The organism is Microcoleus sp. Pol10D4 (assembly GCF_036701555.1).
Lineage (GTDB): Bacteria > Cyanobacteriota > Cyanobacteriia > Cyanobacteriales > Microcoleaceae > Microcoleus.
Genome location: NZ_JAUBRA010000060.1, coordinates 1 through 43,073 on the forward strand (window position 1 = coordinate 1; position 43,073 = coordinate 43,073).

Annotated in this window: 30 protein-coding genes, 1 tRNA gene and 1 pseudogene; 16 read left to right on the forward strand and 16 right to left on the reverse strand. The window is 44.9% G+C overall.

Annotated features, from left to right (window positions below; genetic code table 11):
• Positions 1 to 174: 174 nt before the first annotated feature.
• Both QUA36_RS24010 and QUA36_RS24015 read right to left on the reverse strand, forming a co-directional pair.
• Positions 175 to 699, reverse strand: coding sequence for a GrpB family protein (locus QUA36_RS24010; RefSeq protein WP_333457845.1), 525 nt, complete (start codon positions 697 to 699; stop codon positions 175 to 177).
• 83 nt (positions 700 to 782) lie between these two features.
• Entirely contained in the window at positions 783 to 1,253 is a 471-nt protein-coding gene (locus QUA36_RS24015) for a GNAT family N-acetyltransferase (protein WP_333457847.1), read from the reverse strand.
• 258 nt (positions 1,254 to 1,511) lie between these two features.
• Between QUA36_RS24015 and cax the strand changes: the two genes are divergently transcribed.
• Entirely contained in the window at positions 1,512 to 2,633 is a 1,122-nt protein-coding gene (cax, locus tag QUA36_RS24020) for a calcium/proton exchanger (protein WP_333459332.1), read from the forward strand.
• Positions 2,634 to 3,749: 1,116 nt separating this feature from the next.
• On the forward strand, positions 3,750 to 5,819 hold the full coding sequence (locus tag QUA36_RS24025) for a serine/threonine-protein kinase (RefSeq protein ID WP_333459333.1): 2,070 nt from the start codon (positions 3,750 to 3,752) through the stop codon (positions 5,817 to 5,819).
• A 112-nt stretch (positions 5,820 to 5,931) separates the two neighbouring features.
• On the opposite strand, the pseudogene QUA36_RS24030 reads toward QUA36_RS24025, so the two are convergent.
• The 3 genes and pseudogenes from QUA36_RS24030 to QUA36_RS24040 all read right to left on the reverse strand — a co-directional run.
• Positions 5,932 to 6,333: pseudogene (locus tag QUA36_RS24030) on the reverse strand (GUN4 domain-containing protein); the annotation flags it as partial.
• A gap of 198 nt (positions 6,334 to 6,531) precedes the next feature.
• A complete protein-coding gene (locus QUA36_RS24035) occupies positions 6,532 to 8,244 on the reverse strand; it encodes a calcium-binding protein (RefSeq protein ID WP_333159939.1) in 1,713 nt (570 codons plus the stop codon).
• Positions 8,245 to 8,559: 315 nt separating this feature from the next.
• Positions 8,560 to 9,198, reverse strand: coding sequence for a transaldolase family protein (locus tag QUA36_RS24040; RefSeq protein WP_333159937.1), 639 nt, complete (start codon positions 9,196 to 9,198; stop codon positions 8,560 to 8,562).
• 437 nt (positions 9,199 to 9,635) lie between these two features.
• Between QUA36_RS24040 and QUA36_RS24045 the strand changes: the two genes are divergently transcribed.
• Positions 9,636 to 9,863, forward strand: a complete 228-nt coding sequence (locus QUA36_RS24045; RefSeq protein WP_333159935.1) for a hypothetical protein — start codon at positions 9,636 to 9,638, stop codon at positions 9,861 to 9,863.
• A gap of 179 nt (positions 9,864 to 10,042) precedes the next feature.
• On the opposite strand, the gene QUA36_RS24050 is transcribed toward QUA36_RS24045, so the two are convergent.
• Complete coding sequence (locus QUA36_RS24050; protein WP_333459334.1) at positions 10,043 to 10,708, reverse strand: ElyC/SanA/YdcF family protein; 666 nt, start codon at positions 10,706 to 10,708, stop codon at positions 10,043 to 10,045.
• 96 nt (positions 10,709 to 10,804) lie between these two features.
• Here QUA36_RS24050 and QUA36_RS24055 point away from each other — a divergent pair, with 96 nt between their 5' ends.
• Positions 10,805 to 11,476 (forward strand): aminotransferase class IV, encoded by a 672-nt coding sequence (locus tag QUA36_RS24055; RefSeq protein ID WP_333452973.1) that lies wholly within the window; start codon positions 10,805 to 10,807, stop codon positions 11,474 to 11,476.
• Between the two features lie 117 nt (positions 11,477 to 11,593).
• Positions 11,594 to 13,060 carry an anthranilate synthase component I gene (locus QUA36_RS24060; protein ID WP_333459335.1) on the forward strand — a complete coding sequence of 489 codons (1,467 nt, stop codon included), beginning with the start codon at positions 11,594 to 11,596 and terminating at the stop codon, positions 13,058 to 13,060.
• Positions 13,061 to 13,344: 284 nt separating this feature from the next.
• Here the strand turns inward: QUA36_RS24060 and QUA36_RS24065 are convergent, their stop codons facing one another.
• Positions 13,345 to 14,505, reverse strand: a complete 1,161-nt coding sequence (locus tag QUA36_RS24065; RefSeq protein ID WP_333459346.1) for a quinone-dependent dihydroorotate dehydrogenase — start codon at positions 14,503 to 14,505, stop codon at positions 13,345 to 13,347.
• Between the two features lie 230 nt (positions 14,506 to 14,735).
• On the opposite strand from QUA36_RS24065, the gene QUA36_RS24070 reads away from it, so the two are divergent.
• On the forward strand, positions 14,736 to 17,657 hold the full coding sequence (locus QUA36_RS24070; RefSeq protein ID WP_333459336.1) for a GAF domain-containing protein: 2,922 nt from the start codon (positions 14,736 to 14,738) through the stop codon (positions 17,655 to 17,657).
• Positions 17,658 to 17,839: 182 nt separating this feature from the next.
• Here QUA36_RS24070 and QUA36_RS24075 read toward each other — a convergent pair whose 3' ends face one another.
• The gene (locus tag QUA36_RS24075) at positions 17,840 to 18,298 is read right to left on the reverse strand and encodes an ABA4-like family protein (protein ID WP_333272134.1); all 459 of its coding nucleotides are present in this window, start codon (positions 18,296 to 18,298) and stop codon (positions 17,840 to 17,842) included.
• Positions 18,299 to 18,476: 178 nt separating this feature from the next.
• On the opposite strand from QUA36_RS24075, the gene QUA36_RS24080 reads away from it, so the two are divergent.
• Positions 18,477 to 19,487, forward strand: a complete 1,011-nt coding sequence (locus QUA36_RS24080) for a leucine-rich repeat domain-containing protein (protein ID WP_333459337.1) — start codon at positions 18,477 to 18,479, stop codon at positions 19,485 to 19,487.
• Positions 19,488 to 19,908: 421 nt separating this feature from the next.
• On the opposite strand, the gene QUA36_RS24085 is transcribed toward QUA36_RS24080, so the two are convergent.
• Entirely contained in the window at positions 19,909 to 21,408 is a 1,500-nt protein-coding gene (locus tag QUA36_RS24085) for an NAD(P)/FAD-dependent oxidoreductase (protein WP_333459338.1), read from the reverse strand.
• 70 nt (positions 21,409 to 21,478) lie between these two features.
• Between QUA36_RS24085 and QUA36_RS24090 the strand changes: the two genes are divergently transcribed.
• The 3 genes from QUA36_RS24090 to QUA36_RS24100 all read left to right on the forward strand — a co-directional run bounded on the left by QUA36_RS24090 (position 21,479) and on the right by QUA36_RS24100 (position 25,772).
• Positions 21,479 to 23,170, forward strand: a complete 1,692-nt coding sequence (locus QUA36_RS24090) for a hypothetical protein (RefSeq protein ID WP_333451781.1) — start codon at positions 21,479 to 21,481, stop codon at positions 23,168 to 23,170.
• A 184-nt stretch (positions 23,171 to 23,354) separates the two neighbouring features.
• Positions 23,355 to 24,350, forward strand: a complete 996-nt coding sequence (locus QUA36_RS24095; protein ID WP_333368975.1) for a pentapeptide repeat-containing protein — start codon at positions 23,355 to 23,357, stop codon at positions 24,348 to 24,350.
• 87 nt (positions 24,351 to 24,437) lie between these two features.
• Complete coding sequence (locus QUA36_RS24100; protein WP_333459339.1) at positions 24,438 to 25,772, forward strand: serine/threonine-protein kinase; 1,335 nt, start codon at positions 24,438 to 24,440, stop codon at positions 25,770 to 25,772.
• Between the two features lie 201 nt (positions 25,773 to 25,973).
• On the opposite strand, the gene QUA36_RS24105 is transcribed toward QUA36_RS24100, so the two are convergent.
• The 5 genes from QUA36_RS24105 to ndhL form a co-directional block, all read right to left on the reverse strand.
• On the reverse strand, positions 25,974 to 28,394 hold the full coding sequence (locus QUA36_RS24105; RefSeq protein ID WP_333459347.1) for an ATP-binding protein: 2,421 nt from the start codon (positions 28,392 to 28,394) through the stop codon (positions 25,974 to 25,976).
• Positions 28,395 to 29,705: 1,311 nt separating this feature from the next.
• Complete coding sequence (locus QUA36_RS24110) at positions 29,706 to 30,341, reverse strand: DUF6658 family protein (protein WP_333158454.1); 636 nt, start codon at positions 30,339 to 30,341, stop codon at positions 29,706 to 29,708.
• Between the two features lie 540 nt (positions 30,342 to 30,881).
• The gene (gene trpA / locus QUA36_RS24115; protein ID WP_333459340.1) at positions 30,882 to 31,679 is read right to left on the reverse strand and encodes a tryptophan synthase subunit alpha; all 798 of its coding nucleotides are present in this window, start codon (positions 31,677 to 31,679) and stop codon (positions 30,882 to 30,884) included.
• A gap of 205 nt (positions 31,680 to 31,884) precedes the next feature.
• Positions 31,885 to 32,190, reverse strand: coding sequence for a DUF3007 family protein (locus QUA36_RS24120; RefSeq protein ID WP_333158450.1), 306 nt, complete (start codon positions 32,188 to 32,190; stop codon positions 31,885 to 31,887).
• Positions 32,191 to 32,406 (reverse strand): NAD(P)H-quinone oxidoreductase subunit L, encoded by a 216-nt coding sequence (ndhL, locus tag QUA36_RS24125; RefSeq protein WP_193972727.1) that lies wholly within the window; start codon positions 32,404 to 32,406, stop codon positions 32,191 to 32,193.
• Positions 32,407 to 32,604: 198 nt separating this feature from the next.
• Here ndhL and QUA36_RS24130 point away from each other — a divergent pair.
• Positions 32,605 to 32,689: transfer RNA gene (locus QUA36_RS24130), tRNA-Leu, on the forward strand.
• 240 nt (positions 32,690 to 32,929) lie between these two features.
• On the opposite strand, the gene QUA36_RS24135 is transcribed toward QUA36_RS24130, so the two are convergent.
• Both QUA36_RS24135 and QUA36_RS24140 read right to left on the reverse strand, forming a co-directional pair.
• Positions 32,930 to 34,705 (reverse strand): ATP-binding protein, encoded by a 1,776-nt coding sequence (locus tag QUA36_RS24135; protein WP_333459341.1) that lies wholly within the window; start codon positions 34,703 to 34,705, stop codon positions 32,930 to 32,932.
• A 236-nt stretch (positions 34,706 to 34,941) separates the two neighbouring features.
• Positions 34,942 to 37,656, reverse strand: a complete 2,715-nt coding sequence (locus tag QUA36_RS24140) for a DNA methyltransferase (protein ID WP_333459342.1) — start codon at positions 37,654 to 37,656, stop codon at positions 34,942 to 34,944.
• A gap of 164 nt (positions 37,657 to 37,820) precedes the next feature.
• On the opposite strand from QUA36_RS24140, the gene QUA36_RS24145 reads away from it, so the two are divergent.
• The 5 genes from QUA36_RS24145 (at position 37,821) to ureC (ending at position 42,894) form a co-directional block, all read left to right on the forward strand.
• Positions 37,821 to 38,696: an urease accessory protein UreD gene (locus QUA36_RS24145; protein WP_333459343.1), complete on the forward strand. Its 876-nt coding sequence runs from the start codon at positions 37,821 to 37,823 to the stop codon at positions 38,694 to 38,696.
• A 162-nt stretch (positions 38,697 to 38,858) separates the two neighbouring features.
• Positions 38,859 to 39,161 carry an urease subunit gamma gene (ureA, locus tag QUA36_RS24150; RefSeq protein ID WP_006635319.1) on the forward strand — a complete coding sequence of 101 codons (303 nt, stop codon included), beginning with the start codon at positions 38,859 to 38,861 and terminating at the stop codon, positions 39,159 to 39,161.
• Positions 39,162 to 39,195: 34 nt separating this feature from the next.
• Positions 39,196 to 39,513 (forward strand): urease subunit beta, encoded by a 318-nt coding sequence (locus QUA36_RS24155; RefSeq protein ID WP_333158442.1) that lies wholly within the window; start codon positions 39,196 to 39,198, stop codon positions 39,511 to 39,513.
• Between the two features lie 337 nt (positions 39,514 to 39,850).
• Positions 39,851 to 40,978, forward strand: coding sequence for a glycosyltransferase family 61 protein (locus tag QUA36_RS24160; protein ID WP_333459344.1), 1,128 nt, complete (start codon positions 39,851 to 39,853; stop codon positions 40,976 to 40,978).
• A gap of 179 nt (positions 40,979 to 41,157) precedes the next feature.
• Positions 41,158 to 42,894, forward strand: a complete 1,737-nt coding sequence (ureC, locus tag QUA36_RS24165) for an urease subunit alpha (RefSeq protein WP_333459345.1) — start codon at positions 41,158 to 41,160, stop codon at positions 42,892 to 42,894.
• Positions 42,895 to 43,073 lie beyond the last annotated feature (179 nt).

Sequence of the window (43,073 nt, forward strand, 5' to 3'; positions counted from 1 at the left end):
TTAAGACTCAGATGTGCATATTTAAATAATGAGATTAAAATGGGTAGGTATGCTTAGTTAAAAAGCGGGATGCTCCCCAGTGCGATGTGTGTGAGACCGATATCACTCATATGTTATGTTGCTCCAGTCATATTAGGCTTAACATCAAGAATTGCCACTTCCAATATCATAATTTTAATGAGATGCTCGCCACTTTGCCGCTTTCAGATCGATTGTTTTAATGAACCCATCTTTTCCGTCCATGTACGCCTGAATATTATCAGGGTATTTTTTGGCAAGTTTTCTCTTTAGTTCGCTGTATTCCTGCGCGGCTTCCGAATGGGTAATCATATAATCTCGAAACGCTAAGTGGCGCTCTATCTGCGGTGAACCAACTTCAAAACTGTGAATGTGGTGGGTTCTATCCTTGCGAAAATAACGACGACCGGATATCCCAAACTCACCCATTGCTTGATAACCTAATGCCTCCATTTCTGAACTCTGTGTATCGATTTTAAGAATATCTTTAACCTCAACTAGCATATCGATAATCGGCTTTGCATGAATTTGTGGAATGGCTGTGCTACCAATGTGATGTATAGCAACCACATTTTCCCTAAGTGCAAGTGCAATCAGTTTCGACTCAGTTTCAAAGGCGCTTCGCCAATTTGGATCGTGGGGGACGACTTCTACTTTGAAAAAATCTACTTTTATTGACATGGCTGATAATTATTTGCTTTTTTTGTCATCTCATTGATTTACGATCGCATTTAAGCGAAACTGATTTTATTATCCCTCATATTTTACGGGCTGCGCCCAAAGCTCTTAAACATACGGACAGCGGGGAGAAACTGACTGTTTGGGAGAGAAATTTCAAAGCGCTCAATCACCTGATAGTCAAATTTTGTGTAAAATGGCTCTCCCGCTAGCGTCGCAATCATCTCAACTTCCTTAAATCCAGCACGCTCAGCAGCCAGTTCACATACTCGCATAATCTGACTTCCAATTCCTCGACGTGCCCATGCTGGATGAACAAAGAATGCACGAATCTTTGCCGAGTCGCTGTCTGGGTTGAGGAGGCTGTCTTCTAGATTATTTTTGCCTGAATCACCTCCATAAAGCGTTTTACGCTTACTCCAACCACCGCAACCAACAATTTGGTGATTGTTCTGAGCAACAAAGTATGTTTGGTCTAGAATCAGTTGACTGTCAACCCCAAAAACTATCCCCAGTGCGCCTTCAATCTGCTCTGAAGTGTAGTAGCCTGCAGGCACAAGCTCTAGCAGAATCAGGAATTAAAGTTGTCAGCTTAGGAATGTCTTCTAAGGAAGCTAATCGAATACAAAAATCCATTGAACCGATCGGCTAAACAAATCGCTTTCTTAGTTTGTCACATCTGTGAAAGCGGCAATGCAGCGATCGCCCGCTCGCCCACCCTCAGCTTTAAGCGAACACCCAAATCCCAAGCCCTCACCCTTTTTTTCATTTGGTCACAGGCTATGATTGACGGTTGGCAGCTTTTGAGAATCTAAATGCTAAACACAAATACAATAATTTCCAGCCTGCTGTTATTTATCCCGGTTTCCATCGCCGGACACTTTCTCGGCTGGGAACCCTCCACAATCTTCGTCACCTCGGCTTTAGCCATCATCCCCCTAGCCGCGTGGATGGGGACGGCCACCGAAGAAATCGCCGTCGTCCTAGGTGCCAATTTGGGGGGTTTGCTGAACGCTACCTTTGGAAATGCCACGGAACTGATTATCGGCATCGTCGCCCTCAACGCCGGACTAATAGATGTTGTTAAGGCCAGCATTACCGGTTCAATTATGAGCAACCTGCTGCTGGTGATGGGATTGGCGATGCTGCTGGGCGGCTTGCGCTACAAAGAACAAGATTTTCAGCCGACAGTCGCCCGGTTAAATGCTTCAGCGATGAACTTAGCCGTGATTGCCATTTTGGTGCCAACTGCAGTTAATGCCACCTCTATTGGCATCCCCGCAGAAACTATGCAGAACCTCTCTAGCGCTGTCGCTGTAGTGCTGATTGTCGTCTACGTGCTGACGCTGCTGTTTTCGATGAAAACCCACAGTTATCTGTACGATGCAGGGGTGGCAGAAATAGAAATGCTTGAAGATTTAGCCGAAAATAACTTAGCACCAGACAGTCCTGACCACAAAGTCAATCTGCCGCTGTGGATTGGGGTGCTATTGGCCTGTACCCTGATGGTAGCTGTCGAGTCAGAACTGTTGGTGGGTACTCTCGAAGAAGCGACAGCGCGTTTGGGACTGACATCACTGTTTACCGGGGTGATTTTAGTGCCGATTATTGGCAATGCTGCCGAACATACGACGGCGGTGACGGTGGCGATGAAAAATAAAATGGATTTGTCGGTTTCTGTGGCCGTGGGTTCGAGTTTGCAAATTGCTTTGTTTGTGGCCCCGGTGTTGGTTTTGGCAGGTTTTGTCTTGGGCAAACCGATGGACTTGAATTTTAACCCGTTTGAACTTGTAGCGGTTGCGGTGTCGGTGCTGATCGCCAATTCTATCAGTTCTGACGGCAATTCTAACTGGCTCGAAGGTACTTTGCTGTTGGCAGCTTATACGGTTTTGGCGCTGGCTTTCTACTTCCATCCGGTAATTGAGGGACTTGTGTAAAAGGCTTTCTTATCGGGAAGGAAGAAGGAAGAGGGAAGAGGGAAGAAGGCAGATTTTTTCACTCCCTCACTCGCCCACTATCCCACTCTCACTTCTTTCTTCGAGAGTGGTGGTTGCGATCGTACAATTGAAATGTGGCTGCTCTCTCGTTATTAGTTCTGGTGTGTTTATACATTATGTGCTGTCATCAGGGATTTGTGACCTCGATCGGCTGTGACAAACAATAAAACCTTTGCCCTCAAGCCGATCGTTAGATCCCACGGCCACCGGTTATACAAAAACACGGGAGGCTGAAGTCTAGCGAGGCTTTAGTCTCGCTAGACTTCAGAGACGTTGGAAGATTTCAATCAAGGGTGCTGATGAGTCTTTTACTAGGTGTGCTACGATCGTCATAAGTTGAAAATTGAGTCTAACTAGACAAAGTAAAACCTCGTACTCTTATTGTTGAGTACGTTGTCCCACAAACACGGTGTTGCCGTCTAGGAAAACTCGTATTTGAACAAAAACCGAACTAGATTTAAAGAGGACTAATCAAATACGGTATGCCATACCAGAATTAACGATTTTAGAAAAGACACCTCTAATGCGGCTTGAGTAATCTTGTCAAGGCAAGTAACGCAAGCTGAATCAAAAATCTCACTCACCAAGAGTGCACAGAGGTTAATCTAATCGCTTAATACTTGATTAAACTTCCTCCGAGCTACTTATGACAAGCATATTGACAGAGGCGCAGTTTTGTGCAACATTCTCAGAATAATGCCCAAAATCTGCAGGAAAAATTTTCTGGAAGAGTAAACGACGGTCGATTTAAAACTGGCCAGCCTATAAAAAGGTCGAACGGGATACCACGATTCGTTAAATTGGTTGAAAATAATGGTTAAACAATGGCTAAAAGCTTCCACAATAATAAATAGTTGTAGAGACTTCAAAAATAGGGTGCTGCTCCACCCGAATTTACGCCTGTGGACAAGTAAGAGCCGACTCTCTTGGCAGAAGCAGGAATCAGACCCTCTAGAAAATACTTCTAGTTGAATGGTGAAGCTTAGATAAGTTTAGCCAAGTTTTGTAGAGCAGTGTCAAAGTAAAACTTGATAGAGCAACCTCAATCAGGGTTATGTGGCTTCTGTGAGTTATTGCCTCAATCCCAAATGCCCGAATCCCTCCGATCCAGCCAACTCTGGTAAATCCGTGTGTATCCACTGCGGGTCAGAACTTTTGTTGCAAGGTCGATATCGGCTAGTCGCGCCTCTCGGAGGCGGCGGCTTTGGCAGAACATTTGAAGTGGACGACAACGGCGCCCGAAGAGTGCTCAAAGTCCTGCTGAAAGAACATCCCAAAGCTGTAGAACTGTTTAAGCAAGAAGCCGACGTGTTGGTCAGGCTCAGACATCCAGGTATTCCAAAAGTCGATCGCGACGGTTATTTTATATTTACGCCCGCTCACAGCACAGAGTCTTTTCACTGCCTCGTGATGGAGAAAATTGCTGGGGCCAATTTGCAAGACTGGCTGAAACATCGGGGCCGCCCCATCAGTCAAGAACAAGCTGTGAACTGGCTCAAACAACTGTCGGAAATTTTAGACCAAGTTCACCGCCTCAACTATTTCCATCGGGATATCAAGCCGCACAATATTATGTGCAAGCCAAACGGGCAGTTAGTGCTGATTGACTTCGGGACTGCTCGGGAAGTGTCGGCGACTTATTTCGCTAAGGTGGGCCAGGGGCAAAATGTGACTGGTATTGTTTCCCCCGGCTACACGCCGCCCGAACAAACAAATGGTAAGGCTGTTCCCCAGTCAGATTTTTTTGCTCTGGGGCGCACTTTTGTTTATTTGCTGACTGGAAAGCCACCGACTGCGTTTCCAGAGAACCCGCGCACGGGCAGATTAATGTGGCGCAAAGGAGCTCCTCAGGTTTCCGACGCCGTGGCTAATGTAATCGATTATCTGATGGCGCCTTTTCCGGGCAATCGACCTCAAAGCCCGCAGATGGTTTTGCAGTGCTTGGAGGAAATTAATCTCGACGGCGCTGAAAGTCAGTTGCCCACTCAGTTGCCGACGACGGGGCAAACTAAAATTCGCGGAACTGCCGGGCCGTCTGGGGCGAAGAAGCAGAGTTCCATGAACCGCCTCAGACCTCTGAATTCGGGATTGAACAAGACCGATAAAGATGTTTTTGATTGGAAAAAGAAGTTGCTGGCGGGCACGGCTGTTTTGATGGTGAGTGTTGGCGCGTCTCAAATTTACGGTTCGCTGCGTTACGGGGTGTTTCCGGCAAACCCGGTGTGGCTGCTTTCTACTTTACCTACCACTCATTTTTTGCAAAAAAGTTTGGATAATGTTGGGAGTGTAAATGCGATCGCCCTGTCGCCTGACGGTAAAACTTTGGTGAGCGCAAGCTTTGGGACGATTAGAATTTGGAATGTGAGGACGGGACGCCTAGTGCGGACTCTCAATTCGGTGCATTCTAAAAAATCGGTCAAGACGGTGGCGGTGAGCCCGGACAGCTCGATTTTGGCCAGTGGGGGCGACGACAATAATGTGATTCTCTGGGATTTGAAGACGGGGCGACGGATGCGGACGATTGCCGCTCACAAAGCCACCGTCAACGAGATCGCTTTTAGCAGGGACGGTCAAACTCTGGCTAGCGGCAGCGATGACAAAACTGTTCGCTTGTGGAATGTCAGAACCGGCAGCAGGTTGCGGACTTTGAGCGGCCACGCCGGAGGAGTAAACGCGATCGCTTTGAGCGGGGATGGTAAAACTCTCGCTAGCGGCAGTGAGGACAAGACTGTGCGTTTGTGGAATCTCGCCACCGGTGAAGTCAGAAGAATTATCACAGGTAACCGGGGCCCCGTTACTGCTGTGGCTTTTAGCCCGAACGGGAAAATAGTGGCTAGTGCTAGCACCGACAATACGATCCGTTTGTCGAACGTCCAAGACGGGAAGCGCACCCGCACTTTTAAAGGGCATTCGAGCTCGGTGAGGACGATCGCCTTTAGCCCGGACAGCCGGACTTTGATCAGCGGGGGCGAAGATATTATAGTTTGGGATTTGAAGACGGGAAAAGAAAGAAGCACTCTTTCTGGTCACACTCAGTTTGTGAGTTCTGTTGCTATTTCCAGAGATAGCAAGACTTTTGTGACCGGCAGTCCCGATCGCACTATTAAAATTTGGCGAATGCCATAGTCCTACTATTTTAGATTTGAGATTTGAGATTTTAGGTTGAAAAGCCGAGGCGATCGAGAAATCGCATCCCGACTCCGACGTGGAAGTCTGGGCATTGCCCGCCCTACAACTGTTACTTGCCGCAATTGGCAAAAGCAGAAAACAGGTTAAATTCTGTAACCCTCCACGCTTGCCATGTCTGCGCGCCCGCAAAAAGACTGTACCTTGTTATGCTTTTATCGCTGTCAACATAACTTTGCCAACTTAATGAAGCAACAGTTGGATACTGGGCTGGAAACTCCCCTGGTATAGGACTTACTTGCGAGCTCATGTTCCATCCTACTTGCTTGCTAAAATCTTGAATTTGACCTTCGCAAGTTCGACAGTTAGAACCGCCCACTTTCTGCCAAATCTCTAACTGTGGAGTCAATCCATACTTGCCATTGCTCGATCGCATCCACATTTGATCGATCGCCCGGAGGTTCGGACAAGACAGATTAGCGGAGTTGTTGCGGATCAGAGAGACTGTTTCTTGATCTGCTTCGTACCATTTTTCGGCTTCTAATAAGGATTAAAGTTTGCTAAATTCGCTGTTACTTTCTTGTGAATTAGCGGGAAATGCTGGTTGCAAAACTGCCATAAATGTGCCTATTAATGCGAGTGATTGTTTGCTAAGTTTAAACATGATATTTTTCTGAGTAAAAGTGATTTAACAAATGACTGTTTACCATCTCTAAACAGAGACGAAATCTTCAGAGCCGATGAGGTTTGGAGCAACGCCTGTCAAAGAAGCTAAAACTTCACCGCTGCTGGCTACTCTAATTAATGTGGCGTTAGTTCCAGGGGAAATTGATAGCTGTCCGAAGGTCAAGCCATTGATTAATTGAATGGTATCTTGAGATTTGGTGAAATCAGAGATTGTATCAACTCCCAATCCCGCACCTAAAACAAATACATCGTTGCCCGCGCCGCCGACTAGATTATCGTTGCCCAAACCGCCGTTGAGGGTATCAAAACCTTTGCCGCCAAATAGGATATCGCTGCCGCCTCCCCCGATAAGAATATCGTTGCCTTGTCTGCCGGCGATCGTGTCATCGCCGTCTAAACCGCTGATATTATCGCTGCTGGGAGTGCCTGTGAGGTTGTCGTTGCCGTTTGTGCCGTTGATGTTGTTACTAGAAGTATTGATAACGCCTGGAATGTTGGTTAAGTCAACAATAAAGAGGTCTGGGCCATTGTTGGTATCTCCCGGCACGAGGTTGGAGGCCTTAGATGAAAACGCCACTTTCTGCCCGTTGGCGGAGATGGAGGGGCTGTAGGATTCGCCGTTCCCCTGATTGCCCGCCCCTGAAACAGAGACGCGAGTGGTGGTATTGGTTGACAAGTCGCGCACGAAGATGTCAGTGCTATTGTTAGTGTCCCCCCGCACGAGGTTGGAGGCATCAGATTCAAACACCACAAACCGTCCGTCGGCGGAGATCGAGCTATAGTCGGCGGAGATCGAGCTATAGAGGGAGGAGTCGTTCCCCGGATTGCCTGCTGAGTCAACTGAGACGCAGGTAGTGGTATTGGTTAACAAGTCGCGCACGAAGATGTCGCCGCGATTGTTAATGTCCCCCGGCACGAGGTTGGTGGCATCCGATGCAAACGTCACAAACCGCCCGTCGGCGGAGATGGAGGGAATGCCGGAGGAGTCGTTTCCCTGAATGCCTGCTGAATCTACAGAGACGCGGGTAGTGGTATTCGTTAACAAGTCGCGGACGAAGGTATCGCGACTATTGTTAGTGTCTCCCGGCACGAGGTTGGAGGCATTAGATGCAAACCCCACAAACCGCCCGTCGGCGGAGATGGAGGGGAACTCGGAAATGCCGTTCCCCTGATTGCCTGCTGAATCTACAGAGACGCGGGTGGTAGTGTTTGTTAACAAGTCACGCACGAAGATATCACGGGTATCGTTAGTGTCTCCCGCCACAAGGTTGGTGGAATCCGATGCAAACGTCACAAACCGCCCGTCGGCGGAGATGGAGGTCAACAAGGAATAGGAAATGCCGTTCCCCTGATTGCCTGCTGAGTCTACAGAGACGCGGGTAGTGATATTCGTTAACAAGTCGCGGACGAAGATGTCGGCTCTACCGTTAGTGTCCCCCGGCACGAGGTTGGAGGCATTAGATGCAAACGCCACAAAGCGCCCGTTACCGGAGATGGAGGGGAGTACGGACAAGGCGTTCCCCTGATTGCCTGCTGAGTCTACAGAGACGCGGGTGATAATATTCGTTAACAAGTCGCGCACGAAGATGTCATCGGTATTGTTAGTGTCCCCTGGCACGAGGTTGGTGGCATTAGATAAAAACGCCACAAACCTCCCGTCGGCAGAGATGGAGGGGATCTCGGAGTCGCCGATCGCCTGATTGCCTGCTGAGTCAACTGAGACGCGAGTAATCGTCATAAGCCCTGACATTTAAGAGTACAAGTTTGGAACTTCGTGCGGTTGATTGACATCATTCAATAACCAGCTCTCAAAGTCAATTCATAAAATTCATAACATTGAGTTCATAAAAGTCATATTTATCAACAACTGTTGCCGACAGTAGACAAAATAGCCAAACTCATATGCAGTCAGCGAGCGAATGATACTTACTCCAGAATTAAAGAAGTTTTCTGTAAGCTGTTCAGCATTTAAATTTTTTGCCTGAAAGCCAGGGTGCAAAGAGTCTAGGGTTCAAAAATCCCAATTTAAATGCGTATCAGCTTATTGCAAAATCTAATAACTAATTCCCCGCCCGTTTTTGGCAAATTCATCAACAGTTTGCTGCGAAAGTTCGTGAACTGCGATCGCCTGCAACAGGTCAAAAGGCAATGTCAAATGATGTGCTCCAGCTAATAAAGTCTTTACCGCTTCTTCCGGCGATTTAATGCTAGCTGCCAAAATCTCAGTATTAGTTCTCTGCAACACATTGGCCATATCCCGCACTAACGCAAAACCGTCTCCCAACAATCTGGTGGCGCGATTCACATAGGCGATCGCATATTTGGCCCCCGCTTCTGCTGAGACAACTGCTTGTGATGCGCTGTATATCGCCGTCACCGCGCAAGGAATGGACGGTGACAAATGTGCTACTGCTTGGAAACCAGCCGCCGTTGCTGGAACTTTCAACACTGTTTGCTGTCCAATTAATTCAAAAGCCGCTTTTCCTTCTGCTACCATGCCATCAACATCAGATGCCCTTAGCTGATAATACACTTCCCCAGGAATCAGTTGTGCCAGTTGTTTAAGGGTTTGCTCAGGAGATAACTCACTTTTTGTCAAAAGTGTCGGATTAGTAGTAATTCCCGCTACCCATCCGAACTTGCTCGCCCGTGCGGCTTCCGCTACAATTGCAGTATCAACATAAATTGCCATCGGCTCTACACCTTCAGTTTGTTAAAAATTTCCAGACGGTTGCTTGCAGATTGATATAAATCCGAGCAAAATTAATTGTTAAGCTTTAACAATATCAGAATCTCGGAAATATTACTGTTAAGTAAATATAACAATTCAGTGATGTGCATCATCGGTAGTAGTGTGTGAGTTTTGAATTTAACAGGACTTAGGCTCAGAAATCCCGTTTCTTACAAAAAATTGGTGGAGGACGACCTATCTGTGAATAAACCTCGTTTTTGAGGAAAATTGGGTAAGTGCGATTTAAGATAGCTAACAACTAACATCAAAACTTTTAAGTCAGTTGGTAACTGCGATTGTCGGGTAAGGAAAACTTGACTCGCCAAATCCCGGATACAAATAAGTTACATTTGTATTAAGGGTTATGTATGCAATAACTCCAGGAGGTGACTCAGAAAATGACCGAAGAAAAAAATCAGCAGCCACAAGTCAGCCTTGAGACATCTTCTGAACAACCTCAGTTGGAAAAGTCAGCAGAAACTGCTGAAGAATTGTCGAAAAATCTTAAGTCTGAAACTCTGTCTCAAACGGTTGAAAATAACGCCGAAGAACGTTTGAAGGCTCTAGGCCGCTTAATGATGGTGAGCCTAACTTGGTCGCTGGCTGGTCTTTCCAAACGCGAGTAAGTTATGGAACACTACCGCAACGGGCCAGCTATGATTTGTGAGTTTTGTTGTAAGTTTTGTTTAACTCAAAACTTACAACTCCCGGACTTACCTGATGTCCGGTTAGTTGTAATAAAACCCGTTTTTAGTGAAGACTTTAGTCCTTAAAGCAAGGACTAAAGTTTTCAACAGACCACTCATCACTTTTCTTTAATTCCTTCAAACGGCCCCAAAAAAGTCGGTTCGGGACGGGTAACACGCACTTCCCAAAGCGCTTTAATTACTGCCAAAAATTCGCGAAAACTGTAGTGAATCATGCCCTTATGGCTAAATTTTCCCCAATCCGGCGTTCCTAAGCCGATCGCCTGTATGCCCAACCGGCGACAGGTATAAACAGCGCGGGCTAAGTGAAAGTTTTGGGTAACTAAAACAGCCTGCGTTATGCCAAAAATTTCTTTCGCCCGGTAGCAACTTTCATAGGTACTAAATCCGGCATAATCGAGAACGATATTATTAATCGGTACGCCTTGGGCTTCGGCGTAGTCCTGCATTGCTTGGACTTCGTTGTAATCGACGCTGCTATTGTCTCCTGTCATCAAAAGTTTGTCCACTCGCCCCGCTTTGTACAAATCGACGGCTGCTTGCACTCGATCGGCTAACATGGGGCTTGGAGTGCCGTCTTCCCAAACTCCGGCACCAAAAACTATAGCGATGGGTTCTGCAGGCACGTTAGCTATATCTCTGTAGCGGTAGTTGCTGGTAACAAGTCTGACGTAGTAGTTGAGGGCTAGAGGTGTGAGTAATGAGGTTAATATTAACAGCCCGATGGCAAGACGCCATTGAAATATAAAGGGTTTAGGCAACATAAATTCAAGTTATCTTCCTATATAATTACACAAACAGGAACGGTCGGGGGTCTAAAAATTGTCTAGTTACCGAATTTACATTATATTAAAAAAAACATGATTCAACAACAGCCAAATTTTGAATTGCTAGAATCATTTTTATGGGAGCCAAAAAACGGTTATTTTTTGCTAGACAGACATCTTCAAAGATTAGAACGATCGGCTGATTATTTTAATTTTCCCCTATTGCTAACAGAAACAAGCAAAGCTTTACAAGCATTAAGTATTACTTGCAGGTCAGTCAAACAAAAAATACGGTTAACAATATCTTGTGATGGAAACATAACATTACAAGCTCAGGCACTAGATAGCGGTATCTTAAAAATCGGTGCATCTGTGGGAATTGCCCGCCAACCGATCGATTCTCAAAACCCATTTCTTTACCACAAGACAACTTACCGATTGCCTTATACAATGGCTTTGGAGTCGCAGCCCGAATATCAGGATGTCTTTCTGTGGAATCAAGATGGAATGATCACCGAATCCACGATCGCCAATATCGTGCTCGATACACCCGCAGGCCTAATCACACCTCCCGTCAAGTGCGGTTTATTACCGGGGACGTTTCGTTCTCAACTTTTAGAGGAAGGAAAAATCAGAGAAGAATTAATTACCTTAGATGATTTGCACAGTACCCAAACTCTATTTCTCATTAACTCCGTTAGGGGTTGGATACGCCTCAAAAAAGAGGAAAACCGAGATATTTGGAAAGTTGTAATTAATGGCTGAGATAACGCTTTCACTCGATTTTAGGAGGGTGCACAATATGCACTTTACTACTACAGATAGTGTCAAAATTGACTCGTTGCGTAAGTCCTGAAAGTGTTAACCATAGTGCAATCTATTATGAAACAAATACAACCTTGGCATTGGCGAAAGCTTCCCCTAAATCAGCGCAGCGGATCGGAGATTTTTCAAACTTTATTTCTAGGTCAAACCGCCGACAGTGCAAGCTCAATATCGGATTTCCCCCCCCGCGATATGGCTGTTCTGCTAGAAAGTCCAGTTACATCTTCTACTAACTTGGCACGATATTCTATTTGTGCAGGTTCTCCCCGGATAATTGATAGTCAACCTCAGCTATGGACACCGCCAGTCGGTGAAATTTTACCTTTTTTACGCGCTCTTTTGGAATCTCAAAAGCAAAATTTAGCAGTCAATGTACCGCCGGAAATTCCTTTTACTGGGGGTTGGTTGGGATGGCTAGGTTATGATTTAGCATGGGAAATCGAACACCTGCCCCAACTCAATACTGATCCGCTTCCTTTCCCGGTTAGCTGTTGGTACGAACCAGAATCTTTTGCGGTTTTAGACCATCAAACGCAAATTCTCTGGTTGGCTGCGAGTCAACCTTCTCACCTCGATGTTATGCAGCATCAATTAGAGCAAACCGAGGGAGAAATAATCCAGAATAATTTACCGGAAAATTCTCAACAAAATTCGGCTACTCCTATTTTTCAACTATCTCAGAGTCAGTATAAAGAAATAGTGCGAAGAGCTCAGAAATATATTCATGCGGGCGATATTTTTCAGGCTAATTTATCTTTGCGGTTTGAAGCCCGTACAGATTGCAGCAGTTGGTCAATTTACCGCGCTTTGCAACGGATCAATCCTTCGCCTTTTGCAAGTTATTGGCAAACTCCGTGGGGGACAATAGTTAGTTGTTCGCCGGAAAGACTGGTTCAATTATTAGGGAAAAAAGTGGATACTAGACCGATCGCGGGAACGAGACGGCGAGGTTTAACCTCCATTCAAGATGATCACTTAGCACAGGAATTAATAGAAAATATCAAAGAAAGAGCCGAACATATTATGTTAGTTGATTTAGAGCGCAATGATATCGGGAGGGTGTGTGAATGGGGGTCGGTAAAAGTTAACGAATTTCTGACTATTGAACGCTACAGTCACGTGATGCACCTCGTCAGTAATGTTATCGGTACATTAAGACAAGATTGCGACGCGATCGACTTAATTCGAGGGGTATTTCCGGGCGGTACGATTACAGGTTGTCCGAAAGTGCGCTGTCTAGAAATTATCGAAGAATTGGAACCTGTGAAGCGCAATTTATTTTACGGTTCCTGCGGTTATTTGGACTGGCGCGGCAACCTGGATTTAAATATTTTGATTCGCACCCTTTTATATGCACCAAAAAGTGACGGTACAACCGGGGGAGTTGTTTGGGGACAAGTGGGTGCGGGGATTGTTGCTGATAGCGATCCAGAAAGGGAATGGCAGGAGTCGCTGCATAAAGCTCAAGCTCAAGTTAATGCTTTGAAATTAGCGGAAATATTTGATTATAGGCTTTCTCAGTAACATGAGGTGTTGTTGGGCATTGGGCATTGGGCATTGGGCATTGGGCATTGGGCATTGGGCATTGGGCATTGGGCATTGGAAGAGTACCTTACTTTCCTGAGAACCGCTATAGTTTTTTTAGCGATCGCACTGTGAGTCATATCAATTCCGGCAGTAAGGCCGGAATGATATCAAATCCGAGCTTCTAAGTCGGGCGTAAAGTCGAATCAAGCTGTCAACAAATAATTCGCGTAATTTTCATTTTTTTACTCACAGTCAACAGTCAACAGTCAACAGTCAACAGTCTATTGATTGTCCGAACCTACTGCCTCAGAAATCGAACTAAATCCGCGTTCTTCTAACTTTTGCAACAAACCTTGGAGAATCCGACGCACCATCCAAGGCCCTTCGTAAACCCAACCAGTGTAGACTTGAATTAAACTCGCACCGGCGGCTATTTTTTCCCAAGCATCTTCGGCGGTGAAAATGCCGCCAACTCCAATTATGGGCAATTCGCCTTTTGTATATTGCCAGATAAATCGGATTACTTCTGTCGATCGCTCTCGCACTGGAAGCCCGCTAATTCCCCCGGCTTCTTCGGCGATTGGTTGGTTTGTTTCTCGCAATATTTGTGTTTTCAATCCGTCGCGGCGGATGGTGGTATTTGTGGCGATAATTCCTGCTAGTTGGTAGGTTTTTGCTAAGTCGAGGATTGATACGATCGCCTCCGACTCCAAATCCGGCGCAATCTTGACTAAAATTGGCTTGGTTCCCTGATTTTCTTGTTGCAAAATTTCCAAAATTGTGCTAAGCCCAGCAGCATCTTGGAGCGATCGCAACCCAGGCGTATTCGGAGAAGAAACGTTCACTACAAAATAGTCGCCCCAATCTTTCAGCAGCTTAAAACTCTCCAAATAGTCGGCTGCTGCCTGCTCTAACGGTGTTACCTTAGATTTACCGAGATTGATGCCCAAGGGGAACGGAGACTGAGGCATGGGGCGCGAGGCATCGAATTTTGACTGTTTCTGTGCTGCCTCAAACCGGGCTGCCATTGCCGCGGCTCCTTGATTGTTAAATCCCATGCGGTTGAGGGCTGCACTGTCCTCCGTCAAGCGAAACAAGCGAGGTTGAGGGTTTCCCGGCTGCGGTTGACAAGTGACAGTGCCAAGTTCGGCAAAGCCAAAGCCAAAATTTGCCCAAATGTCAGCAGCTACGCCGTTTTTATCAAATCCGGCGGCCAAGCCGACAGGATTGTTAAAGCTCAGTCCCCACAAAGATTGTTCGAGGCGAGAATCTTGGACTCCCAAAGATTTCTGCAATCGAGAGAGCATTTGGCTGGTTGCGGGGTTTGACTGGGTTCTGGCTGCGAGTTCGAGAACTTGGAGAGTGCGGTTGTGCAGCCACTCGGCATCGGTTTTCAATACGGAAAACAACAGCGGGCGTACACTTGATTGATAAATATCCAATGATTTGTACTGGGGCAATTTACAAATTAGAAATGAGAAGGGAAATAAAAATATTCACGAGCCGACAGCGAAGGCGAAGTTTTTACTTCAACTTCGATCGACTTTATCCAATGTTTGAGATTGAAGGATAAGTGAGACGATTATATTATAAGTTGATTCTTTGGCATTTTATTTTTTTGAATATTTAAGTTAGTAATTTTAAATTAGACAAGGTGCGGGGAAGCTTGGAAATGGGGCAGCAGCAAAGACCGAAGGATTTAGACGAACAAATCGCGACCCTAGAGCGCGTTCTCCAGACTCTCCGAGAAGAGGAGAATGTTGATGTGCTACTTTCGACCACACTCGGTTACTTGCAAGCGGAATTTGACTGGCGGTTGATTTGGATCGGGTTGTACGATCGACAGGCGCACAGATTGTTCGGGAAAGGCGGCATGACTCCTAACGGCGACCAGTCTTTTCTCAAACAGCGGTTTGCCCTCAGCCCAGGAGATTTGCTCGAACAAGTGGTGATTCAGCTCCGCCCGGTGGGAGTCCCGGATTTGCGATCGGAAAGTAGAGCCGGAGAATGGCGCAAAGCAGCTCAAACTTTCAATATTCAAGGCACGACTCTGTTTCCCCTGCGCTACAAAGACCGCTGCTACGGCGTGATTTTGCTCGGCACTGAGGTATGGGGAGCGTCGCCAAAGTCCGGGGAAAAAACGCAGTTGGCGATCGTATTTGGAGCGCTGGCAACTGCTCTTTACCAAATAGAAAAAGACTGGCAGCGACAACAAGTTAAACACCCAGATGAGTCTCTTTTAGCGCTGATTTCGCAGTTGGGGGAATTGCGATCGCTCGACCAATACTTGCAAGCTGTTGTCGAACAAACTCATGAATTTATCGAGCCGACACGCACCAATGTTTATTGGTTCGAGCGAGAGCGACGCTATTTTTGGCGCCGAGTCAGCAACCGCGAAGTTACTCCGGGTTTAGGCGGGCCGGCCCGACCGGCTTCGGGCATCACCGTCCAAGACTTGGGCGAATTTTATCAGGCTTTGGGCAGGGAAGAAATGGTTTGGATCGGTGAATCTCAAAGTTCTCTGAAAACTGAGCTAACGGGGCGGTTGATGCAGCAAATCCGCGCTCGCTCTCTGTTGGCTGCGCCGATTGTTTCGGAAGGGGAATTGTTGGGATTTTTGGCAGTCGAAGCCGGCGAGCCCCGGATTTGGCAAGACAATGAAAAGCATTATCTGCGGGGAGTGGCGCAGTTAGTGGCTCTGACGGCTCCTGTGTCGGAGATGGAGGAGAAAATTCAGCAAATTGAGATTGATCGAGATTTAACTGCCGGAATAGCTCACGCCATCTACAGCGATGCTGACTGGGAGACGACTTTGAAAAATACCGCCGAACAGTTGTGCGATCGGCTCAAATGCGAATACTTTTTGCTCCTGCTGTACGGCGAAGAACAAAATCGCTTTGAAATTGTCTGCCAAAATCTGCCCCGCAACCGCAGGTCAGTGCCGTCGCCACTCAACGCCCTCGATATGGCTGACGTGGGGCTGTTGGAAGAAAGTGCACCTCTAGCTATTGAAAATTGGGAGGAAGACGAGCGGTTGGGCGCTTGGCGGGATGTGTTGGGGGAAGCGGGGGTGCGATCGCTTTTGGCATCGAGCACGAGGGGGAAAAAGAAAGACGGAGAAAACCCCAATCTAAAATCGAAAATCGCCAATGGCAAATCGATCGAGGGTTTGCTGGTTGTCGGACACAATGCAACTCGCACTTGGAGGCGATCTGAGCAAGAATTAGTTCGGCTAGTGGGCGAACAACTCGGATTGATCCTGCACTCGTGGCAGCAGAGTTCGGCAATCGACAAATATCAGCAATTTGAGCGATCTCTCAAATCGGGTTTGGCGGTTTTGCACCATTATCCTGATGAGCAATCTGAGCAAGAGATAGCTGCTGCTTCACCGACGATGTTCCCAGAGTTGCCGCTACAAAAGCTCGATCGTAACTTTGCTCAACACGTTTCCCAGACAATTTCCTGTCCTTTAGTAGCCGTAATTACTTGGAATCCCGGTGAGGAGGAAGGTTCCATCGTAGCGACGGTAGCTGCCAATCCCGTATTTGCCCTCAATCCCGAGGCGGTGATTCCTGTCAAAACAGATGCTTTGATCCAACAAACCCTGGCTGCTAGCGGGGTGGTGCAACAGAGCACGAGCCAACTGCAACTGGCGACGAAGCGGTGGCTCCGCAGTCCGGGAATTGGCGAGATTCTGACGGTGGCGCTGCGGACGGCCCCAGAACACGCTCCGGCGGGCATTGTGGTGGCTGCGGACGCTCCGGGCCGCCAGTGGTCGGAGTTGTCGGTGAGTTTACTCAGCTCGATGGCGTCTCAGTTGGCTTGGTGGCGCAGGTATTTGGCGGTGCAATCGATCCAGGAGTCGCAGCGATTGGATCTGGAGTTGCTCAACTGGTACAAACAGCGCCGTTTTGAGGAGTTTTACCGCACGGTGGGAGCGGGGGTGAAGGAGTTGGGGGAGTTGAGTCAGTCGATTTTGCAGTCGGCGAAGGAGCAAAAGGATGCTCTGAAAATTTTGCGCTACCAACAGGTTTTGCGGCAAATGGGCAATGCTTTGGGGTCAACTCATTTGCTGCTGAAACAGGAACATTGGCGGCTGCAATTCGGACAAGATGCGGTGCCTGTGAGCGCTTGGCTGAGGCGATCGCTCGATCGAACGGCCTCCCTGGTCAAACAGTCGAAAGTCTTGCTGGATGTGCACAGAGAAACTGCTGTGTCGATGCCTGCGGGTCAGACTTTGAGCGTTCGTGGGGACAGTATCAAGCTGGATTTGATCCTGTGCGAATTGCTGGCGACGGCTTGCAGGCGCTCTGCTGTTGGCGCCAAGATTGAGATTCGCTCTCAGTTGTTGGGGGAAGATTTGTTAGAATTGTCTGTGATCGATAGCGGCGCGTGCGATCGACAGTTAATTGCTGCCTTCAACGGCGGTTCCGAACCCGATATATTAGCGGTTTCTAGTTCCCATAGGTCGATCGTGCAAAATCTTTTAATTTGTCAGCGAGCAGTACGCTTAATGGGGGGAAACTTTTCTCTAGAAATGTTAGAAAACAATTTAATTGTGGCTCGTTTAGTGCTGCCCCTAGCCAATTCTTAAAATTCTGTACGGGCGAGTTCGCCCGTACTTATAGTTATTGTAGGGTGCGTCAGGGGAAAATTTTTTAGTCTTTAGTGGTCACATTCAGCCCTGACGCACCCTACTAACTAAAGGGACTGTGTTTCCCACTTACCGAATTTTTTTATGAATGATTAACATCCAAGGTATTAAAAACCCTCTGCCTAAACCGATGAAGTAACAGTTTCCGCCGCCTCAGAACTGGGGAAAAACCTTTGAGTAATCCAAGCAGTTACAATATGAGAAAGCAATCCCATCGGCCCAGCAAAAAAACACAAAGCCAAAGAGTGAACAGTCCAAACTCCTGTCCGCTGTCCTTCCCAATAAATCCAGCGCCCGACAAACAAGTCCATCACTAAAAAATGTATCCATCCCGTAGCCGCCGCCGTTTCTTCCCCCAGAAACTTAGCAATATCTGCTAACTTAGGATTGGACAAAGCAGCCGCATTTTCCGCAGTTAGACTGCTACCAAACAAATATATGTACAAAACGGCGAGCACTGCAAACGGAATAAAGGAATTCATCACTTTTCGGGTAATTCCCCAGTTGGGTAATAAAATCATAATTGCCCAGAAAGGCACAACGAACAGATTACCGACATTAAAAATTAGTTCTGGTGTCATAGTTGGCTCTTGGCTCCTGCGAAGGCAATGCAATTAAGGATGTTAAGATTACTTTACACAATTTTTGCGGAAATTTCTCAAAATCCGAAAAAAATCTCATTCACAAATGAAATAGAATTGCTATACTTATCTAAAATTTCAAATCTCGCATCTAAAATCGATTAAGGCAGCACAGCCCATGACAAATTATAATAACTTTGCCGACTGGTGCAAGCACAAAGAAAATATCTCTCCCGGCGTCAAAGATACGGTAGAAATACTGTTGCAAATATCAGATACTTCAGATTGCGATCGAGCTAACGAACTGCTTTCTAATACAACCGAACTTAACCTCAAAAATCTTCAAATTACCGATATCAGCCCCCTCTCATCTTTCACTCAACTTACTAATCTCATCCTCGGCAGTAATCAAATATCTGACATCGCTCCCCTGCAATCTTTAACTAACCTGAAAATTCTGGTTATAGATGTCAATCAAATATCAGATATTAGTCCGCTTTCATCTCTAACAAATCTGAGTATACTTGTTCTCGATACCAACCAAATCTCAGACATCATTCCCCTAACTGGTCTAACTAATCTTACCGCACTTGTCCTGTTTGACAACAAAATTTTCGACATCACTCCGGTGAAAAATTTAACTAACTTAAATGCGCTGATTCTCTACAAAAATCAAATTTCCGATCTCGCTCCTCTGGCAAATTTAACTGAGCTCCAGATACTCTACCTTTACAATAATAAAATATCGGATATCACCCCGCTGGCTTCCTTGAAAAATCTCAAGACGCTGTTTCTCTTCGGAAATGAAATATCTGACCTTACTCCGCTGGAATCTCTAACAAACTTAAATAAATTGGTTCTATTCCAAAATCAAATATCCGATATTAGTCCTTTGAAATCGCTCACTAATTTAATTGAACTAAACCTGGGTAACAATCAAATATCAGACATCAGTCCGTTGAAATCGTTAACTAACTTGACTGAACTTTATTTGTTCAACAATCCGATTTCGGATAGCAGCGCGCTACAAGGTTTAAATAATTTATTTTTACTAGACTTGTATAACAATCAAATCTCTGATATCAGTTCCCTGCAATCTTTGCAAAAGTTGACTACACTGGACTTGCGCGGGAATCCCATTGTTAATAAAATTTGTCCTGTCAATCCTGAATCTATATGTAGGTTTTAATTAATTATTAAGGTCGAGGCAAGATTGCGGTTTATAGAGTATAATGTCAAAGGTCAATATCAGGAGAAAGTAATGAGCGGACATGATGCTTTAATGTTAGGATTGCTGCTGTTGCCAGGTTTGGCTTTGTCGATCGCAATTATGGGCGCTTTTGCCGCTGGTGGATAATCAGTTTCGGGAACAGGCAGATTTTGTAAAAAGTAGTTTTTCCCTCGTTTTCCTCCTTCCCTGGCTCTGGCTGGGAACGCATTTCACTATTGCTCTGCCTCCTGTTTTTTTGCAAGCGAGGCAGAGCCTCTGGATCTCGGTTTCCAGCCAGAGGCTGGGAACCAGTTAATTTCCCTTCTTCCTTCTTCCTGACATCCGTTACATCCGTTACATCCCGTACATTGCTCGTTGCCGAACTTCCTTCTTCCTTCGCTTACAAAAATTGTGCTGTAACATCCGAATTTACTAAAGTATTCGCGCACAAAATACCCGATGCTGCGACAGCGGGCACGCCAATTCCGGGCATGGTGCTGTCTCCCACCCGATACAAGCCTTTGACTGGTGTTTGCGGGCCGGGAAATGTGCCTTTTCCGGCGGCAATTGCAGGCCCGTAAGTTCCTTGATATCGGCGTAAAAATCGGGCGTGGGTTAGCGGTGTGCCGATCGACTCTAAGACTATCCGCGATCGCAAATCCGGTATAATTTTTTCTAAAGCTTGAAACAGAGATTGCGATCGCTCTTGCTTTTTCGGCTGATACAATTCGCCATATTCCCAACCTTCGTAAGGTTCCAATGTATAAGCGTGAACGGTGTGATGTCCGGGCGGCGCGAGAGTTGCATCCCACACTGTAGGAATCGAAATCATGCAAGTATTTCCGGGTACTGTAATGTCAATCTTGCTGTCGTGAACGACGACGTGGTGGCCGGTCAAACCTTCGAGTCCTTCGGCTTTAATTCCTAAATGTAGGTGCATGAAACTGTCTACGGCGGGCATCGACAAAGCGTTTTTTCGGTAGCTTTCCGGCAAATCTTCAGGGCGCAGTAATTTTGTATAAGTATCCCAGATTGTGGCATTTGAAATGACAATTGGGGCGCGGATAATTTCGCCATTTTTCAAGCGAACGCCGGTGGTTTTGCCGGATTCAACTAATATTTGCTCGACGGGAGATCCCAGGCGCAACTTTCCTCCCCAGCGCTGCAAACCTCTGACTAAAGCATCGACGATCGCACCGCTGCCACCTACAGGATATTCGATCGCACAGCGCGATCGTTCGCCAATCATAAAAGCTATTTCCGGCGCGACAGTTCCGTGCGCTTTCAAACCCGACAGCAAAAAGCACTCCAAATCTATCAAACGTCGCACCCAAGGGTCACGCACATCGCGATCCATCAAGGAACCTGCTGAACCCGCGATCGCACCTACTAGCGGCAACAGCTTCAGCAAAGCAGGCGAGTACCGAGACAGCAAAACAGGTATTAACTGCCAGTCGGATCTCAGCGCTAAAGCCGGAATTCCACGCAAAGCTTCATACAAAACTAATAAATTTTGTTGAAATTGCTGTAATTCTACAGCACCTTGCGGTGCGAACTTAGCTACAGCATCTAAGTAACTTCTGGCATCAGCATAAATCGGCAAACTTCCCTCTGGAAAATGGTAATGCCCTAGCGGATCGTAGGAAATTGCTGCGATCGATTCCTCCAAAACATCAAAAACTTGCCGCAGAGGATTGAACGACCGGGGGTCAGTCAAACCGCAATAAAAAGAAGGCCCCGAATCAAAGTGAAATCCTCGGCGCGAAAAGCTGTGAGCTGCCCCGCCCGCTATAATGTGGCTCTCGCAGACGAGAACCCGCTTGCCGTAACGAGCTAGCATCGAGCCGGCGACTAAGCCGCCAATACCGCTGCCAATTACGATCGCATCAAAGTCTTGCATTTATCAAATGTGGTATAATTGTATTATTTCTTGCTGAGTGTTGACAGGGTATTTTTATGGGAGGAAAACTATGAAAGCTTTATCTATTTTAGATGAAGTTGTTCGCGAATTAGAACAAGACGTGAATCTCTCGCGCATTAAAAAAATAATATTTTTTGCTTGTAAAGAGTTCTGGGAAAACGACCCCGCCCAACTCGCCAGCGCAGATGTAAGAATTTTAATTGAAGAACTGTGCGCCAAATACAGCAGGTTAGAAGACATTGAAGCTGTTTTAAATAGTATAGTCTCTAAGGTCAATAAAAAAACCGAGTATGCTTTAGTAACAGATCTCATAGTATGTCAACTTAGCAGGCTGTATGAATTTGAAGATTTCACCAAATTAGAAGTAAACATATCTAGTTTTGGCGGTCAGGAAGCTCCCGCATTTGAAGAACACTTTAGTTCGGAAATACCCAGCAGCGAAGAAAGGGCAAGAAACCCAGGAAAATTATTTGATGTCAGACAAAAAATTTTGCAGCAAACAAATCCGCTGAGGGCAAAAATCCTAATTTTTTCTACTCTTTATCACGAGTTTACTTTTAGCGATCGCGACTGGCTACTGCTGAAAACTCAAGAACTTGACAATCTACTGCGACAACTGTTTAATGTCTGTGGTAGCCTAGCCGAACTGGAATCTCATTTGTACAGAACTGCTAGCAATCTTGACAACAGAGATGAAAACGACCAAGCTGCGAGCGTAATCATCAAAGCGATGAATCCTTGTTACGCAAAAATGCAACAGGAAGAATCCCATGAAGCCGAATCTTCTGCTAGCGAAGATTACGATCAGACACATTTAAACAACAGTGTTTATGAAGAGAGCGAGCTGGTGGACAGGCGCACCGATTATTTTGATCCAGGCGAGATTACTCACATCCTTCAAGCTGCTCCACCTCATTATCATTATGATCCTCAAAAGAGTTACTTAGTGCCGGACACGGCAGAAAATCTACCGTTTAAAGAACCCGAAACCAGCAATAATTATGCTACCGAGTTCAAACAGGAAATCGTAGAAACATTCCCAGTTGCAGAAATGCCGACTATTATCGAAATTTTAGAACCGGCGGCTCCTGTTATTATAAATATTAGCGATTCCATCAAACGCAAGTTGGGATTGGAAGAAGAAATGACAGAATTAGTCACTCACAGTGCTAACTCTGCAACGGCGCAAATAGAAAATATATTCACCCAGTTAGAAGCTGCTTTGAACGGAAAATTTTCTACGGGAAGTGTAGAGGAGCGTTTGTACTGGAAATATAAAAATCTTAGAGAGTATGTAGGTAAAGTTCAGAAGTTTACCGATAAATTGCTGGAAATTTTGAGTGAATTGGAGTCAAAAGAAAGCGAAAAATATCCTTCTGAAATCACAGGCAACCTAGTTGAAAATATTTCAGACATACCGCAGGAAAACTCTAGCCATAAAGCAAATCAGTATCAGCTTCTGGAAATGGCAAAGCAAGGCAAACCAAAGGCGATCGCCCAATTGATTAATCAATTGCTACAGCCTAAAGGAATTACTGCTACAGTAGGATTTAAAGACGGTTGGCTCCATGTGATTCTGGAGTCTGCGGAAGTACCAAACCAACAGGCTACAGCTACCTACATTCACAAAAAGCTGTGTACTTTAAAATCAAAATATCTTACTCATGTGAAAATTCATGGGCGACAGTTAGGTAGCAAAACAGTCTTTTGGACTCAAGAATTTGTCAATCCAACTCATTAAATACCCCGACTCAAGTCTGAGGCTACACAAAAAACTAAGTCGGCCTGCGCCAACTGAAATTTAAGAAATTTCATCAAATTTCTCAGACTCAAGTTTGGCGCTACAAAAACTAAGTCCGCCTGCGCGAACAGAAATTTAAGCAGTCTAGAAATAGCAGATTGTACCTAATTCACAACAAAAAAATATGAATGCCAGCGAAATTTTAAGGCGATATACATCAGGAGAACTAGATTTTCAAGGTATGAATCTCAGAGGCGTATACCTGAGCGGTGCCGATTTAATTGGCGTCAATTTAAGCAGTGCTGACCTCTGGGGTGCAAACTTAGCGATGTCCTACCTGAGCAGAATTAACCTTCAGCGCGCAAATTTAACTAATGCAAAGCTGTGTGGTGCTAACTTAAATCAAGCAAACTTGAGCGGAGCAAATTTGTCCGATGCAGACTTCCACGGAGCGACTTTGCAAGGTGCAGACTTTCGCAAAGCCAACATCTCTTTGGCCGTTTTTATTGATGCAAATTTGAGCGATGCAGATATGCGAGGTGTGAATTTGCAAGGTGCAGATATGCGCGGTGCGTGCTTGCGGGGTGCAAATTTGCGGAAGGAGCCGCGGATTTTTGAGGGTGCAAATTTGCGGGGTACAAATTTGCAAGGTGCAGATTTGCGGGGCGTCAATTTGCAAGGTGCAGATTTGACTAAAGCTAATCTCAGTCACGCTAATTTGACTGAAGCATTTCTGGGAGAAGCAAATCTGACTCAGGCGAATTTGAGCGAAGCTATTTTAGATGGCGTATTTTTGACTGAAGCAACTTTGGTAGAAACAAATTTTTCCTGGGCTGTAATGGCTAATGCTAAGTTGGAAAGAGCTGTGTTACTTGATGCTGAATTAGCTGGCGCTAACTTGCGAGGTGCATTTATGACTGATGTTAAGTTGAGCAATGCTAATTTAATTATGGCTGACTTGAGTCGAGCTAATTTGGTGCGGGCTGATTTGAGTCGAGCTAATTTGAATCAGGCAAATTTGAGCGAAGCTGATTTAACTGATGCTTACCTGGCTAGAACAGATTTGCGGGAGGCAATTTTGCACCGCACAACTTTGATTAGGGCAGATTTGAGCACTGCTAATTTATCAGGTGCTCAGTGGCGCGGTACAATTATGCCGAATGGAGAAATGCACGGGTAATTACTTCTAGTAGCAATTTAACGCTCTCCGCAAAATAGTTAATTTAATAGTTAAGGAAATTCCCTATAAAAAAAAGAGGGCAATGCTGTGTTAGATTCAGGAAAAATTTTACAAGAACGTTATCAATTGCAACAGCGTTTAGGACGCACAGCGGCCGGTCATCAAACTTGGCTAGCAGTAGATTTAGAGTCTCAAGAACAGGTGACGCTGAAAATGTTAGCTTTTAGCCCGGAAATGCAGTGGGAAGAACTCAAGCTTTTTGAAAGAGAAGCACAAGTTTTGCAGGCGCTAAATCATCCCCGCATTCCTTGCTATCGAGATTATTTTTCCCTGGAGCGGGAAGCCGGAGCAGGATTGCCTTGGTTTGGGTTAGTGCAAGATTATATTCCGGGATTTTCACTTCAGGAATTTTTAGAAAATGGTCAGCATTTTTCCGAAAAACAAGTACGAAAAATTGCCACTGAAGTGCTGGAAATTTTAATTTATTTGCATGAATTGAGTCCCCCGGTTTTGCACCGAGATATTAAGCCGAGTAATTTAATTTTGGGGGAAGATCAGCAGGTTTATCTAGTAGATTTTGGTGCGGTACAAGCTCAAGCGGCGGTGACAGGCGTAACGTTTACAGTGGTAGGAACGAGTGGCTATGCACCCTTAGAACAGTTTTGGGGGCGGGCGGTGGCGGCTTCGGATTTGTATGCCTTGGGAGCTACTTTAATTCATTTGTTAACGGGGGCGACACCTGCGGATTTACCACAGAAAGATTCTCGGATTCAGTTTAGCGATCGCGTGAGTGTCAATCCTACTTTGGTAAGCTGGATTGAGAAGATGACGGAAATCGGGTTAGAAAAGCGTTTCAGCAAGGCTAGAGAGGCTTTAGCAGCTTTGAAATCGGGCAACATACAAGGGGCTAATCTTCAAATTGAGACTGTGAGGAAAATTGCTAAACCGCCTCACAGTCTCATTCAAGTTAGCAAATCAGCGACGGAGTTACACATTAAAATTCCGGCTGTCTTAGTCAGAAAGCCTTTATTATCTGCTTATCTAGGAACAGTAATGCTAATGACATTTATCCCGACAATTATCCCCTTTTTAACAGGAAAATTGAGCATAGGGGTAGTAATTTCGGTACTTATAATAGGTTTATTAGTTAAGGTTATTTTTGAGATAAAGCAAGTTAAATTTAATCGCAAATTTTTTAAAATAACACATCAGGTATTGGGGTGTAAATACTTACAAGAAACAGGAGAAATATCAGAAATCTTGGGTGCTTTCATTCACAATAACTCTCTTTCGGGAAACCAAATCAAGATTCGTGCCGGTAACGATATGGGAACTTACTTTTATGTTTTAGGAAAAAATTTGACAGAGATTGAGGCGGCTTGGTTAGCGCAAGAAATTCAAGATTGGTTAAATTTAAGATAAATTTTTGTAGGCGAAGCCGTGGTGATTAATTTTTTGTATAATAGACATCTCCCAACTAAAAATGGGTGACGAGCTCACTTATAGGGTGTCTAAAATACAACTTTAAAAGAGTTATGCCAAGGCTTTCAAAAAAAGACCCGAATTAAAGTCAGTATATCTTATTACGCGATCGCCCAAAAAACATTGAATTTTAATTCAAATTTATCCCTTCACAGGCAAAACGATCGCAAACTCAGTCCCCATTCCTAGCTCTCCATTCACCTCGATGCTTCCGCCATGTTTCTCTACCGCAATCTGGTGGACAATTGCCAACCCCAATCCAGTTCCTTTTCCGACACCTTTCGTCGTGAACAAATGGTCAAATATCTGCTGTTTAACTTCCTCTTTTATCCCAGTGCCGTTATCAGCAATGTTTATTTTAATGTACCCTTCGCCGACTATATCCGTGCAAATCGTGATGCGGTTGGGATTGGCGGTAATTTCGCTAAAACTGCGTCCTATATTTGACTCTTCTAAGGCATCGATCGCATTGGCAAGCAGGTTCATGAAAACTTGATTCAATTGACCGGGAAAACATTCAATTTTAGGGAGATTGCCGTATTTAGTTATCACTTCGATCTGCGGGCGGTGTTCGTTTGCTTTGAGGCGGTGTTTCAAAATTAAAATAGCGCTATCAATGCCTTCGTGAATATTAAAAGGAACTTTGTAGTCTTTGTCGCCTCGCGAGAAGGTACGCAAACTATTGCTGATGCTGCAAATGCGCTCGCACCCAAGTTGCATTGAATCAATCATCTTCGGTAAATCTTCCAAAAGATAATCGAGGTCTATCTCTTCGGCGTGGTCTGCTATTTCCGATGGCGATGCAGCGGAGCGATACAATTCTAAGTGTCCTATAACATCTTCCAAACTCCTTTTACCTTCGCTTAAATTGCCAGAAATAAACCCAATCGGATTGTTAATTTCGTGGGCGACTCCGGCGACTAAATTGCCCAAAGCCGACATTTTTTCGTTTTGCACGAGTTGCAGTTGCGCTTGCTGTAAATCTTTTAAAGTTTGTTCTAGCTGTTGGTTTTGCTCTTGCAAAAGTTCCGCTGCTCGCTTGCGATCGGTGGCATCAACACCCAAACCAATAATCCCGATCGTCTCACCTTGGCAATTTTTTAGCTGCACTTTCGTGACTTCTAAATAGTGTAGTTTACCATCAACAAATCTGAGAGATTCGCTGGAGTAATGCGGCAAATCTTGGGCAAGGCAGGCGGCATCTGAAACCAGACACCCCGCTGCATCCTCTCCCAGTATATCTTTGTAATGCTCGACAGCTAGGAAAGCGCTCACAGGCACGCCCACATTTTGAGAAAAGGTTTTGTTCAAAAACTGTACTTTACCACTGGGATTCACCATCCAAATCCAAATCGGAGCGACATCAAGAATCGCTTGGAGCATTTTTTTCTGATCGGCAAGCTGAGCTTCGGTTCGGCTAATTTTTACTAGCGATCGCTCTAATTGTAGGTTGTAATCCTGATATTTTTTATAGAGCAGAGCATTTTGCAAACAGATGGCTGCCTGGGAACACAGGAGATTGAGAAGCTGCAGGCGATCGCGGGTAAAAACTCTTGCGGTTAAGCGATTTTCCAGATACAAAATGCCGACTAATTTGCCTCGATCAAGAATCGGCCAACACAACAGGCTCTGCGGTTGGTATTTGAGGATGTATGAATCGGAATCCCAATCACGTTGTTGAGCGAGATCCCGAACAATCACAGGTTTCAATAAATTTTTAACGCAGTCAACAATTTGGAGGGGCAAGATATCGCTGTTGTCATCGAGTTTTGCGGATGATAAGTCGATCGCCCACTCGGCTCCCGAATTGTCGAGCGTGCTAGTAGCCGCGATTTCCCATTGATTGCCGTTTGGCAAAATCAGCGCTCCTTTGCCAGCTCCTGTATTTTTCATCGCCAGTTGCATCAGTTTGGCAATCAGTCGATCGAGTTCTCTTTCACTAGAGAGGGCTTGACAAGCTTTTAGCAGTGTTGAAAAATTCCCGAAATCTGAGACACTCGCCGAAACAGACGGAGGAATGGATGGATGAATGGATGGATGAATGGATGGATGAAGCGATGGATTTTGCCCAGGTGTTGGAAAATTTGCTAATGGATTTGCAGGTAGTTTTGCGGGTTCTAAAATCGGTTTTAATAATTGAGGATAACGTTTTTCTAAGTCGTCAATTTTTGCTCTATCTCCCCAGCAGACATAGCAATCATAAGCATCTATCATGTAGATTCGGGCAATTTTTTCTCTTCCCAATGACAGGTAAAACTTAGCAGCGAGTTCGCAGGCAAGAGCTTCTTCATTGACATATTCGTTAGCTTTAGCTCCGGTAATAGCTCGATCATACAGTTCCATTGCTTCTGCTGTCTGTCCCAAAACCCCCAGCAATTCCGCCTCAACCAGATCGAACTTGTGTTGGTAATTGATCGGCGTATGGTGCGCGAATTCTTTGAGTTTTTTCTGACTAGCACCAACGCGCTTAAGGATTTGTTGGCGCTCCGCCGGTGCGGCATCTGCATAGATTGCCAAATCTGCCAGCGCATCATAAAAGTCGTGCATCATCGTTACTAGCATCAAAACACAATTCCCAAGATAAGGTTTGCCTCCATTTCCCCTGTCGCTTGGCTACGGATTACGGCTCGAATATATCCCGAATCCGTGGCCTCTTTTTGCTAAATTATTTATACACCTCCATCTGGCAGGTAACAGTCAAGATTAATTCAAAGATTGGAAGGTTTAATGTATTTGTAAATAACCGGTCTGTGTTCAAGTTCGTCGAGAATGTCTGTTTGGTTGAGGAGTATTTCTCCCGATGCAATTAACGGTTGCTAATGCAACTTTTTTGGATTGTAGTAGCACCGCGTCCCAGAAATCCTCGGCCACAACGAGGTAGGTTTGAGAATTTTAGCAGCTATCGATCAGTCTTTCTCGCGCACGAACCGATCGATAGCCGATCGAGAATCTGTGTACAATTGCGCGATCGGGCGATATCCCGGCATCACCGCAGTCAAATCTACTACATCTACTGTTGCGTCCATATCGGCTGACCTCAACTCCGACATTAGCTTGACAAAACTTAGTGTATCTATCTTAGGGCATAAACCGCATAATTTTTGTTTGAGCGCCAGATCGAAAATTCCAATTATCTGTTAAGGAACAACATTTTATACTTTGGCGATCGGGATTAAAGCTTTTTACTTACGTATAAGTTTCTCCTGTTAATCTCAAATGCGATGACAATGAACGCGAAATACCGTATAAACACCGCAGTATCCTGTCTTGAAAAATACAATGGGTAATTAATTGAATTTAATATAGCTCGATCGCCTAAATTTCCGCTACGCCGATAAAAAAGTGAGTACCTTAAAAAGTTTAAATACAATCTATAGAGATCATAAAGAATCCGTCGTGAAAGGAGGGGCACTCCAGTCCCCCCTAGAAAAGCACAGGGTCGTTGCATTGTGGTGAAACTCCCCCTCTACTCTGCTTCCTGCCTAATAGCCCTCCCAGGGGTTAAAACCAAATCAAATAGTAATAGGCAGTAGTCTTCATCTGACCGAAACCATCCAGGATACAAGCCCCCGGAGTCATTCCGAAAGCAGACTCAGGAACCAGAAATAAAAAACCTGTATCCGATGAAACTTGCCCCCCGAATTTATCCGTGGGGTCAATGTTAAAATCTAAAATCTAAAATCTAAAATCTAAAATCGATTGACTTTACCTTGATTCCGACAGGGGTTAAAACCACTGTCGGAATCAAGCTTCCACAAAAGGAAACAGCCTTATTTGAGATTATTCGTCTGTCGCTCTTTCTGGGCCTCGTTGAGTTCAGTCAATATCTCCATTCACTTTCTAGAAAATATTGTCTGAGGCATCTTGAGCGTTCTATCTTGCATCTCGTGCTGCATCATTGATATTTTCTTGGCCACCGCTGGTACCATATCTCAGAGACTCAGTACCCTCTGATACTCTTTCTTTTGCTCCCTGGGTGGCTTCTTTAACAATTTCTTTTGCTCCCTGCAAGCCTTCGCGAGTGTTTTCTTTAAGATTAGAAATGCCTTGTTTGGTCTTGTCGCCAAAGTTATCAGCTTTGCGCTGGGCGGTGCGAGCATCCTCCTTCACCTTTTCACCAGCTTGGCCGAGTTTGTCAGGGGCGTCATCCGCTACCCGCCGTACATTTTCCCCTACATTGTTGCTAGATTTCGTGTCAATGCGGTGCTGCGCTTGCTCTTTGAGAAGCTCAGCTTTTGCTTCTGTTGTTGTCATCTTTTTGTTTCTGGGATCGACATCGGGGTAGTCGTTCATGCCGCCTTTGTATTCGGAAGTTACAGCCCCGGTCGGCACTTCTTCTCTAATTTGGTCGGCAGTTTTTCCTTTTCCTGTCATGACATCAGTTTTTCCTGCCATAATATCAGGGGCGCTGCTGCAGGCCGTACTCACAAATACTAAAATGCCAGCCAGAAACACTGTTAAGATTTGTACAGCTCGAATTTTTTTCACAAATGCAGTTAGTCTGTTCATAAAAATGCTCCTTTCTATTGTTAGATGCTCAAATGCCTTGTGGCTTTCTAGATGTTTAGCATTACCAAATTAGACACTTAAACACTTTTTTAAGTATACGAATAGAAACCGTAGCTTTTCATCTATCCCAAGTTACATTCCTTAAGTTATAGAAGAAGGAAGAAGGAAGAAGGTAGAAGGTAGAACGAAGAAGGTAGAACGAAGAAGGTAGAACGAAGAAGGCTCTTCGGCTTTGCGAGCGGATAGAAATCAGCAACCAGAAAGAAGTAATGGATAATCCTCCATCTTCTACCAATTATTAAAAGTCGCAGCACCCCGCACCGGACAAGGCAATGTCGTTTCCCTAGATAGCTGTTTGGTTCTCCATGCGCGCACTATGTTGAAATTTTGTGCGTGTTCGGCTCAAAAAAAACCTTCTAGTCAGGAACTAGAAGGAAGGTGGTGTATGATCTCAAGTACAACAAGGTCTTTAATCGCAATTGTGGCGGCCTATCCCGATCGCACACATCTGTCTAATGGCTGAAAGTATGTGCATACTTACTAAGCATTTTGAATTGCTGTTTTTAAACTCTTGCAGAATTCGCCTATCGCCTCTAAACCCTGTTCTGGAGTGCCTTCAGCCAAGCGTTTCACAAAAGCACTGCCAACAATCGCAGCATCTGCACCCCATTCTTTCACTTGGCGAGCGTGTTCGGGTTTCGATATACCAAACCCGACGCCGATGGGTTTGTCGGTGACGGTGCGAAGTTCTTGCAGCAACTCTTTTGCTCTCGTTTCTAAGCCTTCGCGTACTCCCGTAACCCCCGTCACACTGACTAAGTAAATAAATCCTTGAGACTGACGAGCGATCGCTTCTATACGACTTTTGGGACTGGTGGGAGCAACTAATAATGTTAGTTCAATCCCTAATTTGTTGGCAGGTTGGATGAGACTGTCGGCTTCTTCTAATGGCAAGTCTGGTACAACCAATCCCTGAACTCCGGCACTTTTGATTTGCTGCAAGAAGGTTTCTATACCTCGGTACAAAATCGGGTTGTAGTATGTGAAGAGAATGATGGGCGATCGCAAATTCGGACTAACTTTCGCTACCATTTCCAGCACCGCATCTAACGTCGTTCCCCGCTGTAGAGCCCTTGTAGCAGCGGCTTGAATCACCGGCCCGTCAGCTAGCGGGTCAGAATAGGGAACGCCAAGCTCGATCGCGTCTGCACCGTTATCATCCAAAATTTGCAGTGCTTTAGCCGTTGTCTCCAAGTCTGGGTCGCCTGCAGTAATAAAAGGAATCAATGCACATTGGTTGCTTTTTCGCAACGTTTCAAAACAATTAGAAATAGTCATTAGTTATTAGTCATCAGTCATTGGTCATTAGTCATTAGTTATTAGTCATCAGTCATTGGTCATTAGTCATTAGTCAGCGGTCATTAGTCAGCAATCATTACTTTGCGGTCTATATTCATCTTCCTTAGCTTTTAGTCCGCAGCCATTATTTCACAGTTTATTGCTAATGACTAATAACTAATAACTAATGACAGAGGACTATTGACTAATTATCTTTTTCCTGCTCAATTTCGGCTTGAAGTTTGGCTAATTCTTCAGGAGTGAGTTCATCGAGCTGCTTCTGCAAGACAGCTTCTTTGTAGTCTTGCAATTGCTGGCTGTAGGTCATATTTTGAGTCAGTGCTCGAAATAAATAAGTCACCAGCCAGCCAATCAAGCCGGCGACCAAAAATAACTGACTCCAAATCCCTGCATTCATGCTGTCGAGTCCGGCAAATTGCAGTAGCAAGTAGACAAACCCACCTGCTACAAAAAAGCCGACACTGATTCCAACTACGTCAATACGTCGCATTTAGGCTTCTATCTGCCGCCGTTTGGGCCGAAAATTCAAAAACGGAGCTAGGAGAAACATACCTGGGAAGAAGAAGAACATCAAGAAGTACATGAAGCCGCGCTCAAAAGAGGTAGCGACGTACCAGCGGCTGTTCAGGTAAGCGTAGGTGGCAGCGGGTACTACCAGGAGGTAGGCTCCTGCCAAGACGGCGTAAAGCAGTAAGGTAATATACATAGATTTGCTTTAGGGGAATAATAACACGGATAAGTCGGTTGACACGCTCCGTTAGCTGGTTAACTATTGTACCGCTTGGGGAGATCCAGCGCGACTTTTGGGAATTTTTTGATTAGGGGTTGCGTAAATTGGGGTTTTGGCTGTAGAATAAAAGGCTGTTGCTGTTAGTGGCTCAAAACCACAGCAGCTTGACCAAAGGGGGGCGTGGCGGAATGGTAGACGCTACGGACTTAAAATCCGTTGACCCGAAACGGTCGTGTGGGTTCAAGTCCCTCCGCCCCCATCCATTTCAATCGTTTGTGATTCAACGGTTGCAGATTTCTTGTCACCAAGAGTTCTGTTTTCCGCTCAATTTTCGCGCTAATGGTTTTCTGCTATGTCCAAAAGCGCCTCTATATCTGCCCAGTTCGCCCCCGACTTTTTAAGTCGGGTCTTAAACTGGTTGAGCAAATCGGCTGGTTTGGGAAATTCTGGGACGGTTGGAACCGATTTTTTATGTTCATCCCGATCGCCCCGCGTGATATTACGCAGCAACTGGCAAAGTAATCACAAATTCCGTGCCCTGTCCTATTTGAGAATTTACCTCAATTTTGCCTTGATGCTTGGCAAGGATTTGATAGGAAATAGCCAATCCTAATCCAGTACCTTTGCCGATCGACTTTGTAGTAAAAAATGGGTCAAATATCTGTTGGGCACAGGCTGCTGCCATTCCCGGCCCGTTATCCCGAATCTTGACGGTGACAGTATTGTCAGCCGTAATTTCCGTGCTCACCCAAATTGTTGGCGAATAGCCTTTGTCTTCCTTTTTCACCTCCTCCAGCGCATCTATTGCATTACTAATAATATTCATAAATACTTGATTCAGTTGGGCGGGATAGCATTCAACCGCAGGCAATTTGCCGTATTGTTTAATAACTTTAATACCTTGTTTGAGCCGATGATTGAGAATGACGAGGGTGCTATCTATTCCTTCGTGAATGTCGGCTGATTTCATTGTTCCGTCGTCCGATCGCGAAAAATTCCGCATGGATACGACAATTTCGCGAATGCGATCGGCTCCCATTTTCATCGAAGATAGGGTTTTTGGTAAATCTTCTCTGAGAAATTCCAGTTCAATGTCTTCGATGCGCTCTAGAATAGCATCTGGTGGGTTGGGATAATATTCTTGATAGAGAGTTACCAAATCTGCCAAATCTTGGATGTATTGGTTGGCATAGTCAATGTTGCCGCCGATGAAGTTGACGGGATTATTGATTTCGTGGGCTATCCCTGCAACCATTTGACCGAGAGATGACATTTTTTCGGTCTGAATTAATTGGGATTGAGTTTGTTTGAGTTCTTGTGTATATTCGCTAACTCGCTGAATCAATTGATTGAAAGACGCCGCTAAAACTCCGATTTCGTCGTCTGTTGTCACTGGTACTTGCAGGTTGAAGTTCGATTCGCGAGTGACTTGCTGAGCGACATTAGTAAGGGTTTCTAAGGGTTCGCCGATCGCGCGGCTGGTTTTGTCCGCTAGCGTAGCGGCGATGAGTGCTGAAATTAGCATACTCCCCAGAATAATTCGGTTTCGCAAACTTCCAGCTTCTTCTAATGCTTGGGTTCCTTGCTGTTTGTTAAGTTCTACTGTAGAAATTAGGTCAGTTAAACTTTGAGCAAGGTTCTCTAGTACGATCGCCTCTTGACCGCTGCTAGTCCTCAACATTTGTAGCTGTGCGGACTCAATGCTGCTGGGTGGCAAGTTCCCAACATCCGCTTCTTTTAACTGCAATTTAATTAGCTTACCGTAGTAATCAATGACGAGGGCAGATTTCTTCAATATAGCGTGCAATTCTGCCTCTTCTGTTGCTAGTCTCTTGGGATGTTCTCGTGCGAAAGATTCAATTTCTGAAATCAGGATTTTCGCCTGATTGATTTGCCCGAAAAACCGCTCTTGTTCGTATTTCAGCGCCACAGTGTTTCCCAAAACGACTGGCAATCTCGCCGCGCGCGATCGGGCTTCAAATACAGTATTTTGCAAATTTTGCAGCAGTTGCTGCTGCTGCCCAGCAACATTCACCTGAACTAAAGCTTGCTTGCGGAAGTAGTCTCCCAATTTCATTCCCGCACCAGTCCCCAAAATCGCTATGCCGATAGCTAAAGCATAACCGTAGCTAATTTTTTGGCTGATTCGCAAATGGTTGCATCCTCGCTTTAGACCTGTTAGATTAATATTTGAAGTCGGTAACAATTTTTTTTGAGCATAGTGCTCTTGCTCTACTTTGCTATTTTTAGACTGACTGTGGTTAAATAATAACATTGGAAGTTCCTCCCAAACAAATCAGGAGTAATTGAGCGAAGAAAAGCAGAATGCACTTATGCTGAAGGCGGAAAGCAGTTTTGAGTTTTTAATTTGGAATTTGGAAATCTTTAACTCAAAACTTAACTCTTCCCCTAGTATCTCTGTTTTTATACTAGAGTGTTTGTGATCTATATCAACTATTTATGTGATTATACGCAGATTTACAACATTTATGGTAACAACGATTAGTATTTTTAGTCAGTTGGGACACAAGGCCCAACTACGGGTTCTCCCCGTTTTTCTTTTTCTGCCAGTTCTAGGTTTAGTTCCAGCACTTTTGCTAAAATATCGTCGCTGTCAGTAAATCCGTAAGCTGCATTACATTCGCGATCGAGCTTAGCATGAAGTTTATAAAGTTGACTTGTTGGCTCATTAAAAAATTTATTGTAAAGTTGAGTAATTCCCCACTGCTTTGCTGACATTTGTTGAGTGCGGTATTGATGCAATTCGACCGCCGTTGCCCGAACTTGCTCTACTGATTGACAAGTCGGTGTCTGGGGAAATGGGAAAGTTTCAAAGCAGGTATTGTGGGTGTATGCGATATCTCCTTTGAGAGTTGATTTTTGAGCGTGCATCCAAATTCGGTGAATTTTCGATGTTAGGATGCCAAAAACATAAAAATCATCAGAGGCAACGACTTTAGTTTTATTTCCGGGCAGCCATTCACAAGAGCAAGGAACGAAAACAGCCCATTTGGATACCTCTGGAACTGCAAAGTAGTGAGATAAAGGGGCGATCGCCTTTCTCATTGCTGGTCGTTTTTCGCCATATTTCCACCAATTAACTTTAGTTACTTCTCTTCGGTTTTTATCACGTTCTAGCTTGACATGAGCTTTCACATACTCAAAAGGCAGCACATATTCACTCGCTTCTTCAATGTTCATATCATTGAAGTCAATAATCCAGCGTTCCGGCATACCGTTAGGATTCTTTGCTAGATTTGCACCCATTGAAAAAAGTTTAAGAACCTCTTTATTTTTCGCATCAGCTTTAATCCAATCATTAACCTGTTGTTGAGTAACGATAAATCCCATTCCCACTGGAATTATACCTTGAAAGCATTTGTTTGAGTTCGCTGACAACCGGGCAGATTGAGAAACATCAAGCGTAGCTTGCAGGGAAGAGTTGATACTAGAAACCGCGAGGTTATCTAAATAATAAACTTTCGGCTTTTCCTTGCTCCAGTTAATCAAACTCACATGAACCTTAGCTTCACCCGACCAAGGCTGAGTAGAAACGGCTGCATAAATGTGACCGCCATTTTGCGCGACATAATCTAAAGCAGCAGTACGACTTTTACCTTGACTAATTGAATTAGTAGCAACTAAACCAGCCCTGCCATTTAGTTCTAAATTATTGTGAGCTATGCGAAACCAATAAGCACAAAAATCCACCGAATCTTTCACATCAGGAAAGCGTTTAAACACGCGGTCAATATATTCATCTCCCAGGGCAATCCTCATGTGCTTTCCGCCTAAAAACGGAGGATTCCCGATAATCGCGTCAGCCTTCACCCAATCAGTAAATAAAGCATCCTTACAGACAATATTTTTATCCAAAGTGTCTAAAGGCAGAGAAGGTTCTTTCAATCCTAAATTATCGATCGCCACCTTGCGGCCAATCATCAACGTCACCCGCGCCAACTCCACCGCAAACGAGTTAATATCCATGCCGTAAAATTGCTGCGGCGTGACTAAATTCATATAACCTCTTGTACCGTCGAACTCGTTTAGCTTATCTAAAAGTAACTTTTCAACTTGCTTGAGTTCCTGATAAGCTACATAAAGAAAATTACCCGAACCGCAAGCCGGATCTAGGACGCGATAGCGACCTAATTCTTGGTGCAAATTTTGCAGTTTGGCTACGGTATTTGCCGCGTTAATTCGCTCTTCCCAGTAATAGCTAATTGTGGGCAGAACAATGCGGCGAATGTCTCCCTCAGTAGTAAAGTGAATCCCGTAGGCGCGGCGCTGTTTTTTATCTGTTTTCAAAGCCGATTCAAAGATATTGCCAAAAATAGAAGGGCGTACCTGACTCCAGTTTTGTTCGGCACAAACTTCTAATATTTTCAACTCTCCCTGTTGCAGTTCAATGGGGTGTATTTCCGAAAATAATCCGCCGTTGAAATACTCGACTCCTTCATAACGTCCTTCCGGCGTGACTCCCTGCTGATTCATTGCTTGAAATAAGCCGCCCAAGACATCATAAGAACTTGCTCCTTCTAGGCAATCTTTGACGCAGCGAGTAAAGAGTGCCGACGGCAAAAGTCCCCTATCTTCGGCAAACATTGCTAAGACGCATTGCAACACAAATCGCTGTGCTTGAAACTGATTAAATTTAGCAAATTTGCGCTCTTTGCCGCGCTCGATTAGCATTTCCAGCAGCATCCCCATTCTGCTAGCAGCTTTTTCGGTAATCTCGACTTGGTTGTTTTTGAATATGGGGCGGCGGCTAGTAGATTCCATGAAGGCAAAAGCGGGCGATCGCGCGGGCAATTGCTTTAGGGATATAATGTCTACAGGCTGATCCGGCTGAAGGTCGAAATCGTAAATGTGAAACTCGTCAAAATTGCACATCATCACGTAGCGCGGGCGATCGTCTTTTTTGAGGCGAATATAATAGCGTTCTGTTTGCGTGCGGTGTTCTCTTTTAGTCAAATCTTCACCGCGCTTTTTCATTTCAATCAAAACGTGCTTTTTCCACACCAAATCAGCAAATCCCATTTGACCTTTTTTGCTGCTTTTTTCTATGCGTTCCTCATAGGCTGCGCCTGCTTCTAATGCCCCATCGTGGCCGAAAGCCCGAAAGAAGCGGTCTAAAAATACCTGTGCTTGTCCTTTTTCATCGCCTGTAATGTGTTGTTGGCAGTAGGTAACGAATTTTTGGAGGCTTTCAGGGGTGGCTGGCATGGGAGGATAATTTAAAACGCATATTAATTAGTATAATCTGCTATCTTGTATTATGGTTATCTTATGTCATAGACCGCCAGGGAATGAATTCCCTGGCGGAATGTTGGGTAGCGGGTAGTAATACCATATTGTTAATAATCTTTATTATTAAATCCTAAAAATCTGTGATTCAAAAATCGACTGAAACACCTACAAATAACATTCAAACTGGATGGCACGGCCGCCTAGATTTAGCCTACGCTAACCGCAGCGGTGCAACTCAAATCATTCATAATCAAATGCAAGCACCACTGAAGGTGCAGCGCCCGTTTTATCCTGAAGGGAAAGACGTTTGCCACAGCGTCATTTTGCACACGGCTGGAGGAGTTGTCGGGGGCGATCGACTTTCCAGCCATTTTCACCTCCAACCCAAGGCGAAAGCCTTGATTACCAGCGCCGCTGCTAGTAAAATCTATCGCAGCAGCGGACTAGAATCACAACAAAATATTGACATTCAGCTAGATACTGGTGCTAATTTAGAATGGCTGCCACAAGAAACTATAGTTTTTGACGGCGCAATATATCGGCAAAATTTGCGGGTAGAATTAGCACCAACAGCGAGGATTTTACTGTGGGAAATTACCAGATTTGGACGCAGTGCTAGGGGCGAAAAGTTATTGTCTGGAGAATGGATCTCGCACACCGAAATTTGGCAACAAAACAGCCCTTTATGGATTGACAGACAATTGCTCAAAGGAGGAGAAAAAATGCTCGAAAGTCCTCACGGCCTCGCAGGAAAACCCGTAGTTGCCACCCTCGCTTGGGTAGGCGAACCCGTAACCACAGAACTCGTGGAAAAAGTGCGAGATTTGCCATCTGAGGCAACAATTTCTCCTGGTAATTCCACCGTCGGCGTGACTCGTATTCCTAACGGTTTGCTGTGCCGATATCGCGGTACATCCACAGCCGCAGCGAGAGACTGGTTTGTCAGCATTTGGCACTTGCTGCGCTTATCTTTTTCAGAACGCCCTTGCTGTTTACCCAGAGTTTGGATAAAATAGGATGATCTTTGAGTTTCAATGTAGAGTTGCCCTGCTAACAAGATTATTCCTGTCTCTCTTTTCTGACTCTGCGCCCTCTGCGCCCTTTGCGGTTTAATCATTCAGAAACAACCGTAAACGATATCATCACCAAATAATGCGATCGCACTTACAAGAATAAAAATGCAACTCACCCCCCAAGAAAAAGACAAACTGCTGATTTTCACCGCCGCCCTAGTAGCAGAGCGCCGGAAACAAAGAGGTTTAAAATTAAACTATCCAGAAGCACTCGCATACATTTCCGCCGCCATTTTAGAAGGAGCGAGAGATGGCCTCACAGTCGCCGATTTAATGAGTTATGGAACAACTCTCCTGACGCGGGAAGATGTGATGGAAGGGATAGCAGAAATGGTGCATGAAGTCCAGGTTGAGGCGACTTTCCCCGACGGAACAAAGTTGGTAACAGTGCACGATCCGATCCGTTAAAAACTCAACCACAGATACTCAGAGGAGGAAAAAAATGATTCCCGGAGAAATGATTGTTTCAGCAGGCGAAATAGAATTAAATGCCGATCGCCCAACAGTGCGGTTGCTGGTAGGAAATAAAGGCGATCGACCCATTCAAATTGGTTCACACTATCACTTTTATGAGGCAAACGAAGCCTTAGAATTTAATCGAGAACAAGCAAAAGGAATGCGGTTGGATATCCCCGCAGGTACAGCAGTCAGATTTGAACCGGGAGATGAAAGGGAAGTGCAATTAGTGCCGTTTGTTGGTAGTCGTCAAGTCTACGGCTTTAATGGAAAAGTGAACGGTCATCTGGATGCTGAAGTATGAAGCCAGATGACCGTTCACGATTGTTGATTTGGGAATTTGAAACTTTTTAACTTAAAAGTCCTACCAGTTTCAAAACATAATGCAACTGTAGGCTCTCTCCACACTATCATAGTGATCACTCATCCCAATCCCAAATGGAAAATCGCAAATAGTATCATTTCCAGCCCTATGCCTGGAGAATGATAAAGTAAGATAAAAACTTTTTCTCTGCCTTCTGTATAAGTGCCTTCGGGCTTTTTTTGTTAGTTCAATCTCCTACTTTTGAGCGAGTTAAAATCTGCCGTTTGCGGTCTAATGTGGTTGTAAAAACTGCAAAGATATACAGCAAAAGTGCGTGATGAACCCAAAATTAGTTGACCAGATCAAACAGAAATTGAAGCAGAGCTTGCTGGCAACATCAAGGCGTGTCTGGAGAACCCCGTTAGACCGACGCACCAGTATCAAATTGTTAGATGACAGCATCGTTTATAAAAAGCAGCACCAACCTATCAATATACCCGCATTAACCTCTGTAAAAAAAGTGCCTTCTAGGTTTTTTGCCACGGAAAAAGCCGTGTCTTTTGACCCAGATTATGTGTGGAAGATTTCCCTGAATCAAAAAATAAATTCTCTAACTATTTGTACGTCGGGCAACACGCTGCTGAATAACAAGTTGCTTTTAGACTTGGATTTTCGGATTAGCGGTGCGGGCATTCTGGAATGGCCTTACAAACCTAACCAAATTATCTATCCCCTTGTAGTGGCTCCTTGGTCGCACTTGTGGTGCAGTTATTATGATTTTATCATTTTTGTGCTGGCAAAACTTTGTCGAATTGAGGAGGCTTTAGGTAAGGAAATTTGGCAAGAAGCTAAAATTTGTTATCCTTTACGACATACAGATTTTGAGTTGGGCTTTATGACCAAACTCGGTATTCCTGAAAGTTCACTAATCGACACTCAGGCTAGAGATACGGGATATCATGCAGAAAGTGTGGTGGTGGGAAACAATCAAGACTGGTATTTTCCCAGTCCTTACGATATAGAGCTTTTGCGGAAAAAATTCTGTCTTAAGGAAAAGGTAAAGCCTTATAGAAAACTTTATCTGTCTAGAAGCGGCCGGCGCAAGGTTAAAAATGAAGTACAAGTGCGAGAGGTTTTGAAAGAGTTTGATTTTGAAATTTTGGAAGATATCTCGCGCAGTGTTGATGAACAAATTCGTCTGTTTGCAGAAGCGGCGGTGGTTGTCGGCCCTCACGGGGCAGGTTTTACAAATTTGCTGTGGTGTCAGCCGGGAACAAAAGTATTAGAATTCTTTTATGGAGGATACACTCCGCCATATTTCTATTACATTTGCCAGCTATTGGGATTAGAATACTCTCGCATGGTTGATGACAACAATGTAGCGGAAGATTGGAGTTTCATTGGCATGGATATGACGGTGGATGTGGAGATTTTAAAAAGGCAAATCCAGAAAATGATGGAGTAAATTTGCCCCTTTATACCATTGGTGATTTTCGATTGGCAAGAATTGATGCCTATCGGGGTTTTAAAGCTTGCCTAATGTTGTATTTTTTTTTACTGTTTCAGATTGACGAACTCGTCACATACTATAATTCAAGTAGGTCTAAACTGCCAACTAAAAATTTATTAATATTAGGAGTGAGCATGAGTTACAGAATGGATCGTCGCGCCTACGCGGAAACCTTCGGGCCGACTGTGGGCGATCACGTCCGGTTAGCCGATACAGAATTATTCATAGAAGTTGAAAAAGACTTCACAACCTACGGGGATGAAGTTAAATTTGGCGGTGGCAAAGTTATTCGCGACGGCATGGGACAATCGCCGATTTCTAATGCAGACGGCGCTGTTGACACGGTGATTACTAATGCTTTAATATTAGACTGGTGGGGAATTGTTAAAGCAGATGTTGGCATTAAAGACGGCAAAATTTACAAAATTGGTAAAGCCGGAAATCCTTATATTCAAGATAGGGTAGATATTATTATCGGGCCTGGTACTGAAGTAATTGCGGGCGAAGGAATGATTCTCACCGCTGGGGGAATTGACACTCACATTCACTTTATTTGTCCGCAGCAAATTGAAGTGGCGATCGCCTCTGGAATCACGACAATGATCGGCGGCGGCACAGGCCCTGCAACGGGTACAAACGCCACAACTTGTACTCCGGGGCCTTGGCATATGTACAGGATGCTGCAAGCTGCTGACGCTTTCCCCGTAAATCTAGGGTTTTTAGGTAAAGGAAATAGCAGTCAACCCCAAGGATTAGTCGAACAAATCTTTGCCGGTGCAATGGGTTTGAAACTCCACGAAGATTGGGGAACTACACCAGCAACGATCGACACTTGTTTGAGTGTAGCTGACGAGTACGACGTGCAAGTTGCAATTCACACGGATACTCTCAATGAAGCAGGATTTGTGGAAGCTACAATTGCGGCTTTTAAGAATCGAGCTATTCATACTTACCACACCGAAGGTGCAGGCGGCGGACACGCACCGGATATTATTAAAGTGTGCGGACAAGCTAATGTTTTGCCCTCGTCAACTAACCCGACTCGCCCTTACACTGTCAATACTTTAGAAGAACATTTAGATATGTTGATGGTTTGCCACCATTTGGATCGAGGCATTCCTGAAGATGTGGCTTTTGCTGAATCGAGAATTAGAAGGGAAACTATTGCTGCTGAGGATATTCTCCACGATTTAGGTGCGTTTAGTATGATTTCTTCTGATTCTCAGGCGATGGGAAGAGTTGGAGAGGTGATTATTCGGACTTGGCAAACGGCTCATAAAATGAAGGTTCAAAGGGGGATTTTACCCCCCCTAACCCCCCCTTACCAAGGGGGGGAACCAGAGGGAGAAAATGACAATTTTCGGGTGAAGCGGTACATTGCGAAATATACAATTAATCCGGCGATTACTCACGGAATTAGTCAGTATGTCGGTTCAGTAGAAGAGGGGAAATTGGCGGATTTGTGTTTGTGGCGGCCGGCTTTTTTTGGGGTGAAACCGGAACTGGTAATTAAAGGAGGGGCGATCGCCTATGGGCAGATGGGAGATGCTAACGCCAGCATTCCGACGCCGCAACCGGTGCATATGCGGCCGATGTTTGGCAGCTTTGGCGGTGCGATTGGGGCGACTTGTCTGACGTTTGTTTCCCAAGCTGCGCGCGATCGAGATATTGCCGCACAGCTCGGTTTGCAAAAGCCCACTGTAGCAGTTTCTGGGACGCGACAAATTAGCAAAAGAGACATGAAACTCAACGATTATTTGCCACAAATGGAAGTCGATCCAGAAACTTATGAAGTCAGGGCGGATGGGGAATTGTTAACTTGCGAACCGGCAACTGTTTTGCCAATGGCGCAGCGATACTTTTTGTTTTAACTGATATCTTGCACCATTTTCAGCAACAGGCATCTTGCCTGTTGCTGAAAATGCTAATTGACAATGGTGCAATATCTCATTTTTAACCGATTATACAATCATGTAGATACTGTCTTGACCTGTCAAGGGGTAGCAGTCAAATAATTGGGGTCGAAAGGCTTTTGGGATTTTAAAATCCC

Excerpts from the sequence above, each read along its gene's own strand:
- QUA36_RS24045 (WP_333159935.1), top strand. The coding sequence starts at position 9,636 with ATGACCGAAGAAAAAAATCAGCAGCCACAAGTCAGCCTTGAGACATCT.
- QUA36_RS24095 (WP_333368975.1), top strand. The coding sequence starts at position 23,355 with ATGAATGCCAGCGAAATTTTAAGGCGATATACATCAGGAGAACTAGAT.
- QUA36_RS24070 (WP_333459336.1), top strand. The coding sequence starts at position 14,736 with ATGGGGCAGCAGCAAAGACCGAAGGATTTAGACGAACAAATCGCGACC.
- cax (WP_333459332.1), top strand. The coding sequence starts at position 1,512 with ATGCTAAACACAAATACAATAATTTCCAGCCTGCTGTTATTTATCCCG.
- trpA (WP_333459340.1), bottom strand. The coding sequence starts at position 31,679 with ATGACTATTTCTAATTGTTTTGAAACGTTGCGAAAAAGCAACCAATGT.
- QUA36_RS24075 (WP_333272134.1), bottom strand. The coding sequence starts at position 18,298 with ATGACACCAGAACTAATTTTTAATGTCGGTAATCTGTTCGTTGTGCCT.
- QUA36_RS24035 (WP_333159939.1), bottom strand. The coding sequence starts at position 8,244 with ATGACGATTACTCGCGTCTCAGTTGACTCAGCAGGCAATCAGGCGATC.
- QUA36_RS24055 (WP_333452973.1), top strand. The coding sequence starts at position 10,805 with ATGATTCAACAACAGCCAAATTTTGAATTGCTAGAATCATTTTTATGG.
- QUA36_RS24105 (WP_333459347.1), bottom strand. The coding sequence starts at position 28,394 with ATGCTAGTAACGATGATGCACGACTTTTATGATGCGCTGGCAGATTTG.
- ureA (WP_006635319.1), top strand. The coding sequence starts at position 38,859 with ATGCAACTCACCCCCCAAGAAAAAGACAAACTGCTGATTTTCACCGCC.
- QUA36_RS24140 (WP_333459342.1), bottom strand. The coding sequence starts at position 37,656 with ATGCCAGCCACCCCTGAAAGCCTCCAAAAATTCGTTACCTACTGCCAA.
- QUA36_RS24155 (WP_333158442.1), top strand. The coding sequence starts at position 39,196 with ATGATTCCCGGAGAAATGATTGTTTCAGCAGGCGAAATAGAATTAAAT.
- QUA36_RS24085 (WP_333459338.1), bottom strand. The coding sequence starts at position 21,408 with ATGCAAGACTTTGATGCGATCGTAATTGGCAGCGGTATTGGCGGCTTA.
- ndhL (WP_193972727.1), bottom strand. The coding sequence starts at position 32,406 with ATGTATATTACCTTACTGCTTTACGCCGTCTTGGCAGGAGCCTACCTC.
- QUA36_RS24090 (WP_333451781.1), top strand. The coding sequence starts at position 21,479 with ATGAAAGCTTTATCTATTTTAGATGAAGTTGTTCGCGAATTAGAACAA.
- QUA36_RS24010 (WP_333457845.1), bottom strand. The coding sequence starts at position 699 with ATGTCAATAAAAGTAGATTTTTTCAAAGTAGAAGTCGTCCCCCACGAT.
- QUA36_RS24160 (WP_333459344.1), top strand. The coding sequence starts at position 39,851 with ATGAACCCAAAATTAGTTGACCAGATCAAACAGAAATTGAAGCAGAGC.
- QUA36_RS24135 (WP_333459341.1), bottom strand. The coding sequence starts at position 34,705 with ATGTTATTATTTAACCACAGTCAGTCTAAAAATAGCAAAGTAGAGCAA.
- QUA36_RS24080 (WP_333459337.1), top strand. The coding sequence starts at position 18,477 with ATGACAAATTATAATAACTTTGCCGACTGGTGCAAGCACAAAGAAAAT.
- QUA36_RS24060 (WP_333459335.1), top strand. The coding sequence starts at position 11,594 with ATGAAACAAATACAACCTTGGCATTGGCGAAAGCTTCCCCTAAATCAG.
- ureC (WP_333459345.1), top strand. The coding sequence starts at position 41,158 with ATGAGTTACAGAATGGATCGTCGCGCCTACGCGGAAACCTTCGGGCCG.
- QUA36_RS24050 (WP_333459334.1), bottom strand. The coding sequence starts at position 10,708 with ATGTTGCCTAAACCCTTTATATTTCAATGGCGTCTTGCCATCGGGCTG.
- QUA36_RS24110 (WP_333158454.1), bottom strand. The coding sequence starts at position 30,341 with ATGAACAGACTAACTGCATTTGTGAAAAAAATTCGAGCTGTACAAATC.
- QUA36_RS24120 (WP_333158450.1), bottom strand. The coding sequence starts at position 32,190 with ATGCGACGTATTGACGTAGTTGGAATCAGTGTCGGCTTTTTTGTAGCA.
- QUA36_RS24040 (WP_333159937.1), bottom strand. The coding sequence starts at position 9,198 with ATGGCAATTTATGTTGATACTGCAATTGTAGCGGAAGCCGCACGGGCG.